Source organism: Streptomyces sp. NPDC046759, from assembly GCF_040645475.1.
GTDB lineage: Bacteria > Actinomycetota > Actinomycetes > Streptomycetales > Streptomycetaceae > Streptomyces.
The window spans coordinates 35,602-90,954 of sequence record NZ_JBEYYJ010000018.1 but is presented as its reverse complement, the minus strand read 5'-3'; the positions used below and the strand labels follow the sequence as shown (position 1 = coordinate 90,954).

General features: G+C 71.5%; 42 protein-coding genes, 1 tRNA gene and 1 pseudogene. 15 read left to right on the top strand and 29 right to left on the bottom strand.

Going from position 1 to position 55,353, the window contains the following annotated elements; genetic code table 11:
• On the bottom strand, nt 1–2,060 hold a 2,060-nt coding region (fxsT, locus tag ABZ919_RS23940; protein WP_361251244.1), incomplete at its 3' end, for an FxSxx-COOH system tetratricopeptide repeat protein.
• A 366-nt stretch (nt 2,061–2,426) separates the two neighbouring features.
• Here fxsT and ABZ919_RS23935 point away from each other — a divergent pair.
• A pseudogene (locus tag ABZ919_RS23935) lies at nt 2,427–3,380 on the top strand (tyrosine-type recombinase/integrase); the annotation flags it as partial.
• Between the two features lie 45 nt (nt 3,381–3,425).
• Here the strand turns inward: ABZ919_RS23935 and ABZ919_RS23930 are convergent.
• The 11 genes from ABZ919_RS23930 to bldG form a co-directional block, all read right to left on the bottom strand.
• A tRNA-Thr gene (locus ABZ919_RS23930) sits at nt 3,426–3,499 on the bottom strand.
• A 107-nt stretch (nt 3,500–3,606) separates the two neighbouring features.
• Complete coding sequence (locus ABZ919_RS23925; protein ID WP_361251242.1) at nt 3,607–5,208, bottom strand: alpha/beta hydrolase; 1,602 nt, start codon at nt 5,206–5,208, stop codon at nt 3,607–3,609.
• Nucleotides 5,209–5,332: 124 nt separating this feature from the next.
• On the bottom strand, nt 5,333–6,538 hold the full coding sequence (locus tag ABZ919_RS23920; protein WP_361251239.1) for a DNA polymerase III subunit delta': 1,206 nt from the start codon (nt 6,536–6,538) through the stop codon (nt 5,333–5,335).
• Nucleotides 6,539–6,681: 143 nt separating this feature from the next.
• On the bottom strand, nt 6,682–10,044 hold the full coding sequence (tmk, locus tag ABZ919_RS23915) for a dTMP kinase (protein WP_361251236.1): 3,363 nt from the start codon (nt 10,042–10,044) through the stop codon (nt 6,682–6,684).
• Between the two features lie 124 nt (nt 10,045–10,168).
• Nucleotides 10,169–13,000, bottom strand: coding sequence for a type I DNA topoisomerase (topA, locus tag ABZ919_RS23910; protein ID WP_361251233.1), 2,832 nt, complete (start codon nt 12,998–13,000; stop codon nt 10,169–10,171).
• A gap of 279 nt (nt 13,001–13,279) precedes the next feature.
• On the bottom strand, nt 13,280–13,477 hold the full coding sequence (locus ABZ919_RS23905; RefSeq protein WP_361251232.1) for a hypothetical protein: 198 nt from the start codon (nt 13,475–13,477) through the stop codon (nt 13,280–13,282).
• A 558-nt stretch (nt 13,478–14,035) separates the two neighbouring features.
• Nucleotides 14,036–15,556 carry a class I SAM-dependent methyltransferase gene (locus ABZ919_RS23900; protein ID WP_361251229.1) on the bottom strand — a complete coding sequence of 507 codons (1,521 nt, stop codon included), beginning with the start codon at nt 15,554–15,556 and terminating at the stop codon, nt 14,036–14,038.
• Between the two features lie 314 nt (nt 15,557–15,870).
• Nucleotides 15,871–16,485, bottom strand: coding sequence for a small secreted protein (locus tag ABZ919_RS23895; RefSeq protein WP_361251226.1), 615 nt, complete (start codon nt 16,483–16,485; stop codon nt 15,871–15,873).
• 225 nt (nt 16,486–16,710) lie between these two features.
• Complete coding sequence (locus tag ABZ919_RS23890; RefSeq protein WP_361251223.1) at nt 16,711–19,113, bottom strand: sodium-translocating pyrophosphatase; 2,403 nt, start codon at nt 19,111–19,113, stop codon at nt 16,711–16,713.
• 272 nt (nt 19,114–19,385) lie between these two features.
• Nucleotides 19,386–19,814 (bottom strand): ATP-binding protein, encoded by a 429-nt coding sequence (locus ABZ919_RS23885; RefSeq protein WP_361251220.1) that lies wholly within the window; start codon nt 19,812–19,814, stop codon nt 19,386–19,388.
• Nucleotides 19,815–20,018: 204 nt separating this feature from the next.
• Nucleotides 20,019–20,360, bottom strand: a complete 342-nt coding sequence (bldG, locus tag ABZ919_RS23880; protein WP_010986038.1) for an anti-sigma factor antagonist BldG — start codon at nt 20,358–20,360, stop codon at nt 20,019–20,021.
• Between the two features lie 82 nt (nt 20,361–20,442).
• Here bldG and ABZ919_RS23875 point away from each other — a divergent pair, with 82 nt between their 5' ends.
• Entirely contained in the window at nt 20,443–22,947 is a 2,505-nt protein-coding gene (locus ABZ919_RS23875; protein ID WP_361251218.1) for a DEAD/DEAH box helicase, read from the top strand.
• Here ABZ919_RS23875 and ABZ919_RS23870 read toward each other — a convergent pair.
• The 7 genes from ABZ919_RS23870 to ssd form a co-directional block, all read right to left on the bottom strand.
• Entirely contained in the window at nt 22,862–23,329 is a 468-nt protein-coding gene (locus ABZ919_RS23870) for an Rv3654c family TadE-like protein (protein WP_361251216.1), read from the bottom strand. The genes ABZ919_RS23875 and ABZ919_RS23870 overlap by 86 nt on opposite strands.
• Entirely contained in the window at nt 23,326–23,664 is a 339-nt protein-coding gene (locus ABZ919_RS23865) for a TadE family type IV pilus minor pilin (protein ID WP_361251214.1), read from the bottom strand. The genes ABZ919_RS23870 and ABZ919_RS23865 overlap by 4 nt, the downstream gene beginning before the upstream one ends.
• A gap of 22 nt (nt 23,665–23,686) precedes the next feature.
• Nucleotides 23,687–23,893 carry a DUF4244 domain-containing protein gene (locus tag ABZ919_RS23860; RefSeq protein WP_361251211.1) on the bottom strand — a complete coding sequence of 69 codons (207 nt, stop codon included), beginning with the start codon at nt 23,891–23,893 and terminating at the stop codon, nt 23,687–23,689.
• A gap of 109 nt (nt 23,894–24,002) precedes the next feature.
• Nucleotides 24,003–24,785: a type II secretion system F family protein gene (locus ABZ919_RS23855; RefSeq protein ID WP_361251208.1), complete on the bottom strand. Its 783-nt coding sequence runs from the start codon at nt 24,783–24,785 to the stop codon at nt 24,003–24,005.
• A 288-nt stretch (nt 24,786–25,073) separates the two neighbouring features.
• Nucleotides 25,074–25,919: a type II secretion system F family protein gene (locus ABZ919_RS23850; protein WP_361251462.1), complete on the bottom strand. Its 846-nt coding sequence runs from the start codon at nt 25,917–25,919 to the stop codon at nt 25,074–25,076.
• Nucleotides 25,920–25,951: 32 nt separating this feature from the next.
• The gene (locus tag ABZ919_RS23845) at nt 25,952–27,142 is read right to left on the bottom strand and encodes a TadA family conjugal transfer-associated ATPase (RefSeq protein WP_361251205.1); all 1,191 of its coding nucleotides are present in this window, start codon (nt 27,140–27,142) and stop codon (nt 25,952–25,954) included.
• Nucleotides 27,139–28,245, bottom strand: a complete 1,107-nt coding sequence (gene ssd / locus ABZ919_RS23840; protein WP_361251202.1) for a septum site-determining protein Ssd — start codon at nt 28,243–28,245, stop codon at nt 27,139–27,141. Before ssd ends, ABZ919_RS23845 begins: the two co-directional genes overlap by 4 nt.
• A gap of 594 nt (nt 28,246–28,839) precedes the next feature.
• Here ssd and ABZ919_RS23835 point away from each other — a divergent pair.
• Nucleotides 28,840–29,670 (top strand): HAD family hydrolase, encoded by an 831-nt coding sequence (locus ABZ919_RS23835; RefSeq protein ID WP_361251199.1) that lies wholly within the window; start codon nt 28,840–28,842, stop codon nt 29,668–29,670.
• Nucleotides 29,671–30,046: 376 nt separating this feature from the next.
• On the opposite strand, the gene ABZ919_RS23830 is transcribed toward ABZ919_RS23835, so the two are convergent.
• Complete coding sequence (locus ABZ919_RS23830; protein WP_361251197.1) at nt 30,047–30,871, bottom strand: oxidoreductase; 825 nt, start codon at nt 30,869–30,871, stop codon at nt 30,047–30,049.
• Between the two features lie 100 nt (nt 30,872–30,971).
• On the opposite strand from ABZ919_RS23830, the gene ABZ919_RS23825 reads away from it, so the two are divergent.
• Complete coding sequence (locus ABZ919_RS23825; protein WP_361251194.1) at nt 30,972–31,964, top strand: ATP-binding protein; 993 nt, start codon at nt 30,972–30,974, stop codon at nt 31,962–31,964.
• An 82-nt stretch (nt 31,965–32,046) separates the two neighbouring features.
• Here ABZ919_RS23825 and ABZ919_RS23820 read toward each other — a convergent pair whose 3' ends face one another.
• Nucleotides 32,047–33,312 (bottom strand): hypothetical protein, encoded by a 1,266-nt coding sequence (locus ABZ919_RS23820; protein ID WP_361251191.1) that lies wholly within the window; start codon nt 33,310–33,312, stop codon nt 32,047–32,049.
• 298 nt (nt 33,313–33,610) lie between these two features.
• Here ABZ919_RS23820 and ABZ919_RS23815 point away from each other — a divergent pair, with 298 nt between their 5' ends.
• The 6 genes from ABZ919_RS23815 (at nt 33,611) to ABZ919_RS23790 (ending at nt 41,469) form a co-directional block, all read left to right on the top strand.
• Nucleotides 33,611–35,914 (top strand): SulP family inorganic anion transporter, encoded by a 2,304-nt coding sequence (locus tag ABZ919_RS23815; protein ID WP_361251189.1) that lies wholly within the window; start codon nt 33,611–33,613, stop codon nt 35,912–35,914.
• 92 nt (nt 35,915–36,006) lie between these two features.
• A complete protein-coding gene (acs, locus tag ABZ919_RS23810; RefSeq protein WP_361251186.1) occupies nt 36,007–37,962 on the top strand; it encodes an acetate--CoA ligase in 1,956 nt (651 codons plus the stop codon).
• A 206-nt stretch (nt 37,963–38,168) separates the two neighbouring features.
• The gene (gene nhaA, locus ABZ919_RS23805) at nt 38,169–39,611 is read left to right on the top strand and encodes a Na+/H+ antiporter NhaA (protein WP_361251184.1); all 1,443 of its coding nucleotides are present in this window, start codon (nt 38,169–38,171) and stop codon (nt 39,609–39,611) included.
• 102 nt (nt 39,612–39,713) lie between these two features.
• Complete coding sequence (locus ABZ919_RS23800) at nt 39,714–40,202, top strand: phage holin family protein (RefSeq protein ID WP_361251182.1); 489 nt, start codon at nt 39,714–39,716, stop codon at nt 40,200–40,202.
• Nucleotides 40,199–41,119, top strand: a complete 921-nt coding sequence (locus ABZ919_RS23795) for an alpha/beta hydrolase (RefSeq protein WP_361251179.1) — start codon at nt 40,199–40,201, stop codon at nt 41,117–41,119. Before ABZ919_RS23800 ends, ABZ919_RS23795 begins: the two co-directional genes overlap by 4 nt.
• Nucleotides 41,120–41,289: 170 nt before the next feature.
• Nucleotides 41,290–41,469 (top strand): hypothetical protein, encoded by a 180-nt coding sequence (locus tag ABZ919_RS23790; RefSeq protein ID WP_361251176.1) that lies wholly within the window; start codon nt 41,290–41,292, stop codon nt 41,467–41,469.
• 15 nt (nt 41,470–41,484) lie between these two features.
• Here ABZ919_RS23790 and ABZ919_RS23785 read toward each other — a convergent pair whose 3' ends face one another.
• From ABZ919_RS23785 to nth, 3 genes are all read right to left on the bottom strand, one after another.
• Nucleotides 41,485–42,684, bottom strand: a complete 1,200-nt coding sequence (locus ABZ919_RS23785) for a MarP family serine protease (RefSeq protein ID WP_361251173.1) — start codon at nt 42,682–42,684, stop codon at nt 41,485–41,487.
• Nucleotides 42,685–42,802: 118 nt separating this feature from the next.
• The gene (locus ABZ919_RS23780) at nt 42,803–43,498 is read right to left on the bottom strand and encodes a CoA pyrophosphatase (protein ID WP_361251171.1); all 696 of its coding nucleotides are present in this window, start codon (nt 43,496–43,498) and stop codon (nt 42,803–42,805) included.
• A 54-nt stretch (nt 43,499–43,552) separates the two neighbouring features.
• Nucleotides 43,553–44,530 (bottom strand): endonuclease III, encoded by a 978-nt coding sequence (gene nth / locus ABZ919_RS23775; protein ID WP_361251168.1) that lies wholly within the window; start codon nt 44,528–44,530, stop codon nt 43,553–43,555.
• A 384-nt stretch (nt 44,531–44,914) separates the two neighbouring features.
• Between nth and ABZ919_RS23770 the strand changes: the two genes are divergently transcribed.
• Together ABZ919_RS23770 and ABZ919_RS23765 are read left to right on the top strand one after the other, a co-directional pair.
• Nucleotides 44,915–45,589 carry a Crp/Fnr family transcriptional regulator gene (locus tag ABZ919_RS23770; protein ID WP_020941347.1) on the top strand — a complete coding sequence of 225 codons (675 nt, stop codon included), beginning with the start codon at nt 44,915–44,917 and terminating at the stop codon, nt 45,587–45,589.
• A gap of 159 nt (nt 45,590–45,748) precedes the next feature.
• Complete coding sequence (locus ABZ919_RS23765) at nt 45,749–46,573, top strand: nucleotidyltransferase domain-containing protein (RefSeq protein ID WP_361251165.1); 825 nt, start codon at nt 45,749–45,751, stop codon at nt 46,571–46,573.
• A gap of 141 nt (nt 46,574–46,714) precedes the next feature.
• On the opposite strand, the gene ABZ919_RS23760 is transcribed toward ABZ919_RS23765, so the two are convergent.
• The 4 genes from ABZ919_RS23760 to ABZ919_RS23745 form a co-directional block, all read right to left on the bottom strand.
• On the bottom strand, nt 46,715–47,545 hold the full coding sequence (locus ABZ919_RS23760; RefSeq protein ID WP_361251162.1) for an MBL fold metallo-hydrolase: 831 nt from the start codon (nt 47,543–47,545) through the stop codon (nt 46,715–46,717).
• Entirely contained in the window at nt 47,542–48,435 is an 894-nt protein-coding gene (locus tag ABZ919_RS23755; RefSeq protein WP_361251159.1) for an NUDIX hydrolase, read from the bottom strand. The genes ABZ919_RS23760 and ABZ919_RS23755 overlap by 4 nt, the downstream gene beginning before the upstream one ends.
• A gap of 67 nt (nt 48,436–48,502) precedes the next feature.
• Nucleotides 48,503–48,967, bottom strand: coding sequence for a RidA family protein (locus ABZ919_RS23750; RefSeq protein WP_361251157.1), 465 nt, complete (start codon nt 48,965–48,967; stop codon nt 48,503–48,505).
• Nucleotides 48,964–49,125 (bottom strand): DUF4177 domain-containing protein, encoded by a 162-nt coding sequence (locus ABZ919_RS23745; RefSeq protein WP_003975360.1) that lies wholly within the window; start codon nt 49,123–49,125, stop codon nt 48,964–48,966. The genes ABZ919_RS23750 and ABZ919_RS23745 overlap by 4 nt, the downstream gene beginning before the upstream one ends.
• A gap of 116 nt (nt 49,126–49,241) precedes the next feature.
• On the opposite strand from ABZ919_RS23745, the gene ABZ919_RS23740 reads away from it, so the two are divergent.
• Together ABZ919_RS23740 and ABZ919_RS23735 are read left to right on the top strand one after the other, a co-directional pair.
• Complete coding sequence (locus tag ABZ919_RS23740; RefSeq protein ID WP_361251154.1) at nt 49,242–50,219, top strand: ArsA-related P-loop ATPase; 978 nt, start codon at nt 49,242–49,244, stop codon at nt 50,217–50,219.
• A complete protein-coding gene (locus ABZ919_RS23735) occupies nt 50,216–51,574 on the top strand; it encodes an ArsA family ATPase (RefSeq protein ID WP_361251151.1) in 1,359 nt (452 codons plus the stop codon). The genes ABZ919_RS23740 and ABZ919_RS23735 overlap by 4 nt, the downstream gene beginning before the upstream one ends.
• 523 nt (nt 51,575–52,097) lie before the next feature.
• On the opposite strand, the gene wblA is transcribed toward ABZ919_RS23735, so the two are convergent.
• Nucleotides 52,098–52,436 carry a transcriptional regulator WblA gene (gene wblA, locus ABZ919_RS23730; RefSeq protein ID WP_067116510.1) on the bottom strand — a complete coding sequence of 113 codons (339 nt, stop codon included), beginning with the start codon at nt 52,434–52,436 and terminating at the stop codon, nt 52,098–52,100.
• A 497-nt stretch (nt 52,437–52,933) separates the two neighbouring features.
• Here wblA and ABZ919_RS23725 point away from each other — a divergent pair, with 497 nt between their 5' ends.
• Nucleotides 52,934–55,255, top strand: coding sequence for a transglycosylase domain-containing protein (locus tag ABZ919_RS23725; protein ID WP_361251148.1), 2,322 nt, complete (start codon nt 52,934–52,936; stop codon nt 55,253–55,255).
• Nucleotides 55,256–55,353: the final 98 nt, after the last annotated feature.

Sequence of the window (55,353 nt, the reverse complement as noted above, 5' to 3'; positions counted from 1 at the left end):
GTGAGCAGGGTGTCGGGATGCTCCTCCCCCAGAACCCGCCGCTGCCGGCCCAGCGTCTCCTCGTCCAGCTCCCGCGCCTCCTCCACCCGATCCAGATCCGCCAGGCACTTCGCCAGGTTGGATGCGGTGCGCAGGGTGTCGGGGTGCTCCTCCCCCAGAACCCGCCGCTGCCGACCCAACGTCTCCTCCTCCAGCTCCCGCGCCTCCTCCACCCGACCCACCCCCGCCAGCCAGACCGCCAGATGGGACGCGGTACCCAGGGTGACGCGATGCTGCTCCCCCAGCACCCGCCGCTGCCGGTCGAGCAGGTCTCGGACCAGTGCGTAGCCGTGCTGGTGGTCACCGACGGCAGCGAAGGCCTGGGCCAGGTAGTTGGCAGCCCACCAGGTGTGCGTGTGATCGGGGCCCAGCAGGGCGCTCCAGGCCTGGTGGAGGTCGTCGAGGCGGGCCAGAACCGCCGGTGCGCTGCCACGGTCCACGAGATAGAGGCACGCTTCACAGGCTGCGAAGCGGGCGTCGGCGGTGACCAGGTCGACCGGCGCGATCGTCAGCAGGTGAGGCAGCAGGTCGGGCCAGGCGGGCCAAGCAGCAAGATCTCTTGCATGACCTGGGTATGCGGTGGCCAGGAGGATGCTGGCGCTGCGTGCCGCTGTGGCACGTTCCTCGGTGGAGAGCTGGTCTTTGAGGACGGCACGGGTGAGGCGGTGCAGATGCAGGCTGCCGCCCGCCACGCGGGCCAGCCCGTGCCGGTGCAGTGCCGACAGGACACGGCGTCTCACGCGCTGGTCGGTCACCACCCGGGCCACCGGCGACGCCTCGCCGGCCTCCTGCCCGGCGCGGGCCTTCAAGGTGAACGGCTCCGGCGCCAGCAGGGAGCAGGCGTTCATCACCGCGGCCGCCTCCGCGTCCTGGTCCCGCAGCCGCTCCATGCTCAGCCGGATCTGAGCGGCCAGCGACCACGGGTAGTCCAGCGGCCGCCCCTCGTCGGCCATCTCACTTGCACTGCTCGCCAGCAGCTCCAGGTACTCCTCCACAGCCGTCGTGGTCAGCACTGCAGCCGCCTGGACCAGCGCCAGCGGCAGATCGTCCAACGCCTCCGCCAGCCGCCCCGCATCCGCCTCCGACAACCACGTAGTACGGCGGCGCAGCAGATCAACCGACTCCCGCCGGGCCAGCACATCGACGTCCAACGGCGAGGCCAGACCGTGCCAGTCCGGGTTGCGGGAGGTGATCAGCACATGCCCCGTCCCGGGCGGCACCGAGCCGACCAGTGCCGCGGGATCCTCCGCGTTGTCGAACACGACCAGCCAGCGACCCCTGGACCGCAACTCCGCCCACAGCGCCTGCAATGCCTCCTCAGGCGGTGTGTCCGGCCGCGCCGCCCCGGTCTCCACCGCCAACCGCGCCAGTTGGTCGGGAATCAGCGCGGGATCCTCCGCCCGCACCCACCACACCAGCTCGTACTCCCCGCAGAAACGGTGCGCGTACTCGGCGGCCAGCTGCGTCTTGCCCACCCCACCTCGGCCGTCCAGCGCCACCGCCCGGCCGCCGGCCAGCCGGGCACGCACCTCCACCAGCAGACCGTCCCGGCCCACGAACCCGGCGTTGCGTGCCGGCACGTTCCACACCCGCGGCAACGTGCCCGGCAACCGCGGCCCCGTCGCCCCCACACTCCGTAACCGGCCCGCCCCGCCGCCTCCGCCCGGAAACCCCGGCCGCACCTCCGGAAGCCCCGCCGGCCCCGCCACCGCGCCCAGCAGCACCTCCCGCGCCTCTTCCTCCCCCAGCCCGAACAACGCCGGCGCGATCAATCCCCGCAGCATCGGCGGCGCCTCACACTTTTCGACCCGCAGCGGGATCAACTTGCCCCGAACGGCCAGCTTCGCCGCCCACTCCGCACCGGTCCACCGCCCGGGATCGAAGTACGCGGCCGAGAACAACGCCACCATCGGCCCCGTGGCCAGCGCCCGGTCCATGTTGAGGACGAAGTTCTCCCCCGCCCCCCAGTGCCAGGCATCCAGCTCCACCTCGTACCCAGCGTCCTCCAGCTGCCAGGCCACCCACTCCGCCCACGCCAGATCGGCCCCCGCATGCGAAACAAAAACCCGCGCCCCACCCGCCATCGGACACCCCCGTACCAGCGCCGCGCCATCCCGCCCACCGAGACTAGAACCCCCCGCGATGCCACTGCCTAGATACTGCTCCGGTCCTCATCGCATGGGTACGAGTCATGTAACCCCGTCTACTCGTGCTTCGCGGGCGAGAGCTGCCTGAGCGAGGCGTCGACGCAGTGCTCCGTGCCGGGAGCCGAGTTCCGGCGATGAGGGGAGCGTGCGGTGATTGTGGAAGGCGCCACCGAAGGTGGTCAGCATCTCTTTGAGGCGGTCGTCGATTGTGTCAGATGCTGCCGGCAGGACGCCGGGAGCGCCCACCGCCGCCGCATCGTCGGCGAGAACGTCGCCACGCTCGTGGACCCGCCAAGCATCGACGAGACCGAGGCCAATCCCTTCACCAAGGAGGAGGCGAAAGCGTTCCTCGAAGCCGCGGCGAAGCGGCCCACCTTCATGCGGTGGATCGCCGGTGTCGGCATGGGATTCCGGCAAGGCGAGACGCTCGGGCTGCGCTGGTCGTACGTCGACCTGGAAGCGGAGCTGTTCCACCCCGAGTGGCAGCTTCAGCGCCTCACATGGCGGCACGGCTGCGACGACCCGCATGTCTGTGGAGGGCGTCTGCACCACTTCGAGCCGTGCCCGCCGGACTGCACCGTGCACAAGGGCTACAAGCGTGGCTGCCCGAAGCCGTGTGCCAAGACGTGCACGAAGCACGCAAGCGCCTGCCCGGAGCGCAAGGAAGGCGGGCTCACCTTCACCCGACCCAAGACCAAGAAGAGCCGGAACGCCATGCCGATCCCGCCCGTCTTCGTGCCCTTCCTGCACGACCACAGGGCCCAGCAGAACGCGGCACAGGAAGCCGCCGGGGAACTGTGGCAGGAGCACGACGTCGTGTTCTCGCGCCCGGACGGCCGGCCACTGGATCCGCGCGCCGACTACGACGAGTTCAAGGAACTACTCAAGGAGGCCGGGATCGATGACCGGCGCCTGTACGACGGGAGCCGCCACACCGCCGGCACAATCCTGAACGAACTCGGGGTCGACATGCCCACGATCGTGGAGATCCTGCGGCACACGCAGATCAGTCAGACCCGGCGGTACGTCAAGGGCCGATCCCACCTGTCCAAGGACGCCATGCGGCGGATGGGCGAGTTCTTCGTGCCGCCGCAGTCGCCTCCGTCGGCCCCGAATCCGGGCCCCGCTGAGACCAGAAGTGAGACCACCGACACCCGTGCGGCACGCTCCGTGCGCCGCCGTCGGATCCGCTGAACGCAAAAGCCCAGCTCAGACGGTGTCTGGGCTGGGCTTCAAAAGAGCCGCCTTCGGGATTCGAACCCGAGACCTACGCATTACGAGTGCGTTGCTCTGGCCATCTGAGCTAAGGCGGCGCGCCGTCCGCACTATGGTGCGATCGGCAACGTCGGTAAGTCTACACAGTTTCCCGGAGTGCTCCGACCACGCCCGGGCAGCGAGCGCTCCGGGGTGGTCGGCAGGGCTACGAGCAGCGCTTTCCCTCTGCCGGCGCAGTGCCGTGGAGCAGGTAGGTGTTGATCGCCGTATCGATGCAGGTGCTGCCGCGGCCGTAGGCGGTGTGGCCGTCGCCGGCGTACGTCAGCAGGCGCCCGGCGGAGAGCTGCCGGGCCAGGGACTGGGCCCAGCGGTAGGGGGTCGCCGGGTCGCGGGTGGTACCGACGACGACGATGGGCGCCGCGCCCCTGGCCTCGATGCGGTGCGGCTCGCCCGTGGCCTTCACCGGCCAGTACGCGCAGTTCAGGGAGGCCCAGGCCAGGCCGTCGCCGAACACCGGGGACGCCTTCTCGAAGGCGGGGAGCGCCTTGACGACCTGATCGGGTCCGGTGAAGGCGGGCGGCAGGTCCAGGCAGTTCACGGCGGCGTTGGCCATCATCAGATTGTTGTAGTGACCGTTGGCGTCACGCTCGTAGTACGTGTCGGAGAGCGCGAGCAGTCCGGCCCCGTCGTTCTCCTTCATCGCCGAGGTCAGCGCCTCGCGCAGCTGCTCCCAGTCGGCCTGGTCGTACATCGCCGCGATCACCCCGGTCGTGGCCAGCGCCTCGCCCAGCTTGCGGCCGTCCGCGTCGCCCGCCGGGATGGGGTGGGCGTCCAGCCTGCGGAAGAACGCCCTGAGGTGGTCGCCGACCTGCGCGGGCGTCGCGCCCCCGCTGCCGAGCGGGCAGTCGGAGTGCCGTACGCAGTCCCGCGCGAACGCCTGGAACGCGGTCTCGAACCCGGCCGTCTGGTCCAGGTTCATCCGCAGGGAGTCCAGAGAGGGGTCCATCGCGCCGTCCAGGACCATCCGGCCGGCCCGGTCGGGGAACAGGCCGGCGTAGGTCGCACCGAGGAACGTGCCGTACGACGCCCCCACGTAGTTCAGTTTCGGGTCGTCCAGCACCGCCCGCAGGATGTCCATGTCCCGCGCCGCCTCGACGGTGGAGACGTGCCGCAGCAGCCGCGCCGAGTGCGCCGCGCAGCTCTGCGCGAACTTCTCGTCCGCCGTGACCAGCGCGTTCCGCTCCTGCTGGTCGTCGGGCGTCAGGTCGGTCTGCGTGTACACGTCCATCTGGCGACCGTCGAGACATTCCACGGGCTCGCTGCGGGCCACGCCACGCGGGTCCATCGCGACCATGTCGTAGCGGGCGCGTACGTCGGCCGGGTAGCCGATGCCCGCGTACTGCTGGAGGTAGCCGACCGCCGAGCCGCCGGGGCCGCCGGGGTTGACCAGCAGCGAACCGAGTGGCCTGCCCTTGCCGGTGGCGAGCTTGCGGGCGACGGCGAGCCGGACGTCGCCCGCCGCGGGATCGGCGTAGTTCAGCGGGGCTTTCATCGTCGCGCACTGGAAGCCGGAGACACCGCAGCTGTGCCAGCGCAGCTTCTGGGAGTAGTACGGCGACAGCGCCGACGGCGTCGAACGCGGCAGCGCGGCCAGCGCTGCGTCCACCGTCCCTCCCGCCGAGGTCGAGCTCCCGGAGGAGCAGGCGGATACGAGCAGGGCGACGGCCGCGAGAAGGCCAGCCGCGAGGCGGGCCTCCGTCCGGGTGCGGGTGGCCGGGGTCCGGCGGAGGAAGGGCCTGGTGTGCATCTGGCGAGCGTAACGCTGCGCGATGCCTCAGATGCGGTACGTAAGAGGTGTGGCCTCGTACGGGCGACAACGGCGGCGGCTTCTTACCCGTGGCATCGCCGGTCGGCCTCCCAGCCTCGCTGTCTCAGCCCGCCCGCAACGCCATCGTCATCGCCTCCACCGCCAGCAGCGGCGCCACATTGCGGTCGAGGGCCTCGCGGCACGCGGCGATCGCCTCGATGCGCCGGAGCGTGGCCTCCGGCGTGCTGCCGCGCGCCAGCCGCTCCAGGGAGTCCTCGGTGTCGGCGTTGGCGATCGCCACGCGGGAACCGAGCTGGAGGGCGAGGACATCGCGGTAGAAGGCGGTGAGGTCGCCGAGGGCGACATCGAGGCTGTCGCGCTGCGTGCGGGTTCTGCGGCGCTTCTGCATGTCCTCGAGGTCCTTCATCACGCCCGCCGTACCCCGCGGCAGCCGGCCCCCCTGGACCGCTCCCAGCGCCGCCTTCAGCTCCTCGGTCTCCTTGCCGTCCATCTCCTCGGCGAGCTGCTTGGCGTCCTCGGCGGCCGCGTCGACCAGTTCCTGGGCGGCCTTGAGACAGGCGCCGACCTCGTCCAGCCGCAGTGGCAGCTTGAGCACGGCCGCACGGCGCTCACGGGCCGCCGGGTCCGTGGCCAGGCGCCGGGCGCGGTCGACATGCCCCTGAGTGGCGCGGGCGGCCGCCTCCGCGACCTGGGGTTCGATGCCGTCGCGCCGTACGAGCATGTCGGCGACCGCGGCCACGGACGGCGTGCGCAGGTTCAGGTGGCGGCAGCGGGAGCGGATCGTCGGCAGCACGTCCTCGATGGAGGGGGCGCACAGCAGCCAGACCGTGCGCGGGGCGGGCTCCTCCACCGCCTTGAGGACGGCGTTGGCCGACTTCTCGTTCAGCCGCTCGGCGTCCTCGACCAGGATGATCTGCCACCGGCCGGTCGCCGGGGCGGTGAACGACTTGCGGACCGTGTCCCGCATGTCCCTCACCAGGATCTCGGAACCGACCGCCGCGACCGTGGTCACGTCCGCGTGCGTGCCCAGCAGGGCGGTGTGGCAACCGTCGCAGAAGCCGCAGCCGGGGGCTCCGCCGAGCGCGCGGTCGGGGCTCACGCACTGCAGCGCCGCGGCGAAGGCCCTGGCCGCCTGGTTGCGGCCCGCTCCGGGCGGACCCGTGAACAGCCAGGCGTGGGTCATCTTCGACGCCTCGGGCAGCGGCTCGTCGGCAGCGGCGGCCGTGACCAGGGCGTCGGCGTCCCGCGCGGCCGCGTCGAGCACCGCGCTCACCTTCTCCTGACCGACGAGGTCGTCCCACACGGTCATGGGTCACGCCGCCCTTCCGTCACACTCCGCGTTCCTTCCCACCATTGTGCGGGTGGGCACTGACAGTGAGGCAAAGCGAGGGCGGCGCAGGTCGCTGCCGCCACCTGCGCCGCCCGGTGTTCCTGCCCGCGGGACCGGTCGCGTCAGCCGCGCCGGCCGCGGCCCCTGCGGCCCTGCTCCTCGTCGTGGTCGCCGGAGTCCCGCTCGTCGTACGACCCCAGCAGCTCGTCCGCGAGCGACGGCAGGTCGTCCAGCGGGGTCTCCTCGGCCCAGTCGGGGCGCTGCCGGCGGCGGGGAGTGCCCTCGGCGTCGATCCGGGGCATCTCGCGCGTACGGTCCTCGGAGCCGTCGGGGCCCGCGGCGGGCCGCTCGTCCCGGAAGAAGCCGTGAGGCACCCGGCCGGCCGGGTCGTCACCCCGTACGGGCGGCAGTACGGCCGTCTCGTCGGCGGCGCCCGGGACGACCGGCGGCAGCACCGCCGTCTCGTCGACGGCGCCCGGCACCACCGGCGGCAGCACCGCCGTCTCGTCCGCCGCGCCGGGCACCGGTGGCTGCGGCAGTTGGGCCGTCACCTCGGCGTCGGGCTCGGCCGGCTGCGCGGCGCGCTGGTCCCGGGCGCCCGCCGTCACGCCCTTGCCGGGCTCGTCGGCCCCGTCGCGGACCGGCCGCAGCACCGCCGTCTCGTCCGTGCCCGCCTCGCGCGCCCGCGGTTCGTCCCGTCCGGGCGAGAACACCGGCGTCGGGACCGTCTCGTCGGTGCCGCGTGGATCCGGCGACACCACCGGGTTCGGGACCGTCACCGCGTCCGGGACCGGGCCCGGCGCGGGCGGCAGGGGCGTGCTGGACCGGCGGGCCGCCGTGTCGGCCGCCGCCGCGGCCTCGGACGCCTGCCTGCGGGCCTCCTCGGCACGCAGCAGCGCCTCCTCGGCCTTGCGCTGCTTCTCCAGGCGGCGCGCTTCTTCCTCGGCACGCAGCCGGGCCTGCCGGGCCTCCTCCTCGGCGCGCAGTCGGGCCTCCTCCTCGGCCTGCCTACGGCGCCGCTCCTCTTCGGCCCTGCGGCGGGCCTCCTCCTCGGCGCGGGCCTTCTCCTCGGCGAGCAACCGCTGCCGCTCCTCCTCCGCGCGCTTGGCCGCTTCCGCCGCCCGCTGCCGGGCCTCCTCCGCCTGCCGTTCGGCCTCGCGCCGCTGCGCCTCCTCCAGCTCGCGGCGCTTGCGCTCCTCCTCCTCGGCGCGGAGCTTGGCGAGCTGCTCCTGACGCTCGCGCTCCAGGCGCTCCTCCTCGGCCTTGCGCGCGGCCTCTTCCTCGGCCTTGCGGCGGGCCTCCTCCTCGGCCTTCTTCCGCGCCTCCTCCCGGGCCTCGATCTCGGCCTCGGACAGCGGCAGCACGGTGTCGAGCCGGTGCCGGATCACGGTGGTGACGGCCTCGGCCTCCTGTCCGGCGTCGACGACCAGGTAGCGGCCGGGGTCGGCGGCGGCCAGCGTGAGGAAACCCGACCGCACGCGCGCGTGGAACTCCGCCGGCTCCGACTCCAGCCGGTCCGGCGCCTCGGTGAACCGCTCGCGGGCCGCCTCCGGGGAGACGTCGAGCAGGACGGTGAGGTGCGGGACGAGTCCGTCGGTCGCCCAGCGGTTGATGCGGGCGACCTCGGTCGGGGACAGATCGCGCCCGGCGCCCTGGTAGGCGACGGAGGAGTCGATGTAGCGGTCGGAGATCACCACGGCGCCGCGCTCCAGGGCGGGCCGCACGACGGTGTCGACGTGCTCGGCGCGGTCGGCGGCGTACAGCAGCGCTTCCGCGCGGTGGGACAGGCCCGCCGAGGACACGTCCAGCAGGATCGAGCGCAGCCGCTTGCCGACGGGCGTGGCCCCCGGCTCACGGGTCAGCACGACCTCGTGGCCCTTGGCGCGGATCCACTCGGCGAGGGCCTCGGCCTGGGTGGACTTGCCGGCACCGTCGCCGCCCTCCAGGGCGATGAAGAAGCCGTTGGCCGCCGGTGTCTCGACCGGGTCGTCGCCACCCAGCAGCGCGTCCTTGAGGTCCTGGCGCAGCGGGATGCCGGAGCGGTCGTCGACCTTGGCGAGCACGAGCGCGGCCACCGGCAGCAGCAGCGCGCCGACCAGCATCAGCGTGAAGGAGGCACCGCCGTGCGCGAAGACGAACCTGCCGTTCTCCAGCCGGTGCCGGCCGATCAGCCCGGCGACCACGGGGGCGACCACGGCGCCGAGCGCTATGAAGACGCGCACGACCGCGTGCAGGTGCTCGGTGACACGCGCCCGGCGGTGGTCCTCGGTCTCCTGGTCGAGCAGGGCGTGTCCGGTGTTCGCGGCCACGCCCGCGGTGACGCCGGCGAGGGTGACGATCAGCAGCACCGTGGTGACGTCCGGGACGAGCCCGGCGGCCAGCAGGGCGATGCCGGTGAAGGCGATGGCGAGCGCGAGCAGCCGGCGCCGCGAGAGCGAGGGCAGCAGCGCCGGGGCCGTCCGGATGCCGACGGCGACACCGCCGGTCAGCCCCAGCACCAGCAGGCCGTACAGGACCGGGCCCCCGCCGAGGTCGGCGGCGTGCAGCACGCACACCGACACTGCGGCCGCGATGGCTGCGGCGACCGTGGCGCAGGCCGGCACGAGCAGCGGGATGGCGCCCGTACGGCCCTTGTCGACTCCGGTGCCGGCGCGCGGACGGCGCAGGCCCTCCAGCGGGGACCGCGCGCGGGGGGTGCGTGCCTCGGGCAGCTCCAGGAAGGTCAGCAGGGACAGGGAGGCGGCGAACAGACCGGCCGCCACATATGAGGCCAGGGCCGCGTGGTGCTGGTCGAACCAGGCCACGCCGGTGCCGAGCAGGTTGTTGAACAGGGCGGTCACGACCAGTGCGGCGGCCGCCAGCGGTACGGCCAGGAAGCCCGTGCGCAGTGAGAGGCGGCGCAGGGCGTCCATGTGGTCCGGCAGCGGCCGTACGGTGGCGCCCTCCGGGGGCGGGCCGGGCAGCAGCGCCGGGGCCGCGCTCTCCCGGCACACCGTCCACAGGCGCTCGGCGACGCCGGTGACGAACGCGGTGACCAGCAGGACGGCCAGCGCGTTGTCCGGAGTCCAGTCGATCCACAAGGGGGCGACGATCAGCAGCGCGGCGCGCACGCCGTCGGCGCCGACCATGGTCCAGCGGCGGTCGAGCGGGCCCTCCGGGGCGGTGAGCGAGGTCAGCGGGCCGAGGAGAACCGCGCCGAACAGCAGCGCCGCGAGGACGCGCGCCGCGAAGACGGTCGCCACTGCGAACGCCACACCCCGGTACCCACCGCCGAAAGCGCCCTGGCCGATCGCCGCCTGGAGGGCGAGGACGACCAGGACGAGTACGGCGAGGGTGTCGCCGACACCGCTCACCAGTTGCGCGCCCCACAGGCGTTTCAGCTGCGGTCGGCGCAGCAGGGAACGTACGGCGCGCTCGCGGGAGTCCGCGACCAGGGCGTCGTCCGGGGCGGGGGTGGGGGCCGTTGGCTGCTCGGCTCGCGTCATGCGTTCAGCCTATCCGCAGCCACCGACACCACACGTCGCCTCTCTGGCATGAGCACACCCCGACATCAAAGTGATGCCGGGGCGTTCACATCGCGAAGCCGGAACGGCCTGCGGGGGGGGCGGGTCAGTCCTCGGTGCCGGAAGCCGTCGCCTTGGAAGCCGTCGCCTTCTTGGCCGTCGTCTTCTTCGCCGTGGTCTTCTTCGCGGCCGTCGTCTTCTTCGCCGCCGTCTTCTTGGCGGCGGTCTTCTTCGCCGGGGCCGCCTTCTTGGCCGTGGTCTTCTTCGCCGCGGTCTTCTTGGCGGGGCCCTTCGCGCGCTTCTCCGCGAGCAGCTCGAAGCCGCGCTCCGCGGTGATCGTCTCGACGCTGTCGCCGGAGCGCAGGGTCGCGTTGGTCTCGCCGTCGGTGACGTACGGACCGAAGCGGCCGTCCTTGACCACGACCGGCTTGCCGGAGACCGGGTCCTCGCCCAGTTCCTTCAGCGGCGGCTTGGCGGCGGCCCGGCCGCGCTGCTTCGGCTGGGCGTAGATCGCCTGGGCCTCCTCCAGCGTGATCGTGAAGATCTGGTCCTCGGACTGCAGCGAACGCGAGTCCGTGCCCTTCTTCAGATACGGGCCGTAGCGGCCGTTCTGCGCGGTGATCTCCTGGCCGTCGGCGTCCGTGCCGACGACGCGCGGCAGCGACATCAGCTTGAGCGCGTCGTCCAGCGTCACCGTCTCGAGCGACATCGACTTGAAGAGGGAGGCCGTGCGCGGCTTGACCGCGTTCTTCCCGGTCTTCGGGGTGCCCTCGGGCAGGACCTCGGTGACGTACGGCCCGTAGCGGCCGTCCTTGGCGACGATGGGGTGGCCGGTGGCCGGGTCGGTGCCGAGCTCGAAGTCGCCGCTGGGCTTGGCCAGCAGTTCCTCGGCCAGCTCGACGGTCAGTTCGTCCGGCGCCAGGTCGTCCGGGACGTCGTGGGACTGGTACTCCTCGCTGCCCTTCTCGCCGCGCTCGACGTAGGGGCCGAAGCGGCCTACGCGCAGCACGATGTCGTTGCCCACCGGGAACGACGACACCTCGCGCGCGTCGATCGCGCCCAGGTCGGTCACCAGCTCCTTGAGGCCGCCGAGGTGGTCCCCGTCGCCATTGCCCGCCTCGGCCGCGCCGCCGTGACCGGTTCCTTCGCCGAAGTAGAACCGCTTCAGCCACGGCACGGCCTTGGCCTCGCCGGCCGCGATGCGGTCGAGGTCGTCCTCCATCTTGGCGGTGAAGTCGTAGTCGACCAGCCGGCCGAAGTGCTTCTCCAGCAGGTTGACCACGGCGAAGGACAGGAAGGACGGCACCAGGGCCGTGCCCTTCTTGAACACGTAGCCGCGGTCGAGGATCGTGCCGATGATCGACGCGTACGTCGACGGGCGGCCGATCTCGCGCTCTTCCAGCTCCTTGACCAGCGAGGCCTCGGTGTAGCGGGCCGGGGGCTTGGTGGAGTGGCCGTCGGCCGTGATCTCCTCGGCGGACAGCGCGTCACCCTCGGCGACCTGCGGCAGCCGGCGCTCGCGGTCGTCCAGCTCGGCGTTCGGGTCGTCGGCACCCTCGACATAGGCCTTCAGGAAGCCGTGGAAGGTGATCGTCTTGCCGGAGGCGCTGAACTCGACGTCCCGGCCGTCGGCGGAGGTGCCGCCGATCTTGACCGTCACGCTGTTGCCGGTCGCGTCCTTCATCTGGGAGGCGACGGTCCGCTTCCAGATCAGCTCGTACAGCTTGAACTGGTCGCCGGTCAGACCGGTCTCGGCGGGAGTGCGGAAACGATCACCCGAGGGGCGGATCGCCTCGTGGGCCTCCTGGGCGTTCTTGACCTTGGCCGCGTACGTCCGCGGCTGCGGCGGCAGGTACTCGGCGCCGTACAGCTGCGTGACCTGGGCGCGGGCGGCCGCGATCGCGGTCTCGCTCAGCGTCGTGGAGTCCGTACGCATGTACGTGATGTAGCCGTTCTCGTACAGCTTCTGCGCGATCTGCATCGTCGCCTTCGCGCCGAAGCCGAGCTTGCGGCTGGCCTCCTGTTGCAGCGTCGTCGTACGGAACGGGGCGTACGGCGAGCGGCGGTACGGCTTGGACTCGACGGAGCGCACGGAGAAGCGGGTGTTCTCCAGGGCGACGGCCAGGGCGCGCGCGGTCGCCTCGTCGAGGTGCAGGATGCTGTCGCCCTTGAGCCGGCCCAGGGAGTCGAAGTCGCGGCCCTGCGCGATCCGCCTGCCGTCGACGGTCTGCAGGCGGGCGACCAGCGACGACGGGTCGGACGCGTCGCCCGCGCGGCCGGTCGCGAAGGTGCCCGTCAGGTCCCAGTACTCGGCAGAACGAAAAGCGATGCGATCGCGTTCCCGCTCGACGACGAGACGCGTGGCGACGGACTGGACACGGCCGGCCGACAGCCGGGGCATGACCTTCTTCCACAGCACCGGCGAGACCTCGTAGCCGTAGAGGCGGTCGAGGATGCGGCGGGTCTCCTGGGCGTCGACCAGCTTCTGGTTGAGCTGGCGCGGGTTGGCGACGGCCTCGCGGATCGCGTCCTTGGTGATCTCGTGGAAGACCATCCGCTTGACGGGGATCTTCGGCTTGAGGACTTCCTGGAGGTGCCAGGCGATCGCCTCGCCCTCCCGGTCCTCGTCAGTGGCGAGGAAGAGCTCGTCGGAGTCCTTCAGCAGGTCCTTGAGCTTCTTGACCTGCGCCTTCTTGTCGGCGTTGACCACATAGATCGGCTGGAAGTCGTGTTCGACGTCCACACCGAGGCGGCGGACCTCGCCGGTGTACTTCTCCGGCACCTCCGCGGCGCCGTTGGGGAGGTCGCGGATGTGCCCGACGCTCGCTTCGACGACGTAGCCGGGGCCGAGATAGCCCTTGATCGTCTTCGCCTTGGCAGGCGACTCGACGATGACGAGTCGGCGGCCGCCCTGTGCGGTCTCGCTGGTCGGGGACAACTTCGCTCTTCTCTCCGGTCGACGCTTGGGCCTCCCCCGGCCTTCGTCCCGGGGTCGCGGCGTACTGCTGGCACGTGTGACGCTGCGGAGTGTGACGCTACATCCCACCCCCGTGTCAAACGGGAAAAGCCCACAACGGCCACTCGAACGGTAACCCGACTACCGCCATTCCTGCCGCCCGGAGTACCGGGTACCCAGGTGAGGGCTGTCCGGAGCGTGCTGCTCCTTTTCCTCTCCTTTTCCTCCCGCGACACCCCCGCCGCAGCACGCCCGCCGACGTCAGAGGCGGGTCAGGCAGTACACCCCGAGGGCCAGCGCGACGGTCCCGGCCATGCTCGCGAGGGTGGCCGATGCGACTTGGTTCACACCGTGGGCCACCGGCTCGCGGCGCCTGAGACGGGTGCCGGTCCAGGCCAGCAGTGCGCCCCCGAACAGGGCGAACACCAGCCCCGCGAAGATCGCCGGCACGCTCTCCATCCCCGGTCACCTCTTTTGCGTCGCCTGGCCGCTCCCGGGCCGGGACACTGGCACGCGCGGGAGACGGGCGGGCGACATCGGAGTGAACGGCGGGTCGACGTGATACCGAACACGCGATCGCACATCGTCCCGGTCAGGTCCGGGCTGCATATTTTTCCGGCCGTTTTCCGGCTTCGGCGCGTCAGAAGAGCTGCCACCCGTCCGCACCGGCCCGTGCCACCGGCATACGACGGTGATCCGGACGCGGCCACCCAGGCATCCGGGGCGGCTACGACCGCACCGGTATCCGGCGTACCTCAGGCGGACCAAACCGCCGTACCGCTCGCGGCGGGCCGGACCGGCCTGCGTGTCCCCGGCCCCGCCACCGCCGGACCGGCCGTCCCCGACCACCCGACCCGCCATGTGCCGGACCGGATGTGCCGGACCGGCCGCCAGTGAGCTCCAGGCCCGCTACGACCGCAGACCGCACACGCCGCCCATGCCCCCAGCCCCCTACAGCCGCACACGGCCGCCCACGCCCACTACAACGGCGCATTCCGCCGCCCTACGGCACCCCGCTCAGCTCGCCGGCTCCAGGAACCCCTGTTCCACCAGCAGGCGGATCTGCGCGGGTGTCCGGTCGCGGAGTACCACCCGGTCCTCGTCCATGAGCTGCGCGATGGCGTCCAGGATGCGGCCGGCGCTCAGCGTGCCGTCGCACACGCCCGCGAATCCGGCGCCGACCGTGTCCACCTTCGTGGCCCGGCGCATGCCGCGGTGCTGACGCAGCACCACGTGCTCCGGGTCCTCGGCACCGGGCAGCCCGACCTGCTCCTGGACCACCTCGGCGGCGAGCCTGAAGTGGCTGTCGAGCAGCGCCGCGTCGTCGTGCTCCCGGAGATAGTCGAGGCGCTCGAAGTGCGCCCGGATCGTGTCCCCGAGGGGCTGCTCCACCGGGTGCGGCCACTCCTCCACGGTGACGACGGGTTCTGCGGAACCCGTCCGGCGCAGGGTGATCCAGCCGAAGCCGACGGCCTTGACCTTGCGCGCCTCGAACTCGTCGAGCCAGGCGTCGTACCGCGCCTGGTACTCCGCCGGATCCCCGCGGTGGTCACCGGCGTCCCTCAGCCACAGCTCGGCGTACTGCGTGACGTCCTGCACCTCGCGCTGCACGATCCACGCGTCGCACCCGCGCGGCACCCACGAGCCGAGTCTGTCCTGCCAGTCCTCCCCTGCCACGTGCTGCCAGTTGGCGAGGAAGTGCGCGAACCCGCCCTCGTTCAGCCGTTCCCCCGCCTGCTGAACGAGCGAGCGGCACAGATCGTCCCCGCCCATGCCGCCGTCCCGGTACGTCAGCCGGGCGCCGGGCGAGATCACGAAGGGCGGGTTGGAGACGATCAGGTCGAAGGTCTCGTCGTCGTGGACCGGCTCGAAGAGCGAACCCTCGCGCAGGTCGGCGGCGGGCGCGCCGGAGAGCGCGAGCGTGAGCGCGGTGATGTGCAGGGCGCGCGGGTTGAGGTCGGTCGCCGTCACTTGGGTGGCGTGCTGGGCGGCGTGCAGCGCCTGGATGCCGGACCCGGTACCGAGGTCCAGGGCGGACGCGACCGGCGTACGGACGGTGATGCCGGCGAGGGTCGTGGAGGCGCCGCCCACGCCCAGGACGACGCCCTCGTCGCGCTGGCCGATGCCGCCCGCCCCGCCGACCGCGCAACCCAGGTCGGAGACGATGAACCAGTCCTCGCCATCGGGTCCGCCGTAGGGCCGGACGTCCACGGTGGCGGCCACCTCGTCGCCGCCCACGCGTGTGAGCCACCCCGCTTCCAGCGCTTCCTCGACCGGCAGAACGGCTGTCACGCGCGCGTGCGGCACCGGTTGCTGCAACAGGAACAGCCGTACGAGCGTCTCCAGCGGCGTGTCGCCACGGGTCGCCCGAAGGGCGGGCACGGTCTCGCTGCGGGCCAGCGCCGCGTAGGCGGGGGCTCCGAGCAGGTCGAGCAGCCCGTCGGCGGTGAACGAGGCCCCGAGCAGGGCGCCCCGCAGGCGTGCGGCGATGTCGGGCCGGTCGGAAGCGGGCAGGGAGGCGAGTCCGGAGTCAGTCACGCCCCCATTGTGGCCCGCGGCCCCTGCCGACGCGGCCCGAGCACGCCTCGCCGGCCCGGCCGCGGCCCGTCGCCCACGCGCGCATGTCCGAGGGCCGCGAAGGCCATCGCCCACCGGTACGCACCGAGAGGCCCAGCCCTCGGGCACCCGTACCTGACGAAAGGCCCGGCCCTCGGCCACCCGTACCCACCGGAAGGCCGGCGGAGGTCTGAGGCCGCGCAGTACGTGCCCGTAAGCCCTGCTGCATGAGTGCCCGAGCCGCGAGCCGCAGCCCTCGGCCGTCCGCGCTCAGCCGCCGGCCCCGGAGGCCCGGATCACCCCGCCGACGGGGAGGACGTGGACGACACCGATGCCGTGGCCTTCTTGCAGCTGGCCTGCTCGGCCATCGCCTTCTTGACGTCGCCCTGCTCCAGCCGCTCCAGCGCCTGCGTGCCGCTGTCGCTCTGCTTGCCGACCTCCTTGGTCTGAGTGGCGGCGACGTCCTTGAGACCTTGGGCGAACTTGCCCTGGTCGCTGGTGTCGAGCCCGTCGACCTGCTTCTTCAGGGCGGCGTACGACGCGGAGAGGCCGGCGAGGTTCTTGGCCGCGTCCTGCTGCCGCTTGGCTCCGTCCTCGATCCCGGGGGGCGCGCCGGCGCTGTCGAGGGCGTCGGCGAGCGCCTTGTAACCGTCTGCCATGTCCTGGAAGGCCTGTGAGTAGGTCTTCTGGGCGCTCTTGGGCGGCAGGTTGCTGTCGGTGGCGATGGCCGCGATGGACGCGTTCGCCGCCTTGATCTTCGTGTCCTGCGCGGGCACCGCGTCGCAGACGGACTTGGCCCAGGACACCAGCTTGGGGTCGGGCCCCTTGCTGCCGCCGCTGCTGGTGCAACCGGACAGCGCCACCACCAGTACCGCACCGCCGGACAGTGCGGCCGCGAGCTTCTTGTTCACCGGATCGGTCCCTTCCATGGCTCTCGGCCCACGGACCCTACACGGCGGACGCACATCCTCCGTGCCCCGTACGCCCCTCAAGGCGCCCTTTGTGACTCTTTGCACCACGAGAGAGAAGGCTCACCACGTGGGCGAGCCCACAGCCGAAAGCGGGCGGGCGGCACGTCAGCACGCACCGCCCGCCCGCCCGTTGAGCAGGGTTTCTCGAACAGATCAGGTGTACGACTAGGAAACCACCGCCGTGTTCGCCGAGTTGGAGACCCGCTCGGTGCTCTCGTCGTCGCCGACGGCGATTCCGCGCCGCTTGGAGACGTACACGGCGACGACGATCACGGCGAGCGCGAGGGCCGCGATCAGGATCCGTACGCCCAGGTTCTTGTCGTTGCCGTACGAGAACTTGATCACCGCGGGCGCGATCAGCAGCGAGACCAGGTTCATGACCTTCAGCAGCGGGTTGATCGCCGGTCCGGCCGTGTCCTTGAAGGGGTCTCCGACGGTGTCGCCGATCACCGTCGCGGCGTGGGCCTCGCTGCCCTTGCCGCCGTGGTGGCCGTCCTCCACCAGCTTCTTGGCGTTGTCCCAGGCGCCACCGGAGTTGGCGAGGAACACCGCCATCAGCGTGCCCGCGCCGATGGCACCGGCGAGGTAGGAACCGAGCGAGCCCACACCGAGGGTGAACCCGATGAAGATCGGCGCCATGACGGCGAGCAGACCGGGCGTGGCCAGCTCCCGCAGGGCGTCCTTGGTGCAGATGTCGACGACCTTGCCGTACTCGGGCTTCTCGGTGAAGTCCATGATCCCGGGCCGCTCACGGAACTGCCGCCGCACCTCGAACACCACCGAACCGGCCGAGCGCGACACGGCATTGATGGCGAGTCCGGAGAAGAGGAAGACGACCGCGGCACCCGCGATGAGGCCGACGAGGTTGTTGGGCTGCGAGATGTCCAGGGACAGGCTGAGTGGCGCGCCCGGCCCGGTGAGTTTCACCCCGACGTCGTGCACGTTGGTGGTGATCGCGTCGCGGTACGACCCGAACAGCGCCGACGCGGCGAGGACGGCGGTGGCGATGGCGATGCCCTTGGTGATGGCCTTGGTGGTGTTGCCGACCGCGTCCAGGTTGGTGAGCACCTGCGCGCCCGCGCCCTGGACGTCGCCGGACATCTCGGCGATGCCCTGGGCGTTGTCGGAGACCGGACCGAAGGTGTCCATGGCGACGATCACGCCGACCGTGGTGAGCAGGCCGGTGCCGGCGAGCGCCACCGCGAACAGCGCGAGCATGATCGACGTGCCGCCGAGCAGGAACGCGCCGTACACGGAGAGCCCGATGAGCAGGGCCGTGTACACGGCCGACTCCAGGCCGACCGAGATGCCGGACAGGACGACCGTCGCCGGGCCCGTGAGGGACGTCTTGCCGATGTCCCGCACGGGGCGGCGGGTGGTCTCGGTGAAGTAGCCGGTCAGCTGCTGGATGACGGCGGCGAGCAGGATGCCGATCGCCACCGCGACCAGGGCGAGGATCCGCGGATCGCCGCTCTTGGCCCGGATCGCCGCGTCGGTGACGCCGCCGAGTGTGTGGTACGACGACGGCAGGTAGACGAACACGGCGATCGCGACCAGTGCCAGGGAGATCACCGCGGAGACGAAGAAGCCGCGGTTGATCGCCGTCATGCCGCTGCGGTCGGCTCTGCGGGGCGCGACCGCGAAGATCCCGATCATCGCCGTGATGACGCCGATGGCCGGTACGAGCAGCGGGAACGCCAGCCCGGAATCGCCGAAGGCGGCCTTGCCGAGGATCAGCGCGGCCACCAGGGTCACGGCGTACGACTCGAACAGGTCGGCCGCCATGCCCGCGCAGTCGCCGACGTTGTCGCCCACGTTGTCGGCGATGGTCGCGGCATTGCGCGGATCGTCCTCCGGAATGCCCTGTTCGACCTTGCCGACCAGGTCGGCGCCGACGTCGGCGGCCTTGGTGAAGATGCCGCCGCCCACACGCATGAACATGGCGATCAGGGCCGCGCCGAGGCCGAAGCCCTCCAGCACCTTCGGGGCGTCGGCCGCGTACACCAGCACCACGCAGGAGGCGCCCAGCAGGCCGAGCCCCACCGTGAACATGCCGACGACGCCGCCCGTGCGAAATGCGATCTTCATCGCGGTGTGCGAGACAGTGGTGAGATCCTTTTCGGGTTCGCCTGGTGCCGGAGTGGCTTCCCGGGCCGCCGCGGCGACCCGCACATTACTGCGGACGGCGAGCCACATGCCGATATAGCCGGTGGCCGCCGAGAACACCGCTCCGATCAGGAAGAACACCGATCGTCCGGCACGCTGATTCCAGTCGTCCGCGGGCAGCAGCATGAGCAGGAAGAAGACGACGACCGCGAATACGCCGAGCGTGCGCAACTGCCGGGCGAGATAGGCCTTCGCGCCTTCCTGGACCGCCTCGGCGATCTGCTTCATGCTGTCGGTTCCCTCGCCCGCGGCCAGTACCTGGCGCACCAGGATCCCCGCGACCACCAGTGCGGCCAGGGCGACCGCCGTGATGGCGGCCACGAGGATCCGGTTGTCGTCGGTCAGGACTGCGGCTGCGAGGGACGTGGGGTGACCCAACTGAGGGGTAGAAAGCCCCGCCATTCGTCCTCCTTGACGCTTGGGCTGAGCTCAAGATGTGGACGGATTCTAGGTACCCCAGGGTGATCGCAAAAGAGCGCGGTAAACGGAATTAGCCTCCACCGGCTCATCAGCAAATGATCCAGATCTCTCCGGACAACCCGAATGGAGTAATGCCCCCAGGGCATTCTCGGTGATCGTGAATTCCTTCACGAATTCGGGAAGGGCGTCTGGCCTGCCGGAAAAACGCCGAGGGCCCTGCACGGCAGGGCCCTCGGGAAGCGGAAACGGCGCGGTCAGACGAGTGCCGCGGCCGGCGGCGTGGTCGGCCACGTCATGCGGATGAGGCCACCGTCGTGTCCGGTGGTGACGTGGACGTCGTCGACGAGGCCGCTGATGACCGCGAGCCCCATCTCGTCCTCCTCGACTTCAGCCTCGCCGTCCTGCGCGCCGGGCGTGTCGCCCGGGGTGGCGTGCGGCGCCTCGTCCCCGACCTCGATGGAGAACTGTTTCTCCTCCTCGATCAAGGCCACCTTCACGGGCGCGCTGATGCCGCTGCTCTGGTGCAGTCCGACGGCACGGGAGCAGGCCTCGCCGACGGCGAGCCGGACCTCGTCCAGGACGGCCTCGTCCACTCCGGCCCTGCGTGCCACCGCGGCCGCCACCAACCGGGCGGTCCGGACGTGCTCGGGCAGCGCGCTGAAGCGGAGTTCGACGGTGGCCATGCATCCCCCTCGCGACTACGGGCGTGCGGTCGGGGGCGGGGCCGCCGAGAGCCCGCACCCCCTGCTGTGCTTCTGTGCCCCGGGCCCGGTTCAGGGCCCGGGACGGAACCGGTCGGCGCACCGGCCGCGAACGGAACGCGCCGGACAGCACCGTCCGGCGTCCGGACCCCACGCGGGAGTCCGGAGCCGGTGACCGGTCCGGGGTCAGTCGGTGGCCGCCACCGCTTCCTCGACCGAGGTGTGGATCGGGAACACCTTGGTGAGGCCGGTGATGCGGAAGATCTTGAGAATGCGCTCCTGGTTGCAGACCAGGCGCAGCGAGCCCTCATGGGCACGCACTCGCTTCAGGCCGCCGACCAGCACGCCGAGACCGGTGGAGTCGAGGAAGTCCACGCCCTCCATGTCGACGACGAGGTGGAAATTGCCGTCGTTCACCAGCTCGACCAGCTGCTCGCGCAGCTTGGGCGCGGTGTATACATCGATTTCGCCACCGACCTCGACGACCGTACGATCGCCGACGGTACGGGTCGACAGGGACAGGTCCACGGATCCTCCAGCACCTTGCTATCGAGCGGTCGCCCCTCGGGACACCTCGGCTTGCGGCCCCCGGGACGCATCGCCAGCCGCGATGGCATTCAATCACTTACCGGCAGGCGTGCACGACGCCTTGGTCCCATTGTCCGTCACGCCAGTGACACACTCGATGCCGATGGCCAAGAATCACCGATCCGATCGACCCCCGGCGGACCCGGCATTCCGCCCGTCTCCGGGCCTGGTCCTGGACCGGCTCGCCTCCGGGCCAAGCCGGTCTGCGCGCATCACTCATACGGAGCACTTGCCCCCGCGCGCGGGCCGCCATGCCGTCTGGCCTGACCGAATCCGGTCCGAGGTGATCGCGGCCGTCCAGGAGTGCGGCATCGAACACCCCTGGGCGCACCAGGCCCTGGCCGCCGAGCACGCTCTGGACGGCGAGTCGGTGGTCGTCGCCACCGGCACCGCCTCGGGCAAATCGCTCGCATACCTCGTGCCCGTCCTGTCCACCCTCCTGGACGGATCCGAGGCCCCGAACGGCCGTGGCGCCACGGCCCTGTACCTCGCCCCCACCAAGGCACTCGCGGCGGATCAGTGCAGGTCGGTGAAGGAACTTTCACATCCGCTCGGCACCGGAGTACGCCCCGCCGTGTACGACGGCGACACCCCCTACGAGGAACGGGAGTGGATCCGCCAGTACGCCAACTACGTCCTCACCAACCCCGACATGCTGCACCGCGGGATACTCCCCTCCCACCCGCGCTGGTCCTCCTTCCTCAAGGCGCTCAAGTACGTGGTCATCGACGAGTGCCACACCTACCGCGGCGTCTTCGGCTCCCACGTCGCCCAGGTGCTGCGCCGGCTGCGCCGCCTGTGCGCCCGCTACGGCGCCTCTCCCGTCTTCCTGCTGGCCTCCGCGACCGCCGCCGAGCCCGCAGTCGCCGCCGGCCGGCTGACCGGCCTGCCGGTGGTCGAGGTCGCCGACGACGCCTCCCCGCGCGGGGAGCTCGTCTTCGCCCTCTGGGAGCCGCCTCTCACCGAGCTGCACGGCGAGAAAGGTGCCCCCGTACGGCGTACCGCCACCGCCGAGACCGCCGATCTGCTGACCGACCTGACCGCGCAGGGCGTGCGCTCGGTCGCCTTCGTACGGTCCCGGCGTGGCGCCGAGCTGATCTCGGTGATCGCCCAGGAGAGGCTCGCCGAGGTCGACCGGTCCCTGGTCCGGCGCGTCGCGGCCTACCGCGGCGGCTACCTCCCCGAGGAGCGCCGCGCCCTGGAACGCGCCCTGCACTCCGGCGAACTCCTCGGGCTGGCCGCGACCACGGCGCTGGAGCTCGGCGTGGACGTCTCCGGCCTGGACGCGGTCGTGATCGCCGGCTACCCGGGCACGCGCGCGTCCCTGTGGCAGCAGGCGGGCCGTGCCGGCCGCTCCGGACAGGGCGCGCTCGCTGTGCTGGTGGCCCGCGACGACCCGCTGGACACCTTCCTGGTCCACCACCCCGAGGCCCTGTTCGACCAGCCGGTGGAGTCCACCGTCCTCGACCCGGACAACCCCTACGTCCTCGCGCCGCACCTGTGCGCCGCCGCCGCGGAGCTGCCGCTGACCGAGGACGACCTGGACCTCTTCGGCCCCGCCTGCGCCGACGTGCTGCCACAGCTGGAGGCCGCGAAGCTGCTCCGCCGGCGGACCAGGGCCTGGCACTGGACGCGCCGCGAGCGAGCCGCCGACCTGACCGACATCCGCGGCGCCGGTGGGCGTCCGATTCAGGTCGTGGAGGCCGGCACGGGCCGGCTGCTGGGCACGGTCGACGCGGGCGCCGCGCACTCCACGGTCCACGAGGGCGCGGTCCATCTGCACCAGGGCCGCACCTATCTGGTGCGCTCCCTCGACCTGGAGGACTCCGTCGCCCTGGTCGAACAAGCCGACCCGCCGTACTCCACCGTCGCCCGCGACACCACCTCGATCTCCGTCCTGGAGACGGACACCGAGATCCCTTGGGGCGCCGGCCGCCTCTGCTACGGCTCGGTCGAAGTGACCAACCAGGTGGTCTCCTACCTCCGTAGACGCCTCATCACAGGCGAAGTGCTGGGCGAGACCAAACTCGACCTCCCTCCCCGAACGCTCCGCACCCGCGCGGTGTGGTGGACGGTCACCGACGACCAGCTGGACGAGGCCCGGATCACCCCCGAGATCCTCGGCGGTTCACTGCACGCCGCAGAACACGCCTCCATCGGCATGCTTCCCCTCTTCGCGACCTGTGACCGCTGGGACATCGGCGGCGTCTCGGTTCCGCTGCATCCGGACACCCTGCTGCCGACGGTCTTCGTGTACGACGGCCATCCGGGTGGCGCGGGTTTCGCGGAGCGCGCCTTCCACACCGCCCGCGCCTGGCTCTTGGCCACCCGCGAGGCCATCGCCGCCTGCGAGTGCGAGGCCGGCTGCCCGTCCTGCATCCAGTCCCCCAAGTGCGGCAACGGCAACGACCCGCTGCACAAGAGGGGGGCCGTACGGCTCCTCACGGTCCTGTTGCGGGGGGCGCCGCAGGAGAAGCCAGGGGGACAGCCGTCGGCGGAGCCGGCTCCGGGGCGGACGCGCGCCTGAGCGTCTGCGGCACGGCTCCCGCCGGCCCTGCTCTGGCCCTGGCCTGCGCCGCGAACGGCCCCCTTCCCGAGGCCGCCGTCACGTCCGAGGTCTCGCCGACGATCGCGCAGCGCACCAGCCGTACCCCCTGGGCGGCCGCCACCCGCCCGGCCCGCGCACAGGCCGCCGTGCCGCCCTCCTCCCAGTGGGCCGCCGCCGCGAGGGCCGCCAGATCGGCGCCCCCGGCCGCCCGGTGCCGGACGACGACGGCCTGACCGAGCGCGAGTACGGCGCCGAACACCACACACAGCACGGCCATCGCCCCCAGGCTCCACACGGTGGCGGACCCGCGGTCGCCGTACCGCGGATCTCGCGACCGATCCGGTACTCCACCGTGTCTCACGGCCCCGCCTCCCCCGCCGCCGCGGTCTCCTCGGCCGGCGCCACGGCTTCCTCCCGCACCTCGAACGGCAGCCCGCTCAGCACCGGCGGCCTGGCCACGACCGTCACCCGGACCTGGCCGCCCGCCCTTACGACCGTCACCCGCGCCCCGCGCGGCGCGGCCTCCCGGGCCACCTTCACCACCGCGCCGGCCGGGTCCTGACGGGCGGCGGCCCGGGCGCCCAGCCGGGCGGCGTCCACGCACTGGATCTGTACGGCCACCATGAGCAGCCCCCAGACCAATGCCATCGTGAACGCCACCAGCACGGACAGCACCACGGCCGCCTCCGCGGTCACGAACCCCCGGTCCGCCCCTCGCTCACATGCGCGCACTGAGGGCCTTCTTCACGATGTCCTGCAGCTCCTGCCGGACCTGGCCGCTGGTGACGACCTCGTAGAGCAGCAGGGCGAACCCGACGGCGGCGATGATCCCCATCGCATATTCGGACGTCACCATTCCGGCGTCCTTGCGGCCCCGGCCCCTGACGTGCAGCCTCACTGCCGCATCCCTGATCTTCCTGTGCACTCCAACACCCCCGCTGGGTTTCCGTGTCCTGTGGTTCTCCGCGACTCTTTCCGCGGCTTTCTCTGCGACTTTCTCCGCGGCTGCTCGGGCCCGTTCGTCGCCGTACGCCTCACCTGCCTTGCATCACCCCGCCCGCGAGTCCGATCACCACGGGCAGCACTCCGACCGCGATGAAGGCGGGCAGGAAGCACAGGCCCACCGGCGCGGAGATCAATACGGCCGCGCGCCGGGCCCGGGCCGTCGCGGTGCGGGCCCACTGTGCGCGTGCGTCGGCGGCGAGGCGGGCGGCGGGCCCCGCCGCCGGGAGCCCGGACTCGTCGGCCCGCGCCAGCAGCCGCGCCAGGGCTCCGGCGCCGGGCAGCTCGGCCAACCGCCGCCAGGCGTGCGACGGTGCACCGCCGAGCCGCACCTCCGCCGCGCTCCGCGCCAGTGCCTCCCCGACCGGTCCGCCGAGTGCCTCACCCACCGCCTGGGCGGCGATCACCGGACCCGCACCGGCCGCGACGCAGGCGGCCAGCAGATCGGCAGCGAGCGGGAGTTGACGTGCGGCGGTGGCGCTGTCGACCGGCTCCGCCCGGCCGGCCGCCGGTTGCCGGCTCCGCCAACGCCACAGCACGACCCCGGCACCCAGCCCGAGCACGGCCCCGGCCCCACCACCACCGGCCAGGACCCAGACCCCGCACACCGCCCCGGCCGGCGGCAGCCACCGGCGCGCCGCGTCCGCCGACGTGAACCGTGGCCCGGACGCCGCAACTTCACGACCCAGTAGCTCGTTCACCCGCCGTCGCGCCCGGCTCCGCCGCCGGATCAGCTCCAGCCGCCTGACCACCCCGCCCAGGACCAGCGCCACCCCACAGACCATCCCCAGCCTGTGGACAACTTCCCCGCTCATACCGCCCGCTCTCCCCACTCCCGACCGGCGCACCCCACCGCACGCCTCACTCCGCACACCGCTCCCGGCTCCCGGCTCCCGGCTCCCGGCTCCCGGCTCCCGGCTCCCGGCAGATCCTGGGGTGCGCACCGCGGCGCACCTCCGCACCGCGCTCTCCATCGCACCCCGCCCACGACATCGCGCCCGCCCTTCGACCCGGCTCCCCGCAGACCTCGCCCCCCGTGCCTCTCCCGCCCACCCCTCCCCGGCCAAGGACCGCATCCCGACCGCGCCGCACACCGCTCCTGCTCATCCCCCTCCCGCCCCCCGTACGATCCGCACGGCCCACCACGCCCCGGCCACTTCAAACGCCGATCCGGCCGCCAGGCAGCCGAGGCCGGCGCCGGTGTGGAGGAGGACGCGGAGGGGGTCCGCACCCATGGCCGAACCCAGGAGCAGGCCGAGAGCGGGAAGCACGGCCAGGAGCACCGTGGTCGCCCGGGCGCCCGCCAACTGGGCGTGCAGGTCTGCGCGTTGATCACGCTCGGCCCGCAGGGCCGCGTCCAGCCGGTCCAGGCCGGCCGCCAGTCCGGCGCCCCGATCCACGGCCACCCGCCAGCACGCGGCCAGCCCGAGCAGGCCCTCGGCGCCGGGCTGCCGGGCCGCCACGGAAAGGGCGCCGGGAACGTCCCCGCCGAACCGCGCCGCCGCGACCACGGCCGCCTGTGCCTCGCCGAGCCCGCCGGAGTCCCGCGCCGCCCACAGCAACGCCTCGCCCGGCTGCCGCCCGGCGCGCACCTCGCCGGCGAGGGCCCCGCACAGGGCGATCACCGCGTCCGCCCGCCGCTCCCGAACGGTGCGGGCCTGCCGGGCCAGCCGTACCCGGCGCAGCAGCGGCACCCCGGCCGCCCCCGCGACGACCGGAATCACCGAGGCCGCCAGCAGCCCGAGCAGCAGGCCGGCCGCGAGCGCCCACCACTCGGCGCCCCACCGGCCGCACAGCCGCTGCAGTTCCGCGCGGGTCCGATCCCACGAGGGCGGGCCGGGCGTCACCGCTCCACCGCCCGCGAACAGCAGCCGCGCCCGCCGCATCCCGTAGTGCCGCCCGCCCAGCAGCCAGACCAGCGCGCCGAGGCACACGAGGGCGGCCCCCATGGACGTCTCACCGATCACTTCCGCCACCTCACTCACTCGTCCCCGGCCTCGCCCGCTCCACCGAGCAGGTGCCGCAACCGCTCCCAGCCCCTCTCCCGCACGAAGGCCCGCTCGCCCCAGCGCAGGGCGGGCACCGTGCGGACCAGCCCGGTGGCCTCCCGCTCCAGCACATGCACCTCGGCGATCCGGCGCCGTCCGGACCGGTCCCGTACGAGGTGCAGGACCACGGAGAGCGCGGCCGCCAACTGGCTGTGCAGCGCGGCCCGGTCGAGCCCGGCGGCCGTGGCCAGCGCCTCCAGGCGGGCCGGGACGTCCGCGGCGGCGTTGGCGTGGACCGTGCAACAACCGCCCTCGTGGCCCGTGTTGAGGGCGGCCAGCAGATGCACGACCTCCGGTCCGCGGACCTCCCCCACGACCAGCCGGTCGGGCCGCATCCGCAGCGCCTGCCGGACGAGATCCTCGAGGGTGACCAGTCCGGCGCCCTCCTGGTTGGCCGGCCTGGTCTCCAACCGGACGACATGCGGATGGTCCGGCCGAAGCTCGGCGGAGTCCTCGGCGAGCACGATCCGCTCGCCCGCTCCGGCCAGGCCCAGCAGGGCACTGAGCAGGGTCGTCTTGCCGCTTCCGGTGCCGCCGCTGACGAGGAAGGACAGGCGGGCCGCGAGCAGCGCCCTGAGGATCCGGTCGCCGCCGGGCGGCACGGTGCCGGCCTCCACCAGTTCCTCCAGCGTGAACGCCCGGGGCCGTACGACCCGCAGGGCCAGGCAGGTACAGCCGACGGCGACCGGGGGCAGCACGGCGTGCAGCCTGGTCCCGTCGGGCAGCCGGGCGTCCGCCCACGGCCGGGCGTCGTCCAGCCGGCGCCCGGCCACGGCGGCCAGCCGCTGAGCTAGGCGTCGTACGGCCGCGGCGTCGGGGAAGGTCACGGAGGTCAGCTCCAGTCCGCCGCCACGGTCCACCCACACCCGGTCGGGGGCGGACACCAGGACATCGGTGATGTCCGGGTCGGCGAGCAGCGGCTCCAGGGGGCCGGTGCCGACGAGTTCGGACCTCAGCTGCCGGGCGGCGCCGAGGACCTCGGCGTCGCCGAGCACCCGCCCCTGTTCGCGCAGGGCCTGGGCCACCCGCGCCGGGGTGGGGTCGGCGCCGCTCTCGGCGAGCCGGCGCCGGACGCCGTCGAGCAGGGCCGCGCCGTCCGCGCGGTCGAGTCCGGGGAGGGTCATCGGGTGCCTCCGGCTTCGGCCAGCGCGCGCTCCCAGAAGTCCGCGCAGAAGCGGGCGAGGGGGCCGCGTCCGGTCGCGCCGGGTGGTTTCGCGCCGCCCTGGGGGCGCAGCAGCGGCGGTTCCACCGGAACCTCGCCCGCCAGTGGCAGGCCGAGCAGCCGGGCCACCTCATGGTCGTCCAGGCCCGGTGCGTACGGCCCGCGGACCGCCACGCGCAGGTCGCGCACGACCATGCCGACGGCGGAGGCGACCCGCCCGGCGGCCGCGACCGCGCGCAGCTCGGCGGGGACGACGAGCAGTGCGAGGTCGAGCTGGGCGAGGGCTTCGGCGACCCCGTCGTCGAGGCGGCGGGGCAGGTCCACCACGACCGTGCCGCCGCGCCGCCGGGCGGCGGCGAGCACCGCGCGCACCGCCTGCGGCGGGATGGCGACGCACGTGCCGCGGTCCCAGCTCAGCACCCGAAGGGAGTGCAGTTCGGGCAGCGACTCCTCCAGGGCGCCGCCGCCGACCCGGCCGCGGGAGGCTGCGAAGGCGGGCCAGCGCAGCCCGTCGGCGCTCTCGCCGCCGAGGAGTACGTCGAGTCCGCCGCCGAGCGGATCGGCGTCCACGAGGAGGGTGCGCAGTCCCTCACGCGCGGCGGTGACGGCGAGGGCGCACGCGAGCGTGGAGGCACCGGCGCCGCCCCGGCCGCCGATCACCCCGACGGTGAGGGCCGGGCGACCGACGCCCTCGGCGACGTCGGCGATCCGGTCGACCAGCCACTGCTCCCCGTCGGGCAGCATCAGGACGTGGTCGGCACCGATCTCCACGGCCCTTCTCCACACTCCCGGGTCGTCCTGATCGCGCCCGACCAGCACCACTCCGCGTCGGCGTGTCGCCCCGCCGACCCGGTGGGCGGCGTCGTCGCCGACCAGCACCAGCGGGGCCGTGTTCCAGCCGTCGCCGTGTTCCGGTACCCCGTGGTGAACCTCGGGTGTGGCGCCGGCGGCCGCGCACAGGCGCAGCAGGTCGTCCAGGAGTTCGGCGTCCTCGGTGACGATGAGCGGCCGGTCCGGCCGGTCTTCGGTGCCGGGCGGCGGGTCGTGGGTGACGGCTGCGGTCACGGGTGTTTCCCCCTTCGCTGCGTGGGCCGCGCAGCCTCTGCGGCCACGCGATTCCCAAAGGTGTGAAGAACCGGCAAGCGGCCTCCCATATGAGCGGCCGGCGGAAACCGGTCACACGCGTTCCGGCAATCGGAACCGGCCATGAACTCGTCCCGGCCGAGCGCGCTGGAATCACGGTGCAGCGATCCCCGAAAACATGTGGATCTTGGTCAAAAACTGTGGACAACTCGGGGACTGTGAATATCACCGTCACCCATACCGGTGACCTCCGTACCGATCCCTGCGCGACTTCCACAGGGCAGCGCGATGATTACCCGCAGTGACGGATCATGGACGCATGGAAACGTCGGGCCGCGGCCGGGCCGCGTCGTACTCGCAGCCTCTCGGACAACGGGGAGGAGGGAGAAAACCCATCCGGACATGCGACGACCCCCGCCGGGGGGGAGAGCGGGGGTCGTCCCCACGGCCGACTCGGGGGGGGAGGAGTCGGACCGGGTTAGCACGGTCGCGAACGATCCGTGACTTCCATGGTGTACCCGAGAGGCCTCTCAGGCAAACCCACGCGCCCCACCTTACGCCGAATGGTGGGCGCCTATGCTCGGGGGCGTGGAAAACCACTCCTTGCCCCGCGCAGCAGCCTTCTTTGACCTGGACAAGACGGTCATTGCGAAGTCGAGCACGCTCACCTTCAGCAAGTCCTTCTACCAAGGTGGGCTGATCAGCCGCAGGGCCGCACTGCGAACCGCATATGCCCAGTTCGTCTTCCTGGCCGGCGGGCTGGATCACGACCAGATGGAGCGCATGCGTGAGTATCTGTCCGCCCTGTGCCGCGGCTGGAACGTGCAGCAGGTACGGGAGATCGTCGCCGAGACCCTGCACGAACTGATCGACCCGATCATCTACGACGAGGCGGCCTCGCTGATCGAGGAGCACCACACGGCCGGGCGGGACGTGGTGATCGTGTCCACCTCGGGCGCCGAGGTCGTCGAACCCATCGGCGAACTGCTCGGCGCCGACCGTGTGGTGGCCACCCGGATGGTCGTCGGCGAGGACGGCTGCTTCACCGGGGAAGTGGAGTACTACGCCTACGGCCCGACCAAGGCCGAGGCGATCCGGGAGCTGGCCACGTCCGACGGCTACGACCTCGAGCGCTGCTACGCCTACAGCGACTCGGCGACCGATCTGCCGATGCTCCGGGCGGTCGGGCACCCGCATGCGGTGAACCCGGACCGGACGCTGCGCCGCGAGGCGCTCGCGCGGGGGTGGCCGGTTCTGGAGTTCCGCAGGCCTGTCCCGCTGAAGAAGCGGCTGCCCGCGTTCTCCGTCCCGCCTCGCCCCGCGCTGGTCGCGGCGGCGGCCATAGGGGCGGCGGCCGCGACCGCCGGCCTGGTGTGGTACGCCAACCGCCGACGCAGCACCGCCTGAACGATCCCGTTTCGCGAATGACGTCCGGTCAACCCCTGTTTGATCCTGAAAGTAAAGAAGTGCGGACAGGGGTTCCGCTTCCTCCCGGCTCGCGGTACAAAAGCCTTAGGCCCGCGAGACCAAAGGACATCCGCGAGGATCACCTACCACTACGCATTGGCCCACGGACCCCACATGGACATCGGGCACCCACGCGACGTCGACCCGTCGATTACGGGCCAGCGCACCAGGTGACGGGCAAAGTCCCCGACCTGATGGGCACATATCGAGGACGCTTGGTAACCCGGTGGACATGCCAGCGGCGGTACGAAAACTCGTACCGCCGCAACCATGTCCGGGGGATGTCCGTGCCTTCCCCGGACACGGCGGAGCCGGCTCAGGCCGCGCCGCGCTGCAGCGCCTCGCACACGGCCGTGGCTTCGCGCGCACCCAGTTCGATCGCCCTGCCGCAGTGCGCGATCCAGGCCGCCATGCCCTCGGGAGTGCCGGAGACGTACCCCTCCAGCGCCGCCAGATAGGAGGCGCGGCCCAGTTCGGCGTGGCCGACCTCGGCCGGGCAGACCGCCTTCGGGTCCAGGCCGCTGCCGATCAGGACGATGCGCTCGGCCGCGCGGGCCACCAGGCCGTTGTGGGACACGAAGGGCCGCAGCGCGAGCAGCTCGCCGTGCACCACGGCGGCCGTCACCAGCGCGGGCGCCGACGTCCCCGCGATGATCAGGTCCGCGAGTCCCTCCAGCCGTCCGGACACCTCCCGGGCGTCCGGCAGTGGCAGCTCGATCAGCGGCTCGTCCACACTCTCGCCCGCCTGTCGCGGCCTGCCGACCTCGTCGCGCTTGCCCGCAGCGGCCACCAGGTGCAGCCTGGCCAGCACCCGCAGGGGCGACTGCCGCCAGATGGACAGCAGCTGTCCGGACTCGGCCGACAACCTGAGGGACGCGCCCATGACGCGCGCCTCGGCGTCGCCGCCGAAGTCGGTGCGCCGCCGCACCTCCTCCAGGGCCCAGTCGGCACCGGACAGCGCCGCGGAGCCGCGGGCGGCGCGCAGGGCCGCCTCGGAGGTGATCTCGGTGCTGCGGCGCCGCATGATCCGGTGCCCGTAGACCCGGTCCACGGCCTTGCGCACGGACTCCACGGAGTCGGCCACGCCGGGCAGGGAGCCCAGGGCCGCGAGCGGGTCGGCGTTCGCGCCAGTCGTACTCATGAGTACGACATTACGCACCCCATCGGCCGCCCCCTCGAAGGAGTGGTCTTCTTCACTGCGCCCGACACGCACGGCTATCGACCGACTACCGTTGGTGAACATGAAAATTGCTTTCGTCGGGAAGGGCGGGAGTGGCAAGACCACGCTCTCCTCCCTCTTCATCCGCCATCTCGCGGCCGCCGGCGCCCCGGTGGTCGCGATCGACGCGGACATCAACCAGCACCTGGGGCCCGCGCTCGGCCTCGACGAGACGGAGGCCGCCGCGCTGCCCGCCATGGGCGAACGGCTGTCGTTGATCAAGAATCATCTGCGCGGCAGCAATCCGCGCATCCCCTCCGCCGCCACGATGATCAAGACGACTCCGCCCGGCGAGGGCTCGCGACTGGTTCGCGTGCGGGAGCCGAATCCGGTGTACGACGCCTGCGCCCGGCCGGTGGAACTCGACGGCGGTGCCGTCCGTTTGATGGTCACCGGCCCTTTCACGGACGCCGACCTGGGGGTCGCCTGCTACCACTCCAAGACGGGAGCGGTGGAGCTGTTCCTGAACCACCTCGTCGACGGCCCCGACGAGTACGTCGTGGTCGACATGACGGCGGGTTCGGACTCCTTCGCCTCCGGCATGTTCACCCGCTTCGACATGACGTTCCTCGTCGCCGAGCCGACCCGGAAGGGGGTCTCCGTCTACCGCCAGTACAAGGAGTACGCCCGCGACTTCGGCGTCACCCTGAAGGTCGTCGGCAACAAGGTCCAGGAGCAGGACGACATCGACTTCCTGCGCGCGGAAGTCGGGGACGACCTGCTCGTGACGGTCGGGCGCTCGGACTGGGTGCGTGCCATGGAGAAGGGCAGGCCACCCCGGTTCGATCTGCTGGAGGAGGCCAACGCCCGCGCCCTGCACACCCTGCGGGCCGCCGTGGACGCCACGTACGAGCTGCGGGACTGGGAGCGATACACCCGCCAGATGGTGCACTTCCACCTGAAGAACGCCGAGGCGTGGGGCAACGAGCGCACCGGGGTCGACCTGGCGGCGCAGGTCGACCCCGCCTTCGTGCTCGGCGAAGGCGTCGGCGCGGGTGTCACGACTCCCGCGTGACACCCACGTAGGGTGCGGGGCGCTCACGGCTTGAGCGTGACACCCACGCACCGCACGGGGCTTCACGGCTTGCCCGCGACACCTACTGCTGGACCGCAGGCGCCCCGGGCACGCCCTTGGGCGCCGGAGCCGGGCGGCCGGACAGGAAGGACGCCCAGCCCTGCCGGGGAGCCTCACCCACCTCCAGGGTGCGCAGCTTCTCCAGAGTCCTCGGATCCTGGGCGTCCAGCCAGTCGACCAGCTGGTGGAAGGACACACAGTGCACGTCGGGCTTGCTGCACACCTCCTTCACGGTGTCCTCGACGGCGCGCATGTAGGTGCCGCCGTTCCAGGACTCGAAGTGGTTGCCGATGATCAGCGGCGCGCGGTTGCCGTCGTAGGCCCGGTAGAAGCCCTTGAGCAGGCCGTCGCGCATCTGGTTGCCCCAGTAGTCGAACTTGTCGGGGTCGCCCTGGGTCTTGGTGCCGGACTGGTTGACCATGAAGTTGTAGTCCATGGTCAGCTGTTCATAGGTGTGTCCGGGGAAGGGCACCAGCTGCATCGAGAGGTCCCACAGCCCTTGCTTCTTCTTGGGCCAGACCTGGTTGTTGACGCCGCTGGAGTCGTAGCGGAAGCCCAACTGGCGGGCTGCCTTCATGAAGTTCTTCTGGCCCTCCAGGCAGGGTGTCCGGGCGCCGATCAGCTCCTTGTCGTAGTCGAAGGGCAGCGGGGCCGACTTCTGCATGCCGGCATTGGTCTTCCAGGTCTTCACGAACTGCTTGGCCTGGGCGATCTCGCTCTTCCATTCGTCCACCGACCAGGTGCCGACCCCGCCGTCGGGCCCGCAGAAGTGGCCGTTGAAGTGGGTGCCGATCTCATTGCCCTCGAGCCAGGCCAGGCGGGCCTGCTTGACGGTGTCGGCGATCCCCTTCTCGTCGTTGAAACCGATGTCGGAGCTGCCCGGCGAGTGCTGCGGCGGCTTGTACAGCTCGCGTTTCTCCTTCGGCAGCATGTAGACGCCGCTGAGGAAGTAGGTCATGGTCGCGTGGTTCTCCTTGGCCACCTCGCGAAAGTGCGAGAACAGCTTCTGGCTGTCCTCACCCGCGCCGTCCCAGGAGAACACCACGAACTGCGGTGGCTTCTGCCCCGGCTGCAGCTGCTCGGGTCTGGGCAGATGCGGCTGCGAGCCCGTGTACGCCGTGGAACCGTCACCGATCAGCCGGAAAACGCTGCCCGGCGCCGGAGCCCCCTTCTGCGGGCCGGACGCCCCTTGCTTCGAACCGTGGGAGCCGGTCGCGCAACCGGCGAGCGCGGAGGCACAGGCCGCGGCGGCCACGACGCCGACGGCGATCCTCTGGGTGGCGGCCATGTTCCGCCCACCTTCTTCCTTCTCTCAGGCAAACACTGACGGATCCTTTTCTGGTGATGTGCCGGGCTTGTACCGACAGCGCCGCCAAGATCGCACGGGACCGAGAAGGAATTAGTACGACAAGCCGATCAAATGGTTAGTTCACTCATGCGAGCGGTTCGAATACGCCAATTGCACCGAAAAGTTATGCACGGTCTTTGCCCTTCATTACGGTTCTTTTACCGATGTTGGCCCATTCCGCTCAGTCCGCTCCACCCCGCCCAGTCCCCGTACCGCGCCCTCCGGAGGAGACAGGACCGTGTCAGCCTGCGCACCCTCACACGCCCAGCACCCCCATCCGCCGCACGGCCCACCGCCGGGCCGCCGGTGGCAGTTCCCCGTGGCGGTCCCCGACCTGTCCGCATCCGTCGCGGTCTTCCTGATCGCCCTGCCCCTCTCCCTGGGAATCGCGCTGGCCACCGGCGCTCCGCTGCAGGCCGGTCTCGTCGCCGCCGCCGTGGGCGGACTCGTCGCCGGCCGGCTCGGCGGCTGTCCACTGCAGGTCAGCGGCCCCGCCGCCGGCCTCACCGTGGTCACCGCCGACCTGATCCATCGGTACGGCTGGCGGGCGACCTGCGGCATCACCGTCCTCGCCGGGCTCGCCCAACTCGGCCTGGCCGGCCTGCGGGTGGCGCGCGGCGCGCTCGCGGTCAGCCCGGCCGTGGTGCACGGCATGCTCGCCGGTATCGGCATCACCATCGCCGTCGCCCAGCTGCACATCGTCCTCGGCGGCAGCCCGGACAGCTCCGTCCTTGCCAATCTGCTCGCGCTGCCGGCCCAGTTGGCGCGTCTGCATCCGGGCGCCGTCTCGATGAGCGCGCTGACACTCGCGCTGCTGCTGGCCTGGCCCCGCCTGCCCGGACGCACCGGCCGGGTGCTCCGCAGCGTGCCGGCCGCTCTCGTCGCCGTCGCCGGGGCCACCACCACGGCGGCGCTCACCGGACTGACCCTGCCCAGGGTAGACCTGCCGTCCTGGCGCAGCCACGCCCTGGCCGGGCTGCCCGAGGGTCCGGCGCTCGGCCTGGCCGCCGCCGTGCTCACGACCACCCTGGTGTGCAGCGTGCAGTCGCTGCTCGGCGCGGTGGCCGTGGACAAGCTGGTCGCGGCCCGCCCCGGTCCCGCCTCGCCTGTCGGACGCTCCGGACTCGACCGGGAGCTGCTGGGCCAGGGTGCCGCCAACATCGTCTCCGGAGCCCTCGGCGGACTGCCGGTCGCCGGGGTGGCCGTGCGCAGTACGGCGAACGTGAACTCCGGTGCCGTGAGCCGGAACTCCACGATGCTGCACGGCGTTCTCGTGGTAGCCGCCGCGCTGCTGATGGTCCCGATCCTGGAGGAGATCCCGCTCGCCTCCCTCGCCGCCCTGGTGATGGCCGTCGGCATCCAGATGGTGTCCCTGCACCACATCCGCACGGTGACGCGCCACCGAGAAGTGCTGGTCTACGCCGCGACCACATTCGGCGTGGTGCTCCTGGGCGTCCTTCAGGGCGTGCTCCTGGGGGTCGCCGTGGCGGTCTCCGTCGCCCTGCACCGCCTCGCCCGCACCTGCATCACCCGAGAAGAGAAGGAAGGAGTCCATCATGTGAGAATCCGAGGGCCGTTGACCTTCCTCGCGGTGCCCCGGCTGAGCCAGGCCCTGCATCGCGTGCCCCAAGGCGCGCACGCGGTCGTGGAGTTGGACGGTTCGTTCATGGACCACGCGGCGTACGAGTCACTGCGGGACTGGCACAGCTCCCACACCGCGCGAGGCGGTACGGCCGACTTGTCGGGCCGGCGTGCCGGAATCTGGGCCACCGGGCCGTTCCCCTCCACCGGGGCCGCCGAACCGCCCCCTTCCGGCGAACAGGCCCGTCGCACCGGGTCGTTGCAGAGCGGCACCGCGTCGCTGGTGCGCAAGGGGCCGGCCCGGGTCGTCCGGGAGAGCCGACGGCCCGCACAGCTCCTTCTCGGTTGTGCCGAGTCCCGGCTCGTCACGTCGGTGACCACCGTCAGTGGTCCCGACGACCTGTTCGTCGTCCGCAACGTCGGCAATCTGGTGCCGCCACCGGGTGAGGAGCACGGTGACGACTCGGTGGCGGCCGCCGTGCAGTACGCGGTGGAGGTGCTCGGGGTGCGCTCCATCACTGTGTGCGGGCACTCGGGGTGCGGGGCGATGCAGGCGCTGTTGAGCGCGGGCGGCGCGGCCGGGAGCGGTTCGCTGCGAAGCTGGCTGCGGCACGGGCTGCCGAGCCTGGCGCGCATGGCCGAGGACCGCCGCGTCCGTCCCCGGCTGGCCGGGCGGCCGCCGGCGGACCCGGTGGAGCAGCTGTCCCTGCTCAACGTGGTCCAGCAGCTGGAGCACCTGCGGGCCCACGGCCCGGTGTCCCGGGCGCTGACCCGGGGCGAGCTGGACCTGCAGGGGGTGTACTTCGACACGGGGGCGGCACAGGCGTATCTGCTCGCCCGGAGGGACGCGGAGGAGGTGTTCGAGGAGGTCGCAGGGTGTGTCACCACCTCAGGCGACCCGGAAGGGGTGTTCACAGGGCGGGCATATCGCCCCCAGAGAGACGATCTCACACAGGTCTAAACCAATTTTCCGGTCGACCCTTGTCACCGGGCCCCCGCGTCTGATGAGCTGTGGCCTGGGACACAACGGACACCCTGCGAGAGGGAGATGTCGTGAGCAACGAGAGCCTGGCCAACCTGCTGAAGGAAGAACGCAGGTTCGCGCCGCCCGCCGACCTGGCCGCGCACGCCAACGTCACCGCGGAGGCGTATGCACAGGCCAAGGCTGACAGGCTCGGCTTCTGGGCCGAGCAGGCCCGCCGGCTGACCTGGGCCAAGGAGCCTACCGAGACGCTGGACTGGTCCAACCCGCCGTTCGCGAAGTGGTTCGAGGACGGTGAGCTGAACGTCGCGTACAACTGCGTGGACCGGCATGTGGAGGCGGGGCACGGGGACCGTGTCGCCATCCACTTCGAGGGCGAGCCCGGCGACAGCCGCTCGATCACCTATGCCGAGCTGAAGGACGAGGTCTCCAAGGCGGCCAACGCACTGCTGGAGCTGGGTGTCCGCAAGGGCGACCGCGTCGCCATCTACATGCCGATGATCCCGGAGACCGCGATCGCGATGCTGGCCTCGGCCAGGATCGGCGCCGCGCACTCGGTGGTCTTCGGCGGCTTCTCGGCGGACGCGCTCGCCACCCGCATCCAGGACGCGGACGCACGGGTCGTCATCACCGCCGACGGCGGATACCGCCGCGGCAAGCCGTCCGCGCTCAAGCCCGCCGTGGACGAGGCCGTCACCAAGGCCGGCAACGTCGAGCACGTGCTGGTGGTGCGCCGTACCGGACAGGACGTGGCGTGGAGCGGCGAGCGGGACGTGTGGTGGCACGAGCTGGTGGACCGGCAGTCCACCGAGCACACCCCGGAGGCGTTCGAGGCGGAGCACCCGCTGTTCATCCTGTACACCTCCGGCACGACCGGTAAGCCGAAGGGCATCCTGCACACCTCCGGCGGCTACCTCACCCAGACGGCGTACACCCACTGGGCGGTCTTCGACCTCAAGCCGGAGACCGACGTGTACTGGTGCACGGCCGACGTCGGTTGGGTCACCGGGCACTCGTACATCGTGTACGGCCCGCTGGCCAACGGCGCGACGCAGGTCATGTACGAGGGCACGCCGGACACCCCGCACCAGGGCCGGTTCTGGGAGATCGTGCAGAAGTACAAGGTCACGATCCTCTACACCGCGCCGACGGCGATCCGGACGTTCATGAAGTGGGGCGACGACATCCCCGCCAAGTTCGACCTGTCCTCGCTGCGCGTCCTCGGCTCGGTGGGCGAACCCATCAATCCCGAGGCGTGGATCTGGTACCGCAAGAACATCGGTGCGGACAGGACGCCCGTCGTGGACACCTGGTGGCAGACGGAGACCGGCGCGATGATGATCTCGCCGCTGCCCGGTGTCACCGCAGCCAAGCCCGGCTCCGCGCAGACCCCGCTGCCCGGCATCTCCGCCACCGTCGTCGACGACGAGGCGAACGAGGTGCCCGACGGCGGCGGCGGCTACCTGGTGCTGACCGAGCCGTGGCCGTCGATGCTGCGCACCATCTGGGGCGACGACCAGCGGTTCATCGACACCTACTGGTCCCGGTTCGAGGGCAAGTACTTCGCCGGTGACGGCGCGAAGAAGGACGACGACGGCGACATCTGGCTGCTGGGCCGGGTGGACGACGTGATGCTCGTGTCGGGGCACAACATCTCCACCACCGAGGTGGAGTCGGCGCTCGTCTCCCACCCGTCGGTCGCCGAGGCGGCCGTCGTCGGTGCCGCCGACGAGACCACCGGGCAGGCCATCGTCGCGTTCGTGATCCTGCGCGGCACGGTCGACGAGACGGAGGCGCTCGCCGGTGAGCTGCGCGACCACGTGGGCGCCACGCTCGGCCCGATCGCCAAACCGAAGCGGATCCTGCCGGTGGCCGAGCTGCCCAAGACCCGCTCCGGCAAGATCATGCGCCGCCTGCTGCGGGACGTGGCCGAGAACCGCCAGCTCGGTGACGTCACCACGCTGACGGACTCCGCGGTCATGGACCTCATCCAGGCCAAGCTGCCGGCGGCACCGAGCGAGGACTGACCGGTATCGCTCCACGGGGGCATCCGGCCGACGGGCCGGATGCCCCTTTCGCGTCTACCGTGAAGATCACCGGTCCTTCGGCGCACCCTTTGAGCACCCAGGCACTTTTAGGTAAGCTAAGTAAAGCGTCAGGAAAACGACAAGGGTGCGCCGGGAAGTCTGGTCGGCATGCGAGCCGTCCTGCCTACCCACCGGAGGTTCCCGCCGTGGCCGAGCCCCGCCCCCAGAAGACCCCCCGCAGGGCGCTCGGACGTCTCTCGCTGCCCGAGCGTTCCTTCATCGCGGACGCGCTGCGGACCGAGACCGTGGGTGGTGTCCTGCTGCTCCTCGCCGCCGTGGCGGCGCTGATCTGGGCGAACATCCCCGCCCTGCACCACAGCTACGAGTCGGTGGCCGGCTTCCACTTCGGCCCCGCCGCCCTCGGGCTGGACCTCTCCGTGACGCACTGGGCCGCCGACGGTCTCCTCGCGGTGTTCTTCTTCGTCGCCGGCATCGAGCTCAAACGCGAGCTCGTCGCCGGGGACCTGCGTGACCCCCGGGCGGCCGTGCTGCCCGTGGTGGCCGCGCTGTGCGGCATGGCCGTACCGGCGCTCGTCTACATCGTCACCAATCTCACCGGGCACGGTTCGACGCTGGGCTGGGCGGTGCCCACCGCCACCGACATCGCCTTCGCGCTCGCCGTCCTCGCCGTGATCGGCACCTCCCTGCCCAGCTCGCTGCGCGCCTTCCTGCTCACCCTCGCGGTCGTCGACGACCTCTTCGCGATCCTGATCATCGCGATCTTCTTCACCGACCGGCTGAACTTCGCCACGCTCGGCGGGGCCGCCGCCGGGCTGGTGGTGTTCTGGCTGCTGCTGCGCAAGGGCGTACGCGGCTGGTACGTGTACATACCGCTCGCCGTGGTGATCTGGGCGCTGATGTACAACAGCGGTGTGCACGCGACCATCGCGGGCGTGGCCATGGGCCTGATGCTGCGCTGCACCACCCGCGAGGGTGAGCAGCACTCGCCGGGCGAGCACATCGAGCACCTGGTGCGGCCCCTGTCCGCCGGGCTCGCCGTACCGATGTTCGCGCTGTTCAGCGCCGGGGTGGTGGTCTCCGGCGGGGCGCTGGGGGATGTGTTCGCCAAGCCGGAGACGCTCGGTGTGGTGCTGGGGCTGGTCGTCGGCAAGACGATCGGCATCTTCGGCGGCACCTGGCTGACCGTCCGCTTCACCGGAGCATCCCTCAGCGAGGACCTCGCCTGGGCGGACGTCTTCGCGGTGGCCTGCCTCGCCGGCATCGGCTTCACCGTCTCCCTGCTCATCGGTGAACTCGCCTTCGCCCGCGACACCGTGCTCACCGACGAGGTCAAAGCGGCCGTCCTCACCGGATCACTGATCGCGGCCGTGTGCGCGACGGTGCTGCTCAAGATGCGGAACGCCAAGTACCGCAGGCTGTGCGAGGAGGAGGAGCGCGACGAGGACCTCGACGGCATCCCGGACGTCTACGAGCAGGACGACCCGGCGTACCACCTGCGCATGGCCGAGATCCACGAGCGCAAGGCCGCCGAGCACCGGCGGATCGCCGCCGAGCGGGCGGCCGCGGCGCGCCACGGGCTTCAGGAAGTACCGGGCGGGGCAGGCGAGGAGGACGACCGTCCGGCATGATCTGACGAGACGGTACAAAACAAGACGGCCACACGAGCGGGCCCGCCGGCCGCGTACGGCACGGCACGCCCGCGGCACGAGAGACCTCTGAGGGAGAACGCGATGAGCGCACCCGACGGCAGCCCGGTCGGCGCCGAACGCAGCATCGGCCAGCTGTTCGCCTCGGCGACGACCGAATTGTCGGCGCTGGTGCACGACGAGATCGCCCTGGCCAAGGCCCAGCTGAAGAGGGACGTGAAGAAGGGCGCGGTCAGCGGTGGCGCCTTCTCGATGGCGGGCATGGTGCTGCTGTTCTCCCTGCCCATGCTGAACTTCGCCCTCGCGTACGGCATCCGGACCTGGAGCGGCTGGAACCTGGCCATCTGCTTCGTGCTGTCCTTCGCGGCCAATGTGCTCGTCGCCGGCCTCCTCGCGCTGATCGGCACCGTGTTCGCGAAGAAGGCCAAGAAGAGCAAGGGCCCGCAGAAGGTGGCCGCGTCGGTGAAGGAGACGGCGAACGTGCTGCAGAACGCCAGGCCGCACCCGCGTCCGGAGCTGCCCGAGGACCGGGCGCCCGCGGCCATCGAGGCTGTGGCACGCTCACAGTCATGACGGAACCCGCCCCCTCGGCCGTACGGATCGAAGGTCCCTGGACGCACAGGGACGTCGCCGCCAACGGCGCGCGCTTCCACATCGCCGAGCTCGGCGACGGCCCGCTGGTGCTGCTGCTGCACGGCTTCCCGCAGTTCTGGTGGACCTGGCGTCACCAGCTGGTCGCGCTCGCCGACGCGGGCTACCGGGCGGTGGCGATGGACCTGCGGGGCGTCGGCGGCAGCGACCGCACGCCCCGCGGGTACGACCCCGCCAACCTCGCGCTCGACGTCACCGGCGTCATCCGTTCGCTCGGCGAGCCGGATGCGGCGCTGGTCGGCCACGACCTGGGCGGCTATCTGGCGTGGACGGCGGCGGCGATGCGGCCCAAGCTCGTACGACGGCTCGCGGTCGTCTCGATGCCGCACCCGCGGCGCTGGCGCGCGGCGATGCTGCGGGACGCCCGGCAGACGGCCGCCAACTCCTACATCTGGGGCTTCCAGCGGCCGTGGGTGCCGGAGCGTCAACTCACCGCGGACGGCGGGGCGCTGGTGGGCCGGCTGATCCGGGACTGGTCCGGGCCGCGCTCACCGGAGGACGAGGCGGTGGAGACCTACCAGCGGGCCATGTGCATCCCGTCCACCGCGCACTGTGCGATCGAGCCGTACCGCTGGCTGGTGCGTTCGCTGGCCCGCCCGGACGGCATCCAGTTCAACCGCAGGATGAAGCGGCCGGTGCGGGTGCCCACGCTGCATCTGCACGGCTCGCTGGACCCGGTGACGCGCACGCGCAGCACGGCCGGATCGGGCGAGTACGTCGAAGCGCCGTACCGCTGGCGGCTGTTCGACGGCCTGGGTCACTTCCCGCACGAGGAGGACCCCGCGGCGTTCTCCGCGGAACTGGTCAACTGGCTGAAGGATCCCGAGCCGGACCGCTGAGGTTCACTCGAATCGGTGATGCGCCCAGCTGACCGTACGGTGACGGTTCGATGCGTGGAGTATCCAATTCCTGAACAGTTGTCCTTCGAACGGCCACATGCCTGTCGCATAGGCCAATTGGGCGTCGCTCAGGCGGTTATCGACCTTCGGGCAGGGGCACACGTCCGGGTATGGGCTGGACGCACGACTACAGTGACGCACCCCGCACCCGCCGCTCCGCCGCCGGCGTGAGCGTGCCTCAGCGAGGTCCCCAGCAACTCACAGAGGGGGACCTGCGCGTAGGGATCCCGCGCATCCTGCGCCGCCGCGCCCGCTGGGTGTCGGTGCGTCTGCGTCACCCGCGCGGCTGAACCCGCCCGGCGGGGTCACAGGGCGCAGCTGTCCGTACCCACCTGTTCGTTCGCCGTGCGTCCCTTGCGGGCGTCGGGCTGGATCTCGTCCGCCGTGAGCGCGTATCCGGTATCGGCGTCGTCGAGGGACTTGGCGAACACCACGCCGTACACGCGGCCGTCGGGGGTGAGCAGCGGGCCGCCCGAGTTGCCCTGGCGGACGGTGGTGTACAGCGAGTAGACGTCGCGGCGGACGGTGCCGCGGTGGTAGATGTCCGGGCCGTTGGCCGCGATGCGCCCGCGTACGCGCGCGGCGCGCACGTCGTACGAGCCGTTCTCCGGGAAGCCCGCGACGATCGCGCCGTCACCGCCGGCCGCGTCCTGGGCGGAGAACCGCAGGGCGTGCGCCCTCAGGTCCGGTACGTCGAGTACGGCGATGTCGCGCTTCCAGTCGTACAGCACGACCTTGGCGTCGTACTTGCGGCCCTCACCGCCGATCTGCACGGTCGGCGCGTCGACGCCGCCGACGACGTGCGCGTTGGTCATGACGCGGCGGTCGGCGAAGACGAAGCCGGTGCCCTCCAGCACCTTGCCGCAGCTCTGGGCGGTGCCGGTCACCTTCACGATGGAGCGCTGGGCGCGCACGGCGACCCGGCTGTTCGCGAGGGCCGGGTCGGGCGGCTGTACGTCCTTGATCGGCTCGTTGGCGAACGGGCTGAAGACCTGCGGGAAGCCGTTCTGCGCGAGGACGGAGGAGAAGTCCGCGAACCAGGTGTCGGCCTGCGCGGGCAGCGCCCGGGAGACGCCGAGGAGCACCTTGGAGCCGCGGACCTCCTTGCCGAGCGTCGGCAGGGTGGTGCCGGCGAGGGCGGATCCGATCAGCCAGGCCACCAGCAGCATGGCGACGACGTTGACCAGGGCGCCACCGGTGGCGTCCAGGGCGCGGGCCGGGGACCAGGTGATGTAGCGGCGCAGCTTGTTGCCGAGGTGGGTGGTCAGGGCCTGCCCGACGGAGGCGCAGACGATGACGACGACCACGGCGACCACGGCGGCGGTGGTACTGACGTCGGCGTTGTCGGTCACGGCGGCCCAGATGACGGGCAGCGTGTACACGGCGACGAGGCCACCGCCCAGGAAGCCGATCACCGACAGGATGCCGACGACGAAGCCCTGGCGGTAGCCCACGACCGCGAACCACACGGCCGCGACCAGCAACAGGATGTCCAGCGCGTTCACTGCTTCAGGCCTCGCCTATTCCATTTCGCTTCCCGCAGCTCGGACGGGGGTCCGGCCCGCCACGCCGTGGCAAGGGGACAGGGCGCCCCCGGAATGACACAGCACGAACGACACCCTGTCATGACCGCCAGTCGAGCGGGACCTGCTTCTCCCTGTCCCAGGGGCGCTCCCAGCCAGCGAAATGCAGCAGGCGGTCGATCACGCCGGCCGTGAAACCCCACACCAGGGCCGATTCGACCAGGAATGCCGGACCTCGGTGTCCGCTGGGGTGGACGGTGACGGCGCGGTTGGTGGGGTCCGTGAGATCCGCCACGGGGACGGCGAAGACCCGCGCCGTCTCGTTCGGGTCGACGACGCCGACCGGGCTGGGCTCGCGCCACCAGCCGAGGACGGGCGTCACCACGAAACGGCTGACCGGGATGTACAGGGCGGGCAGCACGCCGAAGAGCTGGACGCCGGAGGGGTCCAGGCCGGTCTCCTCCTCGGCCTCGCGCAACGCGGCCCTGAGCGGTCCGTCGGTGTGCGGATCGCCGTCCTCCGGGTCGAGCGCGCCGCCCGGGAAGGACGGCTGCCCGGCGTGCGAGCGCAGCGAGCCTGCCCGCTCGATCAGCAGCAGCTCGGGGCCGCGCTCGCCCTCGCCGAACAGGACCAGCACCGCCGACTTGCGGCCCGAGCCGTTCTCCGGCGGCAGGAAGCGGCTCAGCTGGAGCGGCTCCACCGTCTCGGCGGCCCTCACGATGGGCGCCAGCCAGTCCGGCAGTCCCTCTTTGCTGAGCGTCACCGCGCCGCCCCGCGTCTCACTGGCCCTCGCCATCGCCACCCCCGTCGTTCTCCCTGTCCAACGCCCGGGGACCCCGAGATCGTTCCGTCACGCGGCCCCCAGTGGCGGGGCCGGCCTGCCGCCCGCGTCGAGGTAGGCCTGCGGGGGCTTGAGTCGCTGCCCGGGGAAGCCGCCCTTCTCGTACTTCAGGAGCTTCTGCGCCTTCTCCGGGTCGCTCTCCCCCTCGCCGTAGGCCGGGCAGAGCGGGGCGATGGGGCAGGCGCCGCAGGCGGGCTTGCGGGCGTGGCAGATCCGGCGGCCGTGCCAGATCACGTGATGGGACAGGTCGGTCCACTCGCTCTTGGGGAACAGCGCGCCGACCGCGGCCTCGATCTTGTCCGGGTCGGTCTCCTGCGTCCACCGCCAGCGCCGGACCAGCCGCTGGAAGTGGGTGTCCACGGTGATCCCGGGACGGCCGAAGGCGTTGCCGAGCACGACGAAGGCGGTCTTGCGGCCCACGCCGGGCAGCTTGACGAGGTCCTCCAGCCTGCCCGGCACCTCGCCGCCGAAGTCATCGACGAGCGCCTTGGAGAGCCCCATGACCGACTTGGTCTTCATCCGGAAGAAGCCGCAGGGCCGCAGGATCTCCTCGACCTCCTCAGGGTTGGCCGCGGCCAGCTCCTCGGGGGTCGGGTACCTGGCGAAGAGCGCCGGGGTCGTCTGGTTGACGCGCAGGTCGGTGGTCTGGGCCGACAGCACGGTGGCGACGAGCAGCTGGAAGGGGTTCTCGAAGTCCAGCTCGGGGTGGGCGTACGGATACACCTCGGCGAGTTCGCGGTTGATGCGGCGGGCACGGCGGACCAGGGCGGTGCGGGACTCGTCCTTCGGCGGCTTCACCGCGACCTTGACCGGCGCCGTCTTCTTCACCGCCACGGCCTTCCCGCTCGCCACGGCCTTCTCGGCAGGCGTGACCTTCTTGACCCGGAGGGCCTTCTTGGCCGGAGTGCCACTCTTGGCCGGGACCGCCTTCTTGGCCGGAGTGCCCTTCTTGGCCGGGGCCGCCTTCTTGGCCGGGGATGCCGTCACCCTCGAGGCGCTCCTCTCCTCCGGGACGGTCTTCCCGGCCGGGGCCGAGGCGGCCCTTTTTGCTGTTTTTCTGGTTTTCCCACCGCCGCCGGAGCCTTGTTCGCCCACGGCGGAATCGCGACGTACAACCACCCGCTAAGCCCCCTTGGCCTGTGCTCTCACCGGCGATTTGGACACCCGGCCAGCCTAAAGCCCGGCACCGACATCCGCCCCGGACCCGGAGGATCGGACCCCGATTGGACCCCTGACGCTTACCTCGGGACACCTGTGCGGCATCCTTGTGACAGATCACACTGTTTGGACCGTCCGGCAAAATGGGGAACACGGTCCCCTGGCACTCGGGGGAGCAAGATCCCCTGAGCAGGTCGACAAGGAGAGAACTCAGTGGACGACGTTCTGCGGCGCAACCCGCTCTTCGCGGCTCTCGACGACGAGCAGGCCGCGGAGCTTCGCGCCTCCATGAGTGAGGTGACCCTCGCACGCGGCGACTCACTCTTCCATGAAGGGGACCCCGGTGACCGGCTGTACGTCGTCACCGAGGGCAAGGTCAAGCTGCACCGCACCTCCCCCGACGGCCGCGAGAACATGCTCGCCGTCGTCGGCCCCGGCGAGCTGATCGGTGAGCTGTCGCTGTTCGACCCGGGCCCCCGCACGGCGACCGCGAGCGCACTGACCGAGGTCAAGATGCTCGGCCTGGGCCACGGCGACCTCCAGCCCTGGCTGAACGCCCGCCCGGAGGTGGCCGGCGCCCTGCTGCGGGCCGTCGCCCGGCGCCTGCGCAAGACCAACGACGCCATGTCCGACCTGGTCTTCTCCGACGTCCCCGGCCGTGTGGCGCGCGCCCTGCTGGACCTGTCGCGCCGCTTCGGCGTGCAGTCCGAGGAGGGCATCCACGTCGTGCACGACCTCACGCAGGAGGAACTGGCCCAGCTGGTCGGCGCCTCGCGCGAGACCGTGAACAAGGCGCTGGCCGACTTCGCCCAGCGCGGCTGGCTCCGCCTGGAGGCCCGGGCGGTCATCCTGCTGGACGTGGAGAGGCTGGCCAAGCGGTCGCGCTGACACGGGTCCCGGCCGTCATGACCGCGGGGTCCGCTCCTCGCGAGCCCGGCCCCGCCGTCGCGCCCGCCGCCCCTGGGACCGCCGCCCCCAGACCCCCGCTCTCGGCCTCGACGGCACCGTCCTCGAACGCCGGACGGGCTGAGTCGGGGCAGTCGGCCCATGCCTGAAACGATCCGTCGGCCCGGCCTGGACGACCAGGGCTTCATCGCGCGCGAAGGCTCCCTCGCGCGCGTGCCCGTCGCCTTCCGCCCGGTCGTGGCCGCCGCACGCGACCGGCTGCTGGACGTCTTCGGGGCGCGACTGCACAGCGCCTACCTCTACGGGTCGGTCCCGCGCGGCACCGCGCGCGTGGGCTGCAGCGACCTCGACCTGCTCGTCGCGCTCCGGGACGAGCCGGCCGACGCCGACCGGGAGGCCGTACGGGCGCTCGGCGAGGCCGTCGACAGGGAGTTCTCCCAGATCGACGGCGTCGGCACGCTGCTGTACGGCAGGGACCGGCTGCTGAGCGATGCGGAGCGGTACGACCTGGCCTGGTTCGTCGCCTGTCTGTGCACCCCGCTGCTCGGCGAGGACCTGGCCGCGCTGCTGCCGCGCTACCGCCCCGACTCCCTGCTCGCCCGCGAGACGAACGGCGACCTGGCCCTGTGGCTGCCCCGCTGGCGTGAGCGCATCGCGCAGGCGGACGACACCGAGGAGGCCCGCCGGCCCCTGGTGCGCTTCATGTCCCGGCACCTCGTGCGCACCGGCTTCACGCTCGTCATGCCCCGCTGGAACGGCTGGACCAGCGATCTGCAGGAGATGGCCGAGGTGTGCGGCGCCTACTACCCCGGGCGGGCCGCACAGCTGCGTACGGCGGCGCGGTACGGCCATGAGCCCGTCGGCGATCCGCACGTGCTGCGGTCGTACGTGGACGACCTGGGGCCCTGGCTCGCCGCGGAATACGCGCGCGTGCACGGCGTCAAGGCCCTGCGCCCCGAGGACTGAGGGGCCGTCCTCCGCGTCCTCGTCCTCTCTGGCATCCCTGGCCCCCGCGGAGAACTTGTGACGCAATTCACAAACTCGGGGCTGTCACCGGGTTCGCCGGTCCGAGGTGTCTCAGTGCAGGCCGATGAGAGCAGCCGCCGGCTAGATCAGCCCGTGCTCGCTCAGGTAGTCCATCTGCGCCCGCACCGACAGCTCCGCCGCCGGCCACAGCGAGCGGTCCACGTCGGCGTACACATGGGCCACGACCTGGGCCGCGGTGCGGTAGCCGTCCTCGACCGCCGTCTCCACCTGGGCGAGCCGGTGGGCGCGGTGGGCGAGATAGAACTCCACGGCGCCCTGCGCGTCCTCCAGGACCGGTCCGTGGCCCGGCAGAACGGTGTGCACGCCGTCGTCCACCGTCAGGGAGCGCAGACGGCGCAGCGAGTCCAGGTAGTCGCCGAGACGGCCGTCGGGGTGCGCCACGACCGTCGTACCGCGCCCCAGGATGGTGTCGCCGGTCAAAACGGCCCGGTCGGCCGGAAGGTGGAAGCACAGGGAGTCCGCGGTGTGCCCGGGCGTCGGTACGACCCTCAGCTCAAGGCCGCCGACGGTGATCACGTCGCCCACGGCCAGGCCCTCGTCGCCCAGGCGCAGCGCCGGATCGAGGGCACGCACGCGCGTGCCGGTCAGTTCCGCGAAACGGACGGCGCCCTCGGCGTGATCGGGATGGCCGTGGGTGAGCAGGGTCAGGGCTATGCGCTTGCCGGCCTTCTCGGCGGTGTCGACGACGGCCCGCAGATGGCCGTCGTCCAGCGGGCCCGGATCGATCACCACGGCGAGGTCGGAGTCGGGCTCGGCGACGACCCAGGTGTTGGTGCCGTCCAGGGTCATCGCGGAGGCGTTGGGCGCGAGGACGTTGACGGCCCGTTCGGTGGCGGGGCCGGAGAGCACCTGGCCGCGGGGCTGACCCGGCAGCGCGCTTGCGTCGGTCATGCGGGGCCTCCACCCGTCGTCTCGGTGGTCGTCGGAGCCGTCGGGATGTGCTTGGTGAACTCCGCGTGCCCCGGCCAGGACAGGACAATCTCGTCGTCCACGAGGCGGGCGCGGGCCAGCACGGGCGTCATGTCGCGCCCGGGGGCCGCGGCGAGCGTCTCGGCGGCCGTGGCGTACGGCAGCAGCTGACGCAGGGTGGCGATGGTGGGCGGCATCATCAGCAGCTCACCCTTGTCGTAGCCGGCGGCGGCCTCCCCGGGGCGGATCCACACCGTGCGGTCGGCCTCCGTGGAGGCGTTCCGGGTGCGCTGGCCCTCGGGCAGCGCGGCCACGAAGAACCAGGTGTCGTAGCGGCGGGCCTCGAACTCGGGGGTGATCCAGCGGGTCCAGGCGCCCAGCAGGTCCGAGCGCAGCACCAGACCCCGCCGGTGGAGGAATTCTGCGAAGGACAGCTCACGCGCGACCAGCGCGGCCCGGTCCGCCTCCCAGTCCTCGCCGGTGGTGTCCCCGACGACCGAGTCCGCGTCGGGCCCGGCGAGCAGCACGCCCGCCTCCTCGTACGTCTCCCGCACGGCCGCGCAGACGATCGCCTGGGCACCCGGCTCGTCGACACCGAGCCGGTCCGCCCACCACGCGCGCGTGGGGCCCGCCCAGCGCACCAGACGGTCGTCGTCACGCGGGTCGACGCCGCCTCCCGGGTACGCGTACGCGCCCCCGGCGAAGGCCATGGAGGCGCGTCTGCGCAGCATGTGGACGACCGGGCCGGACGCGGTGTCCTTCAGGAGCAGGACCGTGGCCGCGCGCCGGGGAAGCACCGGGGTGAGGGTGCCGTCCGCGAGCGCGCGGATGCGGTCCGGCCACTCCGGGGGGTACCACTGACCGTTCGCCATGGCCGGAGGCTATCCCGTGTAGGGCGAATGTTCGAGAGGTGCCCGAGGTCAGGGGTGTGCCGCGGGGCTACCGGGCGAGTTCCACCTGGATCTCGACCTCGACCGGCGCGTCCAGCGGCAGCACCGCGACGCCGACCGCGCTGCGGGCGTGCACGCCCTTGTCGCCGAGGACCTCGCCGAGCAGTTCGCTGGCACCGTTGACGACGCCGGGCTGCCCGGTGAAGTCGGCAGCGGACGCGACGAAGCCGACGACCTTCACCACGCGCGCGATGCGGTCCAGGTCGCCGGTGACGGACTTCACGGCGGCCAGCGCGTTCAGCGCACAGGTGCGGGCCAGGCCCTTGGCCTCCTCCGGGGTGACCTCGGCGCCCACCTTGCCGGTGACCGGCAGCTTGCCCTCGACCATCGGCAGCTGGCCGGAGGTGTAGACGTACACACCGGACTGCACGGCCGGCTGGTACGCGGCCAGCGGCGGCACGACCTCCGGCAGGCTCAGTCCCAGTTCGGCCAGCTTGGCCTCGACCGCGCTCATGCCTGCTTCTCCCGCTTCAGGTAGGCCACGAGCTGCTCGGGGTTGTTGGGCCCGGGCACGACCTGGACGAGCTCCCAGCCGTCCTCGCCCCAGGTGTCCAGAATCTGCTTCGTGGCATGGACGAGCAGCGGCACGGTTGCGTATTCCCACTTGGTCATGGGGCCGACTGTAGCCGCTGCGGCCCCGGGGCCCGGCACCCGTGACCCCGGACCGTGACCTGCGTTATCCACAGCCTCCCGCGTGAGTCTCGACGGGACTGGTTAGGCTCGAAGACGTGAGCAGGCTCCAGGTCGTCAGCGGCAAGGGCGGGACCGGAAAGACGACGGTCGCCGCCGCACTGGCGCTGGCCCTCGCGACCGAGGGGAAGCGGACGCTTCTCGTGGAGGTCGAGGGCCGGCAGGGCATCGCCCAGCTCTTCGAGACGGAGGCATTGCCGTATGAGGAGCGAAAGATCGCGGTCGCTCCCGGGGGCGGCGAGGTGTACGCCCTCGCCATAGACCCCGAACTGGCCCTTCTGGACTATCTCCAGATGTTCTACAAGCTCGGTGGCGCGGGCCGGGCCCTGAAGAAGCTCGGCGCCATCGACTTCGCCACCACCATCGCACCCGGCATCAGGGACGTCCTGCTGACCGGCAAGGCCTGCGAGGCCGTGCGCCGCAAGGACCGCTCCGGGCGGTTCGTGTACGACTACGTCGTCATGGACGCCCCGCCGACCGGCCGCATCACCCGCTTCCTGAACGTGAACGACGAGGTGGCGGGCCTGGCGAAGATCGGACCGATACACAATCAGGCGCAGGCGGTGATGCGCGTGCTGAAGTCGCCGGAGACGGCGGTGCATCTGGTGACGCTGCTGGAGGAGATGCCGGTCCAGGAGACCGCCGACGGCATCGCCGAACTGCGCGCCGCGCGGCTGCCGGTGGGCCGGATCATCGTGAACATGGTCCGGCCGGAGGTGTTGGACGCCGGAGACCTGGAACTCGTACGGACCGTGGGGCGTTCCTCCGTCGCACAGGCGCTCTCGGCGGCCGGGCTGGGCGGGGCCCGGCGCGGCGGGAACGCGGAGAAGCTGGTGGACCCGCTGCTGGTGCAGGCAGCGGAGTACGCCGAGCGGTACGCCCTGGAGCAGGAGCAGCGCGCCGCCCTCGGCGAGCTGGGCCTGCCGGTGGGCGAACTGCCGCTGCTCGCCGAGGGCATGGATCTGGCGGGTCTGTACGAACTCGCCACCGAGCTGCGGAAGCAGGGGTTGTCATGAGTCCGGACGCGGCTGAGGCACCCGAGACGGCGGAGACGGCCGAGGCGCGGGAGAGGGCCCACGGCCTGTCCCCCGCGCGCGTGCTGGACGTCGACCCGCTGCTCGACGACCCGAACACCCGGATCGTGGTGTGCTGCGGTTCGGGCGGGGTCGGCAAGACGACGACCGCGGCGGCGCTCGGCCTCAGGGCGGCCGAGCGGGGCCGCAAGGTGGTCGTGCTGACCATCGACCCGGCCAGGCGACTGGCCCAGTCGATGGGCATCGACTCCCTCGACAACGTCCCGCGCCGGGTCAAGGGCACCGAGGGCGACGGCGAGCTGCACGCGATGATGCTCGACATGAAGCGCACCTTCGACGAGGTCGTCGAGGCGCACGCGGACGCCGAGCGGGCGGCCGCGATCCTGACGAACCCCTTCTACCAGTCGCTCTCGGCGGGCTTCGCGGGCACGCAGGAGTACATGGCGATGGAGAAGCTGGGCCAGCTGCGCGCCAAGGACGAGTGGGACCTGATCGTCGTCGACACCCCGCCCTCCCGCTCGGCACTGGACTTCCTGGACGCGCCGAAGCGGCTGGGCTCCTTCCTGGACGGCCGGCTGATCCGGCTGCTGACCGCCCCCGCCAAGCTCGGCGGCCGCGCGGGCATGGCCTTCCTCAACGTCGGCATGTCGATGATGACCGGCACGCTGGGCAAGCTGCTGGGCGGTCAGCTGCTGAAGGACGTCCAGACGTTCGTGGCCGCGATGGACACCACCTTCGGAGGGTTCCGGACGCGCGCGGACGCCACGTACAAACTGCTCCAGGCGCCGGGTACGGCGTTTTTGGTGGTCGCGGCCCCGGAGCGGGACGCCTTGCGCGAGGCGGCGTACTTCGTGGAGCGGCTGGCCGCGGAGAAGATGCCGCTGGTGGGTCTGGTGCTGAACCGGGTCCATGGCAGCGGGGCCCGCCGGCTGTCGGCCGAGCGGGCGCTCGCCGCCGCCGAAAATCTTGAGGACCCCCGCATTGTGGATCAGGGGGGCGGGAAAGCTGGACTTCGTAACTCTCCCGACCCATACGGCAGTTCGCGATCTCCCGCACCCGAGGCCGCAACCGGCGCCCCTGCTTCCGAGGAAGGCTCCCCCGCCGACACGGAGCACTCCGTCGACCGGCTCACCGCGGGACTGCTGCGACTGCACGCCGATCGCATGCAACTGCTCGCGCGCGAGCAGCGCACGCGTGACCGTTTCACCGCCCGTCACCCCGAGGTGGCGGTCGTCGAAGTACCTGCGCTGCCCGGCGACGTGCACGACCTCACAGGCCTGCGCGACATCGGCACCCGGCTCGCAGCAGGCACGGCGGGGCGTACGGAGCTGCCATAGCGTGGCCAGGGGCCGGCGGCCTTCACGGCTGCGGGACGCCACGCGTGGCGAGCGCTCGCACGCGGGGTGACTCATCTCACATGCGCGAGTGACCTTCACGCGTGGGCGCCGGTTACCCGCCCGCACGTGCATGACGGTCGTATGCGCATCCGTGCCCGTGTGCCTGCGCAAAGATGACGTACGGACGCCGTAGGCGCGCGGACACACGGCGCGCCTTCAGCAGCCGCGCACGGACGCGCGGCTCGCCCTTGGGGGCCCGCATATGCCCGACGCACCCCAGAACGTCCGGTGAGCACAGCTCTCCCGCAGGCCGGGGCGAGGCCGATCGTGGCTTCCCCAGGCGTAGGCCAGACCGGCGCTTCCCGCGCCCCGTCGCCGCTTCGCGCGCTCAGAACGTGCACCCACACGGCGCCCCAGGCCCGTGCCCGACCCTGTTTCCTGTGGCCTGCGCCGGAAGGCGGGCCTCCCATGGCATATGCCGGGTCGGGGCCTGGTACCCCGGGGTGTGCCGGAGGGACTGCCCTCAGCTCACCGCCGCGTAGTTCTCGTACACCTCGTCGCTGTCGAGGGGCACGATGCCCGCGCCGCGCTCGTATTCCGACCGGGCGGTCTCCAGCAGCCTGCGCCAGGAGGTCACGGTCGGCCGCCGGCGCAGCAGTGCCCGGCGCTCCCGCTCTGTCATGCCTCCCCACACGCCGAATTCGACGCGGTTGTCCAGCGCGTCGGCCAGACATTCGGTGCGTACCGGGCATCCGGTGCACACCGCCTTGGCCCTGTTCTGCGCTGCTCCCTGAACGAACAGTTCATCCGGATCGGTAGTGCGGCAGGCAGCCTGCGCACTCCAGTCGGTTACCCAGCCCATACCGGCGCCGTCCTCTCCCGAATCGAGGCTCCCCCACGGCGGCAGCGGCATATTCACCGCAGCCAGTTGAGGACGTTACGGAAGGTGGGCACAGCACAACACCCCCTTCGGGCCCAATCTTGAATGGCCCGAACGGACTATGGGTAAGCGGCAGATCACCCGCGGGAGTGAGCTGGCGACATGTGCGACCATCCCGGCAAACCGGGACGCCTGTGGTGTGCCACAACGGACGCCAGGCGACACACGAGGCGGATTCGGACACGCACCCACCAAGAAGTCGGGGTACGACCGGAACGATTCGGGGTCGCGGGACGTATTGATACGTGACCGCATCGCTGTGACAGTTGATTGCAGCTTAGGCCAAGGCCTGCGCGCGTGTCCGGGAAATGGAAACGTAGGCAGGTCAGGTTGCGCTGCCGTCACGATCGGGCACTCGGAAACATCCCGGGGAGGGCCGCTCCCTCGGAACGCTCACCAGTACGGATTAGGCTGCCCCCATGCCAAAGAAGCGCTCGGGCGGTGGTCTGTCGCCCATGCAGCAGGCCGCCAAGTTCCTCGGTGTCAGTGTGCTCGCCGGAGCCGTGATGGCGGGTATCGCGCTGCCCGCGGCCGGCGCCCTGGGCCTCGCGGCCAAGGGATCGGTCAAAGGCTTCGACGAGATCCCGGCCAATCTCAAGAGTCCCCAGCTGAGTCAGCGCACGACGATACTGGACAGCCAGGGTCAGCAGATCGCGACCGTCTACTCCCGCGACCGTACGGTGGTGGACCTCAAGGACATCTCGCCGTACATGCAGAAGGCGATCGTCGCGATCGAGGACGCGCGCTTCTACAAGCACGGCGCGATCGACCTCAAGGGCGTACTGCGCGCCCTGAACAAGAACGCGCAGGAAGGCGGTGTCGCCCAGGGCGCCTCGACGCTCACCCAGCAGCTGGTGAAGAACTACTTCATCGAGGAGGCGGGCGACGACCCGACGAAGGTCGCCGAAGCCACCCAGCAGACCCTCGGCCGCAAGGTCAAGGAGCTGAAGTACGCGATCCAGATCGAGGAGAAGCTCGGCAAGAAGAAGATCCTCGAGAACTACCTGAACATCACCTTCTTCGGCGAGCAGGCCTACGGCGTCGAGGCCGCCTCCCAGCGCTACTTCTCCAAACACGCCAGGGACCTGGACCTCCAGGAATCGGCGCTGCTGGCCGGCATCGTGCAGTCCCCGAGCCGCTACGACCCGGTCAACGACGAGGCGGAGGCCACCAAGCGGCGCAACGTCGTGCTCCAGCGGATGGCGGAGCTCGGCGACATCTCCCAGGAGGAGGCCGCCGCGGCTGAGCAGAAGCCGCTCGGACTGCACCCGAGCCAGCCCAAGAACGGCTGCATCACCGCGGTCCGGGGCGCCGGCTTCTTCTGTGACTACGTGCGTGACGTCGTCCTGAACGACCCGGTCTTCGGCACCACCAAAGCGGCCCGGGCGAAGCTGTGGAACAAGGGCGGCCTGACGATCCGTACGACGCTCGACCCGAAGGCACAGGAATCGGTCCAGGCGTCCGTCAGGAACCACGTCTACAAGTCCGACCCGGTGGCGACCGCCGCGACCATCGTCGAGCCCGGCACCGGCAAGATCCTCGCCATGGGGCAGTCCCGTCCGTACGGCTTCGGCACGAACGAGACGCAGATCAACCTCTCCGTCAACTCGGACATGGGCGGCGGCGCCGGCTACCAGGGCGGTTCGACGTTCAAGCCGATCGTCGCGGCGGCCGCTGTCGAGGGCGGCAAGCCCCCGACCCAGAAGTACCCGTCGCCGTACGAGATGCCCTACCCCAGCCCCGTGCAGGAGTGCGACGGCAAGGTCTGGCGCAACGACCCGCACAACCCGGCCAAGCTGACGAACGAGAACGAGTCCGAGCACGGCCCGATGGGCATGAAGGAGGCGACCGCCAAGTCGGTCAACACCTACTACGTGCAGCTGATCAGCGACATCGGCATCTGCCCCGTCACCCAGATGGCGAAGAAGATGGGCGTGCAGCGGGCGGACGGCCGCGCGATGGACCAGGCTCCCTCGATCGCGCTCGGCACCCAGGAGGTGTCCCCGCTGACGATGGCGAACGCGTACGCCACCTTCGCCGCGCGCGGCATGTACTGCACCCCGATCGCCATAGAGTCGATCACCCAGAGGACGGGCACCGAGGAGAAGTCCCTCGAGGTGCCGAAGTCGACCTGTTCGCGCGCGATGTCGGAGAAGACCGCGGACACCGTCAGCACGCTGCTGAAGGGCGTGGTCGAGGACGGTACGGGTCAGGAGGCCGGCCTCGGCGACCGCCCGAGCGCGGGCAAGACGGGTACGACGGACGAGCGCTACGCCGCCTGGTTCGTCGGATACACCCCGAACATGGCGGGCGCGGTCTGGGTCGGCGACCCGCAGCACAAGCGCAAGATGATCGACATCACCATCCACGGCGTCACGCACGACAAGGTGTTCGGTGGTGAGGTGCCCGGGCCGATCTGGCGCGACATGATGGCCGGCGCCCTGGAGGGCAAGCCCGTGGAGGACTTCAACCTGGTCGACATCCCCGACGACAACAAGGGGGACGGCCGGGGAAAAGGACACGGGGGGACGGACGGGGGCAAGAACGGGGACAGCACGGGCGGGATCGGCGGCCTGATCGGCGGACTGACGGACGGGGGAACAGCGGACGGCGGCACCACGGGTGACACCACCGGCGGCGCCTTCCCGACACCGACCTTCTCCCTCCCGGGCAACTTCATCCAGGGACAGGGCAACGGCGGCAACGGGAACGGGAACGGGTTCGGAGGCCAACGGGGCTAGCGCCTCCTCCCGGTGATCGCGTACGGCGGGGGGGCCGGCCCCTGTGTGGGGGGTGGGGGCCCCCGCCGGGACCGGGGGAGAGTAGTAACGGGGCAGCC

What these genes read in the sequence shown, in the direction of transcription:
- ABZ919_RS23925 (WP_361251242.1), bottom strand. Translation starts at nt 5,208, where the DNA reads ATGCACACCAGGCCCTTCCTCCGCCGGACCCCGGCCACCCGCACCCGG.
- ABZ919_RS23920 (WP_361251239.1), bottom strand. Translation starts at nt 6,538, where the DNA reads ATGACCGTGTGGGACGACCTCGTCGGTCAGGAGAAGGTGAGCGCGGTG.
- tmk (WP_361251236.1), bottom strand. Translation starts at nt 10,044, where the DNA reads ATGACGCGAGCCGAGCAGCCAACGGCCCCCACCCCCGCCCCGGACGAC.
- ABZ919_RS23905 (WP_361251232.1), bottom strand. Translation starts at nt 13,477, where the DNA reads ATGGAGAGCGTGCCGGCGATCTTCGCGGGGCTGGTGTTCGCCCTGTTC.
- ABZ919_RS23890 (WP_361251223.1), bottom strand. Translation starts at nt 19,113, where the DNA reads ATGGCGGGGCTTTCTACCCCTCAGTTGGGTCACCCCACGTCCCTCGCA.
- ABZ919_RS23885 (WP_361251220.1), bottom strand. Translation starts at nt 19,814, where the DNA reads ATGGCCACCGTCGAACTCCGCTTCAGCGCGCTGCCCGAGCACGTCCGG.
- ABZ919_RS23875 (WP_361251218.1), top strand. Translation starts at nt 20,443, where the DNA reads ATGGCATTCAATCACTTACCGGCAGGCGTGCACGACGCCTTGGTCCCA.
- ABZ919_RS23855 (WP_361251208.1), bottom strand. Translation starts at nt 24,785, where the DNA reads ATGAGCGGGGAAGTTGTCCACAGGCTGGGGATGGTCTGTGGGGTGGCG.
- ABZ919_RS23850 (WP_361251462.1), bottom strand. Translation starts at nt 25,919, where the DNA reads ATGGGGGCCGCCCTCGTGTGCCTCGGCGCGCTGGTCTGGCTGCTGGGC.
- ABZ919_RS23845 (WP_361251205.1), bottom strand. Translation starts at nt 27,142, where the DNA reads ATGACCCTCCCCGGACTCGACCGCGCGGACGGCGCGGCCCTGCTCGAC.
- ABZ919_RS23835 (WP_361251199.1), top strand. Translation starts at nt 28,840, where the DNA reads ATGCTCGGGGGCGTGGAAAACCACTCCTTGCCCCGCGCAGCAGCCTTC.
- ABZ919_RS23830 (WP_361251197.1), bottom strand. Translation starts at nt 30,871, where the DNA reads ATGAGTACGACTGGCGCGAACGCCGACCCGCTCGCGGCCCTGGGCTCC.
- ABZ919_RS23825 (WP_361251194.1), top strand. Translation starts at nt 30,972, where the DNA reads ATGAAAATTGCTTTCGTCGGGAAGGGCGGGAGTGGCAAGACCACGCTC.
- ABZ919_RS23820 (WP_361251191.1), bottom strand. Translation starts at nt 33,312, where the DNA reads ATGGCCGCCACCCAGAGGATCGCCGTCGGCGTCGTGGCCGCCGCGGCC.
- ABZ919_RS23800 (WP_361251182.1), top strand. Translation starts at nt 39,714, where the DNA reads ATGAGCGCACCCGACGGCAGCCCGGTCGGCGCCGAACGCAGCATCGGC.
- ABZ919_RS23795 (WP_361251179.1), top strand. Translation starts at nt 40,199, where the DNA reads ATGACGGAACCCGCCCCCTCGGCCGTACGGATCGAAGGTCCCTGGACG.
- ABZ919_RS23790 (WP_361251176.1), top strand. Translation starts at nt 41,290, where the DNA reads ATGGGCTGGACGCACGACTACAGTGACGCACCCCGCACCCGCCGCTCC.
- ABZ919_RS23780 (WP_361251171.1), bottom strand. Translation starts at nt 43,498, where the DNA reads ATGGCGAGGGCCAGTGAGACGCGGGGCGGCGCGGTGACGCTCAGCAAA.
- ABZ919_RS23765 (WP_361251165.1), top strand. Translation starts at nt 45,749, where the DNA reads ATGCCTGAAACGATCCGTCGGCCCGGCCTGGACGACCAGGGCTTCATC.
- ABZ919_RS23760 (WP_361251162.1), bottom strand. Translation starts at nt 47,545, where the DNA reads ATGACCGACGCAAGCGCGCTGCCGGGTCAGCCCCGCGGCCAGGTGCTC.
- ABZ919_RS23755 (WP_361251159.1), bottom strand. Translation starts at nt 48,435, where the DNA reads ATGGCGAACGGTCAGTGGTACCCCCCGGAGTGGCCGGACCGCATCCGC.
- ABZ919_RS23750 (WP_361251157.1), bottom strand. Translation starts at nt 48,967, where the DNA reads ATGAGCGCGGTCGAGGCCAAGCTGGCCGAACTGGGACTGAGCCTGCCG.
- ABZ919_RS23745 (WP_003975360.1), bottom strand. Translation starts at nt 49,125, where the DNA reads ATGACCAAGTGGGAATACGCAACCGTGCCGCTGCTCGTCCATGCCACG.
- ABZ919_RS23735 (WP_361251151.1), top strand. Translation starts at nt 50,216, where the DNA reads ATGAGTCCGGACGCGGCTGAGGCACCCGAGACGGCGGAGACGGCCGAG.
- wblA (WP_067116510.1), bottom strand. Translation starts at nt 52,436, where the DNA reads ATGGGCTGGGTAACCGACTGGAGTGCGCAGGCTGCCTGCCGCACTACC.
- ABZ919_RS23725 (WP_361251148.1), top strand. Translation starts at nt 52,934, where the DNA reads ATGCCAAAGAAGCGCTCGGGCGGTGGTCTGTCGCCCATGCAGCAGGCC.